General features: G+C 40.7%; 59 protein-coding genes and 6 pseudogenes (1 of these 65 running past the window's edge). 52 read left to right on the top strand and 13 right to left on the bottom strand.

Translation table 11 applies throughout. The features are described from left to right. Window positions 1-328: 328 nt before the first annotated feature. Both QYF49_RS07810 and QYF49_RS07815 read right to left on the bottom strand, forming a co-directional pair. Window positions 329-1,855 (bottom strand): glycine betaine uptake BCCT transporter, encoded by a 1,527-nt coding sequence (locus QYF49_RS07810; protein WP_290399083.1) that lies wholly within the window; start codon window positions 1,853-1,855, stop codon window positions 329-331. 83 nt (window positions 1,856-1,938) lie between these two features. Next, window positions 1,939-2,613 (bottom strand): hypothetical protein, encoded by a 675-nt coding sequence (locus QYF49_RS07815; RefSeq protein WP_290399084.1) that lies wholly within the window; start codon window positions 2,611-2,613, stop codon window positions 1,939-1,941. A 470-nt stretch (window positions 2,614-3,083) separates the two neighbouring features. Here QYF49_RS07815 and QYF49_RS07820 point away from each other — a divergent pair, with 470 nt between their 5' ends. The 3 genes and pseudogenes from QYF49_RS07820 to QYF49_RS25710 form a co-directional block, all read left to right on the top strand. Next, window positions 3,084-3,791 carry a DNA alkylation repair protein gene (locus QYF49_RS07820; RefSeq protein ID WP_290399085.1) on the top strand — a complete coding sequence of 236 codons (708 nt, stop codon included), beginning with the start codon at window positions 3,084-3,086 and terminating at the stop codon, window positions 3,789-3,791. Window positions 3,792-4,840: 1,049 nt separating this feature from the next. Beyond that, the gene (locus QYF49_RS07825; protein WP_290399086.1) at window positions 4,841-5,644 is read left to right on the top strand and encodes an ABC transporter ATP-binding protein; all 804 of its coding nucleotides are present in this window, start codon (window positions 4,841-4,843) and stop codon (window positions 5,642-5,644) included. 388 nt (window positions 5,645-6,032) lie between these two features. After that, window positions 6,033-6,107: pseudogene (locus QYF49_RS25710) on the top strand (CatA-like O-acetyltransferase); the annotation flags it as partial. A gap of 60 nt (window positions 6,108-6,167) precedes the next feature. Here QYF49_RS25710 and QYF49_RS07830 read toward each other — a convergent pair. Next, window positions 6,168-6,743, bottom strand: coding sequence for a hypothetical protein (locus QYF49_RS07830; RefSeq protein ID WP_290399087.1), 576 nt, complete (start codon window positions 6,741-6,743; stop codon window positions 6,168-6,170). A 323-nt stretch (window positions 6,744-7,066) separates the two neighbouring features. On the opposite strand from QYF49_RS07830, the gene QYF49_RS07835 reads away from it, so the two are divergent. Further along, window positions 7,067-7,375, top strand: coding sequence for a type 1 periplasmic-binding domain-containing protein (locus QYF49_RS07835; RefSeq protein WP_290399088.1), 309 nt, complete (start codon window positions 7,067-7,069; stop codon window positions 7,373-7,375). 4 nt (window positions 7,376-7,379) lie between these two features. After that, window positions 7,380-7,607 carry a hypothetical protein gene (locus QYF49_RS07840; RefSeq protein WP_290399089.1) on the top strand — a complete coding sequence of 76 codons (228 nt, stop codon included), beginning with the start codon at window positions 7,380-7,382 and terminating at the stop codon, window positions 7,605-7,607. A gap of 165 nt (window positions 7,608-7,772) precedes the next feature. Here the strand turns inward: QYF49_RS07840 and QYF49_RS07845 are convergent, their stop codons facing one another. The 3 genes and pseudogenes from QYF49_RS07845 to QYF49_RS07855 form a co-directional block, all read right to left on the bottom strand. Further along, on the bottom strand, window positions 7,773-8,678 hold the full coding sequence (locus QYF49_RS07845) for an aldo/keto reductase (protein WP_425589579.1): 906 nt from the start codon (window positions 8,676-8,678) through the stop codon (window positions 7,773-7,775). A gap of 144 nt (window positions 8,679-8,822) precedes the next feature. Next, entirely contained in the window at window positions 8,823-9,539 is a 717-nt protein-coding gene (locus QYF49_RS07850; RefSeq protein WP_290399090.1) for an SDR family oxidoreductase, read from the bottom strand. Window positions 9,540-9,638: 99 nt separating this feature from the next. Beyond that, window positions 9,639-9,950: pseudogene (locus QYF49_RS07855) on the bottom strand (DJ-1/PfpI family protein); the annotation flags it as partial. 116 nt (window positions 9,951-10,066) lie between these two features. On the opposite strand from QYF49_RS07855, the gene QYF49_RS07860 reads away from it, so the two are divergent. Genes QYF49_RS07860 through QYF49_RS07880 form a run of 5 tightly spaced genes read left to right on the top strand, consistent with a single transcriptional unit; the run spans window position 10,067 to window position 12,385 of the window. After that, the gene (locus QYF49_RS07860; protein ID WP_290399091.1) at window positions 10,067-10,336 is read left to right on the top strand and encodes a spore gernimation protein GerQ; all 270 of its coding nucleotides are present in this window, start codon (window positions 10,067-10,069) and stop codon (window positions 10,334-10,336) included. Then, a complete protein-coding gene (locus QYF49_RS07865; RefSeq protein ID WP_290399092.1) occupies window positions 10,333-10,701 on the top strand; it encodes a spore coat protein in 369 nt (122 codons plus the stop codon). The genes QYF49_RS07860 and QYF49_RS07865 overlap by 4 nt, the downstream gene beginning before the upstream one ends. An 18-nt stretch (window positions 10,702-10,719) precedes the next feature. Next, window positions 10,720-11,856, top strand: a complete 1,137-nt coding sequence (locus QYF49_RS07870) for a zinc-dependent alcohol dehydrogenase (RefSeq protein ID WP_290399093.1) — start codon at window positions 10,720-10,722, stop codon at window positions 11,854-11,856. 17 nt (window positions 11,857-11,873) lie between these two features. Beyond that, entirely contained in the window at window positions 11,874-12,083 is a 210-nt protein-coding gene (locus QYF49_RS07875; protein WP_290399094.1) for a hypothetical protein, read from the top strand. A gap of 2 nt (window positions 12,084-12,085) precedes the next feature. Then, window positions 12,086-12,385, top strand: coding sequence for a spore coat protein (locus QYF49_RS07880; protein ID WP_061975292.1), 300 nt, complete (start codon window positions 12,086-12,088; stop codon window positions 12,383-12,385). Between the two features lie 47 nt (window positions 12,386-12,432). Here the strand turns inward: QYF49_RS07880 and QYF49_RS07885 are convergent, their stop codons facing one another. Further along, entirely contained in the window at window positions 12,433-13,527 is a 1,095-nt protein-coding gene (locus tag QYF49_RS07885) for an L-dopachrome tautomerase-related protein (RefSeq protein ID WP_290400397.1), read from the bottom strand. A 171-nt stretch (window positions 13,528-13,698) separates the two neighbouring features. On the opposite strand from QYF49_RS07885, the gene QYF49_RS07890 reads away from it, so the two are divergent. From QYF49_RS07890 to QYF49_RS07900, 3 genes are read left to right on the top strand one after another with little or no spacing between them, the layout of a single operon-like run. Further along, entirely contained in the window at window positions 13,699-15,195 is a 1,497-nt protein-coding gene (locus QYF49_RS07890) for a spore germination protein (protein WP_290399095.1), read from the top strand. Next, window positions 15,192-16,313 (top strand): GerAB/ArcD/ProY family transporter, encoded by a 1,122-nt coding sequence (locus QYF49_RS07895; protein WP_290399096.1) that lies wholly within the window; start codon window positions 15,192-15,194, stop codon window positions 16,311-16,313. Before QYF49_RS07890 ends, QYF49_RS07895 begins: the two co-directional genes overlap by 4 nt. Further along, entirely contained in the window at window positions 16,314-17,378 is a 1,065-nt protein-coding gene (locus QYF49_RS07900; protein WP_290399097.1) for a Ger(x)C family spore germination protein, read from the top strand. Here QYF49_RS07900 and QYF49_RS25715 read toward each other — a convergent pair. After that, window positions 17,353-17,637: a sugar diacid recognition domain-containing protein gene (locus QYF49_RS25715; protein ID WP_354005813.1), complete on the bottom strand. Its 285-nt coding sequence runs from the start codon at window positions 17,635-17,637 to the stop codon at window positions 17,353-17,355. The genes QYF49_RS07900 and QYF49_RS25715 overlap by 26 nt on opposite strands. Further along, window positions 17,619-17,783: a sugar diacid recognition domain-containing protein gene (locus QYF49_RS25720; RefSeq protein ID WP_354005814.1), complete on the bottom strand. Its 165-nt coding sequence runs from the start codon at window positions 17,781-17,783 to the stop codon at window positions 17,619-17,621. The genes QYF49_RS25715 and QYF49_RS25720 overlap by 19 nt, the downstream gene beginning before the upstream one ends. 510 nt (window positions 17,784-18,293) lie before the next feature. Between QYF49_RS25720 and QYF49_RS07905 the strand changes: the two genes are divergently transcribed. The 6 genes from QYF49_RS07905 to QYF49_RS07930 all read left to right on the top strand — a co-directional run bounded on the left by QYF49_RS07905 (window position 18,294) and on the right by QYF49_RS07930 (window position 24,608). After that, window positions 18,294-18,956 carry a GntR family transcriptional regulator gene (locus QYF49_RS07905; RefSeq protein ID WP_290399098.1) on the top strand — a complete coding sequence of 221 codons (663 nt, stop codon included), beginning with the start codon at window positions 18,294-18,296 and terminating at the stop codon, window positions 18,954-18,956. A 57-nt stretch (window positions 18,957-19,013) separates the two neighbouring features. Next, window positions 19,014-20,045, top strand: a complete 1,032-nt coding sequence (locus tag QYF49_RS07910; RefSeq protein ID WP_290399099.1) for a Gfo/Idh/MocA family protein — start codon at window positions 19,014-19,016, stop codon at window positions 20,043-20,045. 26 nt (window positions 20,046-20,071) lie between these two features. After that, window positions 20,072-21,061 carry a zinc-dependent alcohol dehydrogenase gene (locus QYF49_RS07915; RefSeq protein ID WP_290399100.1) on the top strand — a complete coding sequence of 330 codons (990 nt, stop codon included), beginning with the start codon at window positions 20,072-20,074 and terminating at the stop codon, window positions 21,059-21,061. Window positions 21,062-21,076: 15 nt separating this feature from the next. Continuing rightward, complete coding sequence (locus tag QYF49_RS07920) at window positions 21,077-21,838, top strand: sugar phosphate isomerase/epimerase family protein (protein WP_290399101.1); 762 nt, start codon at window positions 21,077-21,079, stop codon at window positions 21,836-21,838. Between the two features lie 38 nt (window positions 21,839-21,876). Then, window positions 21,877-22,959: a Gfo/Idh/MocA family protein gene (locus QYF49_RS07925; protein WP_290399102.1), complete on the top strand. Its 1,083-nt coding sequence runs from the start codon at window positions 21,877-21,879 to the stop codon at window positions 22,957-22,959. Between the two features lie 347 nt (window positions 22,960-23,306). Beyond that, entirely contained in the window at window positions 23,307-24,608 is a 1,302-nt protein-coding gene (locus tag QYF49_RS07930; RefSeq protein WP_290399103.1) for an ABC transporter substrate-binding protein, read from the top strand. Window positions 24,609-24,683: 75 nt separating this feature from the next. Here the strand turns inward: QYF49_RS07930 and QYF49_RS07935 are convergent, their stop codons facing one another. Continuing rightward, window positions 24,684-25,694, bottom strand: a complete 1,011-nt coding sequence (locus QYF49_RS07935; RefSeq protein WP_290399104.1) for a LacI family DNA-binding transcriptional regulator — start codon at window positions 25,692-25,694, stop codon at window positions 24,684-24,686. Window positions 25,695-26,051: 357 nt separating this feature from the next. On the opposite strand from QYF49_RS07935, the gene QYF49_RS07940 reads away from it, so the two are divergent. The 26 genes and pseudogenes from QYF49_RS07940 to gvpU all read left to right on the top strand — a co-directional run bounded on the left by QYF49_RS07940 (window position 26,052) and on the right by gvpU (window position 48,483). Beyond that, window positions 26,052-27,749: a sugar phosphorylase gene (locus QYF49_RS07940; RefSeq protein WP_290399105.1), complete on the top strand. Its 1,698-nt coding sequence runs from the start codon at window positions 26,052-26,054 to the stop codon at window positions 27,747-27,749. Continuing rightward, the gene (locus tag QYF49_RS07945) at window positions 27,750-29,057 is read left to right on the top strand and encodes an ABC transporter substrate-binding protein (protein ID WP_290399106.1); all 1,308 of its coding nucleotides are present in this window, start codon (window positions 27,750-27,752) and stop codon (window positions 29,055-29,057) included. 117 nt (window positions 29,058-29,174) lie between these two features. Then, window positions 29,175-30,080, top strand: a complete 906-nt coding sequence (locus tag QYF49_RS07950) for a carbohydrate ABC transporter permease (protein WP_290399107.1) — start codon at window positions 29,175-29,177, stop codon at window positions 30,078-30,080. Window positions 30,081-30,085: 5 nt separating this feature from the next. After that, window positions 30,086-30,934, top strand: coding sequence for a carbohydrate ABC transporter permease (locus QYF49_RS07955; RefSeq protein ID WP_425589580.1), 849 nt, complete (start codon window positions 30,086-30,088; stop codon window positions 30,932-30,934). Between the two features lie 34 nt (window positions 30,935-30,968). Further along, window positions 30,969-32,024 (top strand): zinc-dependent alcohol dehydrogenase, encoded by a 1,056-nt coding sequence (locus tag QYF49_RS07960; RefSeq protein WP_290399109.1) that lies wholly within the window; start codon window positions 30,969-30,971, stop codon window positions 32,022-32,024. Window positions 32,025-32,052: 28 nt separating this feature from the next. Beyond that, a complete protein-coding gene (locus QYF49_RS07965; RefSeq protein WP_290399110.1) occupies window positions 32,053-32,847 on the top strand; it encodes a sugar phosphate isomerase/epimerase family protein in 795 nt (264 codons plus the stop codon). Between the two features lie 13 nt (window positions 32,848-32,860). Beyond that, window positions 32,861-33,898 carry a Gfo/Idh/MocA family protein gene (locus QYF49_RS07970; protein ID WP_290399111.1) on the top strand — a complete coding sequence of 346 codons (1,038 nt, stop codon included), beginning with the start codon at window positions 32,861-32,863 and terminating at the stop codon, window positions 33,896-33,898. After that, entirely contained in the window at window positions 33,895-36,141 is a 2,247-nt protein-coding gene (locus QYF49_RS07975; protein ID WP_290399112.1) for a glycoside hydrolase family 65 protein, read from the top strand. Before QYF49_RS07970 ends, QYF49_RS07975 begins: the two co-directional genes overlap by 4 nt. Then, window positions 36,138-37,271, top strand: a complete 1,134-nt coding sequence (locus QYF49_RS07980; RefSeq protein WP_290399113.1) for a glycerate kinase — start codon at window positions 36,138-36,140, stop codon at window positions 37,269-37,271. Before QYF49_RS07975 ends, QYF49_RS07980 begins: the two co-directional genes overlap by 4 nt. A 3-nt stretch (window positions 37,272-37,274) precedes the next feature. Further along, complete coding sequence (gene pgmB / locus QYF49_RS07985) at window positions 37,275-37,973, top strand: beta-phosphoglucomutase (RefSeq protein WP_290399114.1); 699 nt, start codon at window positions 37,275-37,277, stop codon at window positions 37,971-37,973. 472 nt (window positions 37,974-38,445) lie between these two features. After that, window positions 38,446-38,613 (top strand): annotated as a pseudogene (locus tag QYF49_RS07990) (IS110 family transposase); the annotation flags it as partial. Window positions 38,614-39,382: 769 nt separating this feature from the next. Then, on the top strand, window positions 39,383-39,964 hold the full coding sequence (locus QYF49_RS07995) for an SMODS domain-containing nucleotidyltransferase (protein ID WP_290399115.1): 582 nt from the start codon (window positions 39,383-39,385) through the stop codon (window positions 39,962-39,964). 448 nt (window positions 39,965-40,412) lie between these two features. Next, window positions 40,413-40,586: a type II CBASS E2 protein gene (locus QYF49_RS26100; RefSeq protein WP_486599196.1), complete on the top strand. Its 174-nt coding sequence runs from the start codon at window positions 40,413-40,415 to the stop codon at window positions 40,584-40,586. 1,134 nt (window positions 40,587-41,720) lie between these two features. Beyond that, window positions 41,721-42,272, top strand: a complete 552-nt coding sequence (gene gvpQ, locus QYF49_RS08000; protein ID WP_290399116.1) for a gas vesicle protein GvpQ — start codon at window positions 41,721-41,723, stop codon at window positions 42,270-42,272. A 37-nt stretch (window positions 42,273-42,309) separates the two neighbouring features. Next, window positions 42,310-42,570: a gas vesicle structural protein GvpA gene (gene gvpA / locus QYF49_RS08005; protein WP_290399117.1), complete on the top strand. Its 261-nt coding sequence runs from the start codon at window positions 42,310-42,312 to the stop codon at window positions 42,568-42,570. 103 nt (window positions 42,571-42,673) lie between these two features. Next, on the top strand, window positions 42,674-42,940 hold the full coding sequence (locus QYF49_RS08010) for a gas vesicle protein GvpR (protein ID WP_290399118.1): 267 nt from the start codon (window positions 42,674-42,676) through the stop codon (window positions 42,938-42,940). Window positions 42,941-42,978: 38 nt separating this feature from the next. Further along, window positions 42,979-43,893 (top strand): gas vesicle protein GvpN, encoded by a 915-nt coding sequence (gene gvpN, locus QYF49_RS08015; RefSeq protein WP_290399119.1) that lies wholly within the window; start codon window positions 42,979-42,981, stop codon window positions 43,891-43,893. Between the two features lie 5 nt (window positions 43,894-43,898). Further along, a complete protein-coding gene (locus QYF49_RS08020) occupies window positions 43,899-44,666 on the top strand; it encodes a GvpL/GvpF family gas vesicle protein (RefSeq protein ID WP_290399120.1) in 768 nt (255 codons plus the stop codon). Then, window positions 44,663-44,920 (top strand): gas vesicle protein GvpG, encoded by a 258-nt coding sequence (locus tag QYF49_RS08025; RefSeq protein ID WP_290399121.1) that lies wholly within the window; start codon window positions 44,663-44,665, stop codon window positions 44,918-44,920. The genes QYF49_RS08020 and QYF49_RS08025 overlap by 4 nt, the downstream gene beginning before the upstream one ends. A 10-nt stretch (window positions 44,921-44,930) precedes the next feature. Continuing rightward, window positions 44,931-45,737: a GvpL/GvpF family gas vesicle protein gene (locus QYF49_RS08030; protein WP_290399122.1), complete on the top strand. Its 807-nt coding sequence runs from the start codon at window positions 44,931-44,933 to the stop codon at window positions 45,735-45,737. Between the two features lie 27 nt (window positions 45,738-45,764). After that, complete coding sequence (locus QYF49_RS08035; protein WP_290399123.1) at window positions 45,765-46,019, top strand: gas vesicle protein; 255 nt, start codon at window positions 45,765-45,767, stop codon at window positions 46,017-46,019. After that, complete coding sequence (locus QYF49_RS08040) at window positions 46,006-46,290, top strand: gas vesicle protein K (RefSeq protein ID WP_290399124.1); 285 nt, start codon at window positions 46,006-46,008, stop codon at window positions 46,288-46,290. Before QYF49_RS08035 ends, QYF49_RS08040 begins: the two co-directional genes overlap by 14 nt. A gap of 27 nt (window positions 46,291-46,317) precedes the next feature. Then, window positions 46,318-46,632 carry a gas vesicle protein gene (locus QYF49_RS08045; RefSeq protein WP_290399125.1) on the top strand — a complete coding sequence of 105 codons (315 nt, stop codon included), beginning with the start codon at window positions 46,318-46,320 and terminating at the stop codon, window positions 46,630-46,632. 60 nt (window positions 46,633-46,692) lie between these two features. Continuing rightward, a complete protein-coding gene (locus QYF49_RS08050; RefSeq protein WP_290399126.1) occupies window positions 46,693-47,103 on the top strand; it encodes a YtxH domain-containing protein in 411 nt (136 codons plus the stop codon). A 60-nt stretch (window positions 47,104-47,163) separates the two neighbouring features. Further along, window positions 47,164-48,078: a hypothetical protein gene (locus QYF49_RS08055; protein ID WP_290399127.1), complete on the top strand. Its 915-nt coding sequence runs from the start codon at window positions 47,164-47,166 to the stop codon at window positions 48,076-48,078. An 18-nt stretch (window positions 48,079-48,096) separates the two neighbouring features. Beyond that, window positions 48,097-48,483 carry a gas vesicle accessory protein GvpU gene (gene gvpU, locus QYF49_RS08060; RefSeq protein WP_290399128.1) on the top strand — a complete coding sequence of 129 codons (387 nt, stop codon included), beginning with the start codon at window positions 48,097-48,099 and terminating at the stop codon, window positions 48,481-48,483. Between the two features lie 112 nt (window positions 48,484-48,595). Here the strand turns inward: gvpU and QYF49_RS08065 are convergent. After that, a pseudogene (locus QYF49_RS08065) lies at window positions 48,596-48,910 on the bottom strand (chromate transporter); the annotation flags it as partial. 330 nt (window positions 48,911-49,240) lie between these two features. Further along, window positions 49,241-49,424 (bottom strand): annotated as a pseudogene (locus tag QYF49_RS08070) (cation:dicarboxylate symporter family transporter); the annotation flags it as partial. Between the two features lie 144 nt (window positions 49,425-49,568). Here QYF49_RS08070 and QYF49_RS08075 point away from each other — a divergent pair. Beyond that, window positions 49,569-49,790 (top strand): Ig-like domain-containing protein, encoded by a 222-nt coding sequence (locus QYF49_RS08075; RefSeq protein WP_290399129.1) that lies wholly within the window; start codon window positions 49,569-49,571, stop codon window positions 49,788-49,790. Between the two features lie 491 nt (window positions 49,791-50,281). On the opposite strand, the gene QYF49_RS08080 is transcribed toward QYF49_RS08075, so the two are convergent. Further along, complete coding sequence (locus QYF49_RS08080) at window positions 50,282-51,448, bottom strand: ROK family transcriptional regulator (protein WP_290399130.1); 1,167 nt, start codon at window positions 51,446-51,448, stop codon at window positions 50,282-50,284. Between the two features lie 199 nt (window positions 51,449-51,647). Between QYF49_RS08080 and xylA the strand changes: the two genes are divergently transcribed. The 6 genes and pseudogenes from xylA to QYF49_RS08110 form a co-directional block, all read left to right on the top strand. Further along, window positions 51,648-52,982 carry a xylose isomerase gene (xylA, locus tag QYF49_RS08085; protein WP_290399131.1) on the top strand — a complete coding sequence of 445 codons (1,335 nt, stop codon included), beginning with the start codon at window positions 51,648-51,650 and terminating at the stop codon, window positions 52,980-52,982. Window positions 52,983-53,021: 39 nt separating this feature from the next. Then, window positions 53,022-54,515, top strand: a complete 1,494-nt coding sequence (gene xylB / locus QYF49_RS08090) for a xylulokinase (RefSeq protein WP_290399132.1) — start codon at window positions 53,022-53,024, stop codon at window positions 54,513-54,515. A gap of 33 nt (window positions 54,516-54,548) precedes the next feature. After that, window positions 54,549-55,513: pseudogene (locus QYF49_RS08095) on the top strand (sugar phosphate isomerase/epimerase family protein). Window positions 55,514-55,536: 23 nt separating this feature from the next. Continuing rightward, a complete protein-coding gene (locus tag QYF49_RS08100; RefSeq protein ID WP_290400398.1) occupies window positions 55,537-56,700 on the top strand; it encodes a Gfo/Idh/MocA family protein in 1,164 nt (387 codons plus the stop codon). Window positions 56,701-56,822: 122 nt separating this feature from the next. Then, window positions 56,823-57,446, top strand: coding sequence for a ThuA domain-containing protein (locus tag QYF49_RS08105; RefSeq protein ID WP_290399133.1), 624 nt, complete (start codon window positions 56,823-56,825; stop codon window positions 57,444-57,446). Between the two features lie 18 nt (window positions 57,447-57,464). Then, on the top strand, window positions 57,465-57,671 hold the beginning of the coding sequence (locus QYF49_RS08110) for a Gfo/Idh/MocA family protein (RefSeq protein WP_290399134.1). It continues 900 nt past the right edge of the window; 207 of the gene's 1,107 nt are visible here — the first part of the coding sequence; its start codon is at window positions 57,465-57,467; the stop codon falls past the right edge of the window.

The following is a 57,671-nucleotide window of genomic DNA, read 5'->3' on the forward strand; positions in this document are numbered from 1 at the left end:
CAGTAATTCATTAGGAATCGTCTCTCAAAGGGGCGATTCTTTTACTTGGCAAAAAAGAATATTGTTGCTAACTGAAGTCTGAAAAAGAAACCTTCAGCTCTTTTTTTTAATCTTATTTGGCCACTCCAGCGATTCATCTGTTAGACAGGTTGTGAAACACAGCCATTTAAATCCTGAAGGCTTGTATTTCAAATAGAGAATCAAAAAAATAAGAGAGCCCAATATAGAGCTCTTCTTATTTTTACGTTCATTTGGTTCTAAATGATAGTCAGTGCGTAAGACTTGATATATTGTCACAATCAGGGGAATTTTGTGTTGATAATTGCTTTTAAAAATGCTTCGTGCTTCTTTTATTGCTCCTTTGTACTTCGACTTCACTTTTAAATCCTTTCATTAAAGAAAAACACATGACGATCATGATTAAAGCAAAAGGGAGAGCAGCTGCGATGGAGGCTGTTTGTAATACGTTTAATCCGCCGGCCAACAACAATACAGCTGCTACGGCAGATTGAATGACTCCCCATGTCATTTTAATTTTATTTGAAGGATTTAATGTTCCCCCTTCACTAAGCATGCCCAATACAAAGGTGGCTGTATCGGCAACCGTAATATAATAAATGGCTACGACCGCAAACCCTAAAATGCTTAAAACTGAACTTAATGGCAGGTAATCAAAAAATGTAAAGATAGACAATGATACGTTTTTGGTAATCAAATTGGCCAAATCATGGGTACCTTGTTTTTGAACAAGATCCAGCGCTGAGCCTCCAAATATGGACATCCAAAGAAATGTTCCCAATGTTGGAACAACCAAGACGCCAATAACAAACTCCCTCACCGTTCTTCCTTTAGAAACACGCGCAATAAACATACCTACGAAAGGTGCCCAAGCGATCCACCATGCCCAATAAAATAAGGTCCATGATGCAATCCATTTTCCTTCACCGAAGGGCTCTAACCTTAAACTCATATGTATAAAATCACTTATATAGATACCAGTCGTATTAAAGAGAACCTTAATAATAGTCATGGTGGGGCCGACAATCAAAAGCAGCAGCATGATAGCAAAAGATAAGATCATTGCCGCATTCGATAAGTATTGGATTCCCTTTTCTAAGCCTGTATTGATTGAAATGATAAAAAGGACTGTTGCAACAGCTATGACGATTAGTTGGACGAACAACACATTGGGAACGCCGAATATGTCGTGCATTCCCGCAGTTACCTGCATGGCACCAAGACCTAAAGATGTTGCGATTCCGAAGACGGTTGCAAAGATTGACAGGATATCAATGGTTTTTCCTATCGGACCGTATATCCTATCCCCTAGTATCGGATGGAACGCCGAACTGATGGCAGCAGGAAGCCGTCTGTTATATTGAAAAAAGGCAAGGGCCAAGCCGATAACCGTATAGATGGCCCAAGGGTCCAAGCCCCAATGAAAAAATGTATACTTCATAGCCGTATTGGCTGCGTCAATCGTATAGGCTTTCCCATAAGGAGGGGTAGTATAGTGGGTAACGGGTTCGGCCACACTCCAGTACACTATTCCGATTCCCATACCAGCACCGAACAACATGGCGAGCCAAGAGGCCGTGTTAAAATCCGGCTTGTCCGTTTTTTTACCGAGCCGAATATCGCCATATTTAGAGAACAGTAAATAAATCGAGAAGACCACAAAGAATAGAGTGGCACCAAGATAGACCCATCCAAGATAATCAATCGAACCTTTATAGATGGTATTGGTGACTTTGGCGAGATTATCTGTAAAAAAGACACCCCAGACAATAAAAATGAGAGTAATTAATAAGGAGACAATAAAAACACTGTTTCCCGTATACTTTTTGTTATCCATAGAAACCTCCTAGTAAAAATTTGGGGTAAGTAAAAATAGGCATTTTTCATAAAGGATCAGTTTGACAGCATCCAGAGGAAAGATCATTTATCAAGGATATTATATAGAAATTCCCATATCTCAGTGTTCATCAACTCTTCCTGCGACAACACTAATCCGCTTCCCAGGTAAACCGTTTGACCTTTTATTGCGACCACCATAGCCTCAAATGATTCACTACTGTCCTTCTTTTTATAAATGTCACCTAATGTTGGCAACAGTTCACTAATATGATTGGTAACTAATTGGTTGGACTCAATGTCTTGTAAGTTTTCTGGTTCAACACTTTCAATGTCTTGATAATCGATAGGGTGGCTGTCATCAGCACGGCCGGGTACCATTAATAAATACTCATTATGCTTGATTCCGTGAGAATTACTTGTGATGATCCCTTTGTGATCAGCTGTTTCAACTTCTTCGATTTCATTTAACGAATAAGTATCCAGGGAATCCGGCATTGGATTGTGAATTAAAATATAATCACCCGTTTCCGCTTTGCGGTCATTTCTGAGCGTATATACCTTATGATTAAAAATAAAGCTGTCAAGTTCCTTTGGTTTGTATCTTTCCACGCTGACGGCATTGGTTAATTCCTGTTTTAAATCCCTAAGTCTAATAAGATGAACGGATTGTTTATACATGGGTTTTACACCATATACCCTATGTAACTCATTGTTATAATACACAAATTGCCCTTTTCTTACTTGAAACAATTTCATGAATACCTCTCCCTTCATTTATTGATTCTTACCATTATAAAATGATCAGTAAACCTTTTGTAAAGAGTTACCATTTCAGCCATGATAAAAAACCCGAGATGTAGCGGCAAATAATAAGATAACAAGTACAATAACTTCTGACATCATTTTTAGGATGTCTTATTTTATAAAAAACATGTTTACGTTTGTTGATCTATCATTCAAAAGAAGGGAAAATGAAACAAGAACAGTAATCGACAATGGACCTAAAGTAAAACAACTATGAGGAGGAAATTTTTCATCTGCCTTTCACACACTTTTCTCCTACTTCCCTCAAATACAAAGTGCGAGCTCATTTGCTTATATACATGGGCAGGTCAGGTTACGATACAAGATCCTTTACATCAAGTTAAAGTATTCCTTGATAAAGAATATCAGCTACATGTTTACAAAGCAGAGAGTATGATTATAAAGGAAGGAAGTGCAAAACGATGGATTTCGAAATGGTTATGCAGGAACTGCAAGCGCTCGGCAAGGAACGAATCAAAAAGACTTACATAAGCAATGGTGCACACGAGCCGCTTTATGGCGTGGCTACAGGCGCAATGAAGCCGCTCGCAAGGAAAATCAAGATAGATCAGCCTCTGGCCGAGCAGCTTTACGCGACCGGGAACTACGATGCCATGTATTTTGCCGGCATCATTGCGGACCCAATGACAATGACTGAGGCGGATTTTGAGCGTTGGATGGATGGGGCGTATTTTTATATGCTGTCCGATTATGTGGTTGCAGTAACTTTGGCAGAAACCGATTTTGCCCAAGTGGTAGCCGATAGATGGATCGCAAGCGGTGAAGAACTCAGAATGTCGGCAGGTTGGAGCTGTTACTGCTGGCTTTTAGGTAATCGCCCGGACAGTGAATTTAGCGCAAAAAAGATTGCCAGTATGCTTGATCAGGTGAAAAATAGGATTCATGATTCTCCTGATCGAACGAAATCCGCTATGAATAATTTTATTTACACTGTCGGTATTTCATATTTGCCGCTCCATGATAAGGCGGTTGAAACTGCAAAGGCAGTAGGCCCAGTCGAAGTCAGGCGGGGCAAGAAAAAAAGCAGTATCCTGTTCGCCTCCGAAAATATTCAAAAGGATTTAGATAGAGGGCTGCTTGGTTTTAAACGCAAAAATGTAAGGTGTTAGCTTTATCGGATGGTAAATTGCTTAAGGTAAAAACCTTCTCCCTCTACAATAAGAAAAAGTTTGGCAGTTGCAATATTGCACTAATTAGCAAACATCCCATTAAACCGACAATCTTTTGAATTCGTTATCAGGAAAACAGATCGTTCGTGCGCTTAAACAGCCAAATAATAATAAGTATATTTCTTTCAGGAATTACGCTAAACAGCGTAGAATCCGTCAATGGATACGATTAGGGCTGGAATTAGCTACACGTGCATGGAGACGGTTTCATATTGATACATCAGGATGATGTGTTTCGAGTGAAACTGCCGAAGGTTGAAGTTAAGAATCCGGTGGATCCGGAGATGAATTGGTAGCTGTCAATAGGAGTATTAAAACAACAAGAAATAATCGAGGCCTTAAAATTCGCAACTGCATGCGGAACAGCTAATGCTAAGGAAGAGGGTACAGGAGAGTCCTACGGAAAACATTGGTAGGTTCCCTTCAGAATGAAATTCATCTGGAAAAATTAGAATTAAAAGATGACCTAAATAAGACTCAGGAATGTTTGTTATATAAAGAGGGCAGCAGAAGCTGTCCTTTTTTGCTTACCATAAATTACCGGAATCTTTAAACAACAGAGAAGATCAAATCTATGCCCTTCTCTTTTTACCTCCGTGGTATTCGTTATGTTGCATTCAATAACATGTAGGTAGTTAATATTGTATCATCAGTGTATCATATTCAAAAATAAAGAAGAACCCTTGATATATAAGGGTTCTTCTTTATTTTCTATTTAGGCTGAATGAAACATTGTGTTGCCTTTGTTGTATTTAAATCTAAGTTATTTTATTGCCGCATCTAGAAGTATTAGACATAACTTTGGTAATTATAATAGTTTCTATGCCTTTTTTCATAGAGTAGGACAAGACACCATACGATGGAAGGTCCTCTGTCATAACATATAACAACTGAATGAAAAAGGTAGTGACAGGTTAGTAGAGCGACCATTCGAGGTCCTCATTTTATTTACTATATTAAGGGACGAAAGCAATACTAGGAGTGATAAAATGCAGCCATTGGAAGCAAGGTCATTAACGTTGGCTTATGGAGAAACAATAATTATCGACCAACTAAATTTAGAAATTCCAAATGGGAAAATCACAGTTTTTATAGGTAGTAATGGTTGTGGTAAATCAACCTTGCTTCGTTCCTTTGCGCGTCTATTACGTCCACAGGGAGGTTCCGTTATTCTCAATGGAAAAGAAATTGCACAATGGCCTACAAAAGAAGTTGCCAAACATTTAGCTATCCTTCCACAGGGACCAGTTGCTCCGGAAGGGCTTTCTGTCATGCAATTGGTAAAGCAAGGGAGATACCCTTACCAGAATTGGCTGAAACAATGGTCGGAAAAAGATGAAATTATGGTGAACAAAGCATTGGAAGCTACGGGAATGAAATCTTTAGCTCATCGTCCGGTTGACTCCCTATCCGGGGGACAACGACAAAGAGCTTGGATTGCCATGACCCTTGCGCAAGACACAGACATCATTCTTTTAGACGAACCAACCACGTATTTAGACATGACTCATCAAATTGAAATACTTGATTTGATGTTTGAATTAAACGAGAAAGAACAGCGTACCATCGTGATGGTTCTTCATGATTTAAATCTGGCTTGTCGATATGCTCAACATATTGTTGCGATTCATAACCGAAACGTTTTTGCTCAGGGGCAACCAGAAGATATTGTGAATGTTGATATGGTTCGTTCCGTTTTTCAAATAGAATGTGAGATTACAGTCGATCCTTTGTTTGGAACACCTTTATGTATTCCATATGGCAAAGGGAGAAGAGTAAGAAATGGGAAGTAACACGCCATTTATTATTGGTATCTATTTTTCATCAAAAATCGGGGGAGTAAATTATGAAAAAAAGATTTAGATGGCTGTTATGATGCTACCTCAGATGAGGGCTTTTTTTCTACAAAGTAGATAATTATTAACGATTTTCATTTATAATACTTTTTCCATTGTCTAATTGATCAATCTAGTAATGAAATACAAGATTTTTTCCTTATTCAAATAAGTGAACCACGCAACACCTGTTATAAACTTGCAGCCAAGTACGAAATGCCTAATTTAATATTCGAAATGCGAATATCTTTTTCAACAATCGGGAGCGATTTTTTAATAAGAATCGCTTTTTCATTTTTGAAACAAGTTGAGAAAGTGATTAGAATTCGCTACTTTAATCTCGAGATTGGGACAGGAGGGGAAAGTACTTTTGCCCACATCCATACAAATGCATCATGCAGTATGCGATGGCTATAACGCGAATCGCCTACTTCACTTGAACTGTAATCATATCATACAAAAAATATACCATTGTAATTTGCTATTCCTCTTCATTCCCTCTGGAAATCATGTTTCCTTTTGCATCATAAACGGTCACCTTCACCGGCAACTTTACTTCATCTTTTTGAAAAGTCGTATACCACACCCACAGGTTATCCCGGACGAAAAAGCGGTTTGGCTGCACGTTGCCTTCACTGTTAATGACGATGGTCTTTGCCTCGTCCTCGGCAAACCCGTATATAATGGATAAATTCTTTTGGACCTTATTTTTCACCTGCCAGATGATCGGCCCTCGGTCGCCACGCTCCTCGTTAAATTCCTGGAAATTCAGCATCGGGTAAATGAACTTTTTAAATTCGGTAAACTCATTGTTAGTCAGCGCGGGAGTAATCCCGGTACTGCTCTCGGCAAAGACCAGATGTGAATCCGCATCAAACAAACGAATTCCTTTGCAGTCATCATCCTGGTCAGCCACTCTTTGGCAGACCTGCTCTTCGAGGGATGCGGCAGGAATGTCAGGAGGAGCTGGGCTGGACGGACTCGATAGCCGTGAAACAAAAAAGTAAATCACAATGATCCCTATACAGAGTACAGCTAGTAACCATTTTTTACTCATCTCCATAAGCCCCCGTTTCAATTTCATTTTAAAGATATTCCGTTTCTGTGAGGTTTTTCCTTTTTGTACCCATCATATGTTGCCTTCGAAATGACCATGAGAAAATAGTCTTTGGCAGGATATGGATTAGACGTACCAGAGAAGTGATTTTATAATAGATGGAGAAAACGTTTACAGAGGAAAAATCCTTAAAAACAGGCGAGGGGAGGTGTACACGATGGCAGAGTATGTATCCAAGGCAAATCGTGAAGACAAAGGAATGATTTTTACATTTTCGAAAAGAAACCAACAATTTGTCTATTCGTATTCAGGCGGAAGGGGCTATGACCGCGGCGCGCAAGGCAGGAAGAGACGATTTGGTCATCGCAACGACAGATCTTGGTATCCATGTTGCTCTGGACATGGCTCGTGACGGACTGATCAAAGGATTGGGCGTCCAACTTCCGTATCAACAGGGAGTGGCCGAAGCCATTTTGGCAGGTTACGCACTTCTTGGCCGACAGGCTCCGCCTTATGTCGCGGTGCCGGCATTAAAGGTGACCCAAAGGAACATGCTGGCGGCCTGGAAGCTGGTGTATAACATGGAGGTACCGGAAAGGATCCAGAATGCACTGCAGGAAAAAGGGAGTTGATGAGATGAAAGTGCTGATTGCTGAGGATGATGCTTCATCAAGAAAACTGCTTAAACTGTTTATCGACAGTCTGTGGTTCCTTGGCTGGCATTGGTGCGCTGATCTCGAGAACAAAGCAAGAGGATGGGGAATAAAAGATCCATACGACGAACCTTACGCTGATTTTGTTGATCCAGTCAAAGACTATAACAAAGGTGTCTACCAAAAGATTGAGAATCGTGTAAAGCTCTAAGAATAAGAGCGGTTTTTCCAAGAAGGCCTGTGACTGACTGCAGGCCTTCTATTTTCTTTGTTCATATTTTTCGTTTATCCATCTTAAATGGCTCCAATGGAACATCCAATTCAGGCAGAAGGTACAATAAACCAGTTGTTCTTCTTGGTGATAGACCCATTCATTTTATATAATATCCAAAGGTGTTTTTCTTGTTGGTTTTGGAAATACCTCGTCAAGTCTGTTGAGATCTTCTATGGTCAATTGAATCGTAGCAGCTTGAGCATTGGCTAAAACATGTTCTTCCTTAACCGCTTTTGGGATAGCAATTACGTTGTTCGAACGAATGGTCCACGCAAGAGCAATTTGTAATGGTTGCATATTGTATTTTTCCGCAATCTCAATGATGGTTGGATCGCTTAGTAATTGTCTTCTTAAGCTTCCTCCCTGGGCCAGGGGACTATAGGCCATAATTGGCGTGTTATGTTCATGATGCCAGGGTAGGAGATCATAATCAATTCCTCTAGAACCTAGATGATATAACACTTGATTTGTCACACATTTTTTTCCGTTAGGGGTATTCCACAACTCAATCATATCTTCCGTATCAAAATTAGAAACTCCCCACCTTGCAATTTTACCATCCTTGCGCAGTTTCTCCATTCCTTCAATTGTTTCTGCCAAAGGAGCACGGCCTCTCCAGTGTAAAAGATACAAATCAAGATGATCTGTTCCTAATCGTTTTAGACTGTTTTCACATGCGCTTTCAATCAAATCTAACCCGGAATGATGAGGATATACTTTCGATACTAAAAAAACTTTATCTCTACGCCCCTTGATTACCTCACCAACCAAACGTTCGGAATCGCCATTTCCGTACATTTCAGCCGTATCGATTAGCTTCATGCCTAGTTCTATTCCAAGTTGCAAAGCTTTGATTTCTTTGTTTTTCGATTGAGGATTTTCACCCATGTACCATGTTCCTTGACCAATACTTGGAAGAAAGGTTCCATCAGCTAAAGTTACGATACGTTTTTCAAGTGAATGCTTCATTCTCAATATTTTTTCATGGTCATGTAAACTCAATTTCATCATTCCTTTCAAAGCTCACCTTGTCTTTCTTGAACGACAATTCCTTTATTACCATTTATTGAAAAATGGGATTATTATTTTTAAAAAAAAATGTGGCTATACATTGTTGTAGTATAGCCACAAAAATAACCTATTAATGCTCACTTACACTAAATGAGCTCCGCCATCAATAAGAAGAGCAGTACCGGTTGTAAAACCATTTTTCACTAAGTACACGTAGGCCTCTGCAATGTCTTCAGGCTGTGCCACGCGATTAACAGGTAGCTGCTGTGCAATGCTGCTGTATAAATTTTGTCTTTGCTCGTCAGGCATCCCTCCGTAGAGTGGGGTGTCTACGATACCAGGTGAAACAACATTTACCCGGATAGGGGCCAGGTCTACTGAAAGCCCTCTAACCAATCCATCGATCGCTGAATTGATCGAAGCAAGTGTAGTTGCCCCCTGTGGCGGACGGATTCCATAAACACCAGAGGTCAATGTGATAGAACTGGTATCATTTAAGTACGGAATAGCAGCACGAACGGTTGAGTATTGCCCCCAAAACTTACTATCAAACGCTTCTCTAACATCCGCAACAGGTAAGTCACTAAAATGACCCATTGCACCTTCACCTGCCGTAACGACAAGGTGATCAAAATTCCCTACCATTTTAAAAAGGTCAGCTAGTTTTTCTTCACTGCGAAAATCAATAGTGTATGATTCCACATTACCACCGAGTACATTCTTTGCCTCCGATCGTTTTGCCTCAGAACGACTTGCAATAATGACTTGAGCAGATTCATCAAGAAATGCCTTTGCTGCGGATAATCCGATACCAGAAGTACCTCCTATTACGACTACACGTTTTCCTTTTAATGACATTGTATGAACCCTCCTTGAAAAATTCTTTTTAGGTTGTATCTGAAAACAATATTACATACCACTTTTGGTGAAAATAATATAAACCAACACTACTTTATTTTATTTTGCTAATAGTTTTAGCGCTTCAAGATTGAATGCAGGGATATCATCTGGAAAACGGCTAGTCACAATATTATTGCTTACCACAACTTCTTCATCTTTGTAGTTAGCCCCTGCATTTTTTAAATCATTACGAATAGATTTGAAACCAGTTATGTCGACGCCTTTTAACAGGTCTGTATCGATCATTACTTGTGGTCCATGGCAAATGGCAAAAACAGGTTTGCCTTCTTGGATAAATTCTTTTGCGAATTGACCAAAGCGGTCATCTTCACGAAGTAAATCAGGGGAGAAACCACTTGGAATAAGCAAAGGATTTACTCTATCCTTGTAATTAATTGGTCTTTGTAGGAAATATTGTAAAGCATACTTCATCCTCTGTTTGGAACAATACCATTGTATTTACGATAAAAAGGAGGGGAATCTAAATGGATCAACAGAAAGTATTAGCTGCCCACGAGTCTTTGGACTTACATGAGGCTATTAACTTTAAAACGCTTTGTATCGCTAAGTCTAAATTAATGCAAGGATTGGTTTTTGATGACGATTTGAGGAATTTAATGAAAAAAGATGTTCAACAATCGTTGCAGGATCTTACTGAATTGCAATCCCTCTATGAACGAGCACCTTTTCAAGCGCCTGTTCCTCAAAATCGCCCAACCCCCATCGTTAATGGAAAGGAAGGAACCATTCATTGAATAATGATTATTTGGACCCAATAAACTCGCTGCATATGCCTGAGCTAGCAGACACCACCTTTGCCATGGACTTTCTAATTCGTGCCAAAGAAGGCGTTCGCAACATAGCTGTAGCATTAACCGAATCCGCATCACCTGATGTCCGAGCGGCATTGAGAAAACAGTTAAAGCAAGGCATTGCCATGCATCAGGAAATATCTGAGTTGATGATCAAGAAAAAATGGTTCCATCCTTACGAATTAACGGAACAGTATCAATTGGATCAGCTTTCGGCCAACAATACGATTAAGATTGGAAAAATGAACCTGTTTCCCGTTGAGACCAATCGAAAGGGCATGTTTGATCGGACACCTGATGAACATTAACACTGGAGGTTATATAGCATGAAGGCGGTAACATATCAAGGGATAAAAAATGTTGTTGTAAAAGAAGTGCCAGCCCCTAAGATTGAAAAACCAGATGACATGATCATCAAAGTGACCAGTACAGCGATATGTGGTTCTGATTTGCATTTAATTCATGGCATGATCCCTAACCTGCAAGAGAACTATGTCATTGGACATGAACCGATGGGAATCGTTGAAGAGGTTGGTCCGGAAGTAACAAAACTAAAAAAGGGAGACCGCGTAATCATTCCATTTAACATCGCATGCGGTGAATGCCGTTACTGTAAAGACCATTTGGAAAGTCAATGCGACAATTCAAATGATAATGGAGATATGGGAGCCTATTTCGGATATTCCGGAACAACTGGCGGTTATCCAGGCGGGCAAGCGGAATATTTGAGAGTCCCTTTTGCCAACTTTACTCATTTTAAAATCCCGGAGACCTGCGAGGAACCTGATGAAAAGTTAGCGGTTATTGCGGATGCGATGACCACTGGTTTTTGGAGTGTTGATAATGCGGGCGTAAAGGACGGGGACACCGTTATCGTTTTGGGATGTGGTCCCGTTGGACTTTTTGCACAAAAGTTTTGCTGGCTAAAAGGGGCGAAGCGGGTCATTGCAGTCGATTATGTGAATTATCGCTTGCAGCATGCGAAACGGACAAACAAAGTTGAAATTGTGAACTTTGAGGATCATAAAAATTGTGGAGAATACCTGAAGGAAATCACCAAGGGCGGTGCGGATGTAGTCATTGATGCTGTTGGTATGGACGGAAAAATGACCGATATGGAGTTTCTTGCCAGCGGATTAAAACTTCAGAGTGGTGCATTTGGTGCATTTATCATGGCGACCCAGGCCGTCAGAAAAGGTGGCAATATCCAGGTGACCGGCGTTTATGGGGGAAAATATAACGGTTTCCCATTTGGAGACATTATGAACCGCAATGTAAATATTCGCTCGGGACAAGCACCTGTTATTCACTATATGCCTTATATGTTTGAACTGGTTTCTACAGGAAAGATTGATCCGGGAGATGTGGTCAGCCATGTCCTTCCGCTCAGTGAAGCCAAGCGTGGCTATGAGATTTTTGACACCAAAACGGATGATTGTATAAAAGTCGTCTTGAAGCCTTGAGGAAGGAGGATTGAAAAATGAACTATGCCCTACACGAAGTTCTTGAGGTTCAAGAAATGGCCGCTTTTAAAACAAATTGTTTAACCAAGTCTAAAACAATGAGAGCATTGGTTAGTGACCCAAGGCTCAAAGAAATGATGCAGCAAGACATTGATCTTTCCACCAGTCAGTTAAACGAATATACTTCTGTTTTATCTAATGCAAAGCAATCGTTAGGAGCTGAGTGAAATTGAATTCAATCATTGAAAACTTAACAGGAATGGATGCCATTTCCGACCAGGTTGTTGCGATGGATTTATTGATTGCGGCAAAAAGCGGTGTCAGAAATTACGCGATGGCTGCCACGGAAGCCGGAACACCTGAAATCAAAGAAATGTTAACCCGGCATTTGGAGGAAGCCATAGAGATGCATGAACAAATTTCCGGTTATATGGCGGAAAAAGGATGGTATCATGCTTGGGATACGAACGAGCAAATCCAATTGAATTTGACAAATATGAATACCGCTTTGGATTTGCCAACACTATAGATCATGTAAAGGAACAGTTTACAAAATAAACTGTTCCATATTTATTGTCAGAATGCAGGAGCAGGCAATTCATCTATGTTCATGCGAAGCAAACTATACGGCTTTTCCCGCAGGTCCCTTCCATAATGAAATCTGGCCTGCCGGTGTAATTGGTTCACAATCACATATAAGTATTGATCCGGGCCAATCGAAAACGTATCCGGCCATAAAAGTCTCGGGTCATGTGCAATGGTTTCCATGTTTCCGTTCGGCATGATCTTTCGTATGCTGTTGTTTTCATAATCCCCTGCATACACGTTTCCTTTTGCTCCGGTGATCATTCCGTCAGATGCCCCTTTTTCTCCCCAATACTCCACCCGGGAAAGTAAGTCCTTCTCCGGTATCGTTCTGTCTCTCAGGGCTTCTGTTGAAATGGAGAACAGATGCCGGCTGGTTAATGGACAAAAAAATAATGTCTTTCCATCCACAGAAATCGCGATACCATCAGACGCCAGTCGAAAGGGAGAAATGGAGCCGTCTTTATTGCGGTTCATTAGTATTTTACCCTCTACTTTTGGCAAGAAATAGGGATCGGGTGATGTAGGTGGGGTGCCACTTAACCGTCTGAATGCGTTTCCGGTTTCTAAATCCACAACAATGATCGCTCCTGGACCTTTGGAGGATGAATCTGTGATATAGGCATAACCGGCTTTTCCTACGCGAAAATCAAAGCGAACATCATTCAAATATGTGGTTGGCAGGATGACTTCTTCTGTAAAGGTATACACATTCCTGATTGTATTTGTTTTTAAATCAACAGCGACCAGTTTTGCTCCTCCTTTAATCGGTTCCGAAAAATTGGGTACTGCTGTATCCAATACCCAAAGTGTTCCCCTACCATCAGCCACTACACTTTGGACACTGATAAATGACATCGCAACGTTTGCCGGGTCGGCAAAATTTATTTCCAAATTTGGATAAGGATGTAATTGATCACCCGCAATTTCAGCCACCGTAAATTTCACGTCATCTCCCCATTTCGGAAAGCAAACGAAAATACGCCCGGTTTCTGACACGGTAACGCCTGTAGGCATAGCCCCATAAAATGAATGAACGAGTTCAAACTTACCGAAATATTTTTCCATAGGCAGCATAAATTTCATCATCTCCCTCATCCGATTTGAACCGATATACCTATATATGACCCGCAGTTTTTTTTGTGCATGGCAACGCACATGGGTGGAGCACTTGCTTTTTTCTTTGGTTAAAATCTATTCACCTGAACATAATAAATGCAGAAACTATTAAGGTATTCGGTCAGGTGGTAGGTATTGATGTTCCGTAAAAAGAAAAGGACAGCAGCCAATCAGAAAAAAAATGAAGAGAAGAACAGGATTACGCATGAAGCTGTGACGCTCGATTTATTAAAACAGGTAACAGCGAAAATGGATGATGCTGAAATCGTCCAGCGGCAAACAAATAACGGTGTTTCTTTTTCGCTTGTTTACATACAAACGTTAATTGACAAGGAGAGACTGAACGAGGCCATTATTCAGCCACTTCTTCAGAGCAAGGAACAGACATTTATTCAGGGTATATCCACCTGCAGCGTTCTAAGAATCCATGCAATAGAAGAAGCCAAAGAACACATGCTGTTTGGTTCTGTCCTCATCCATGATCATGAGAAGAATGAATGGTGGGCGGTAAAACTGGAGAATTCGCTCAGCCGGGCGATCGAAAATTCGGAAACTGAGACGATAATGTACGGGCCCAAAGACAGCTTTACGGAAAGGATTGAGCAGAATGTGTTCATGATTCGGCGGCGCCTGCCCGTTACTGAGCTAAAAGCAGAAAAATTCCAGGCAGGTTCGAATACGAAAACCCAGGTTCAGATGCTGTATATAGAAGGAATTGCCAATCCCGATATCGTCGAAATTGCACGGGAAAATATTTCGAAAGTTAACTTTGACTTGATTTTGGAGGCCTCTAATCTTTCCGCTTTTATGGATGATCATACGCACAGTTTGTTTCCACAGTTTATGCAGACGGATCGACCGGACTCGTGCGCTTATTCACTGGGACTTGGCAAGATCATTATTTTGCTAAATAATACACCTTTTGCACTCATCGCCCCCATTACCTTTTTTCATCTGTTTCAATCTCCGGAAGATTATGTTCATCGCTGGGTGATTGCCAGTTTTTTACGATCCCTTCGTTATTTTAGTTTTTTTATAGCCATCACTTTGATTCCTCTTTATGTCGCATTGACCACTCATCATTATCAGATGATTCCGCTCCAGATTCTGTATGTACTCATGGAATCACGGACCAAACTGCCGTTCACCCCATTTTGGGAATCAGTGATCATGTTGGTTATCATTGAAATTATTAAAGAAGCGAGTTTACGGATGCCGACAAAAACGAGTCAGACCATTGGAGTTATTGGCGGTATTGTCATCGGACAAGCTGCTGTTGAAGCGGGATTTGCCAGCAAGGTGTTGATTGTTCTTGTGGGAATCTCGGCAATTGCATGTTTTTTAGTGCCGAATTATTTAGTCACAAAAGCAACTACCGTCCTTCAATTTTTAATTCTTATTCTTGCATCATTTCTTGGGATTCTGGGGATTGCCTTTGGATTGATACTCCTGCTCGCTCATCTGAATGGTCTTTCTTCCTTAAAACAGCCATTTTTTGCACCGGTTGCCCCGCTTTACTGGAGAGATTGGAAAGATCTTTTTGTTCGCGCACCATTGCCATGGGCAAAGCTGCGGCCGGAATATTTGAAGACGGTGAAAAAATGGCGGGTTTCTAAAGGGGAGGGGAGCGAATGAGCAGCAGATTTCGATTGTTTGATAGAACTGCTGTTATGGGAAGCGGCTATATCTTTGCCATGGTGAACCGGATGCAAATGCTGTACTATGTATTAATTTTGCCCAAACATTTGATCCATCCTTATATGATGGCAGGGATCCTTGGAGTGGGTTTTCTTTCGCAGATCAATCTTTTGATTCTGGCCAAATATTTAACATCGAATTATTTTGTTCTAGGTTATCGCGGCTTTGTCCAACTATTTAGCGAAAAGGTTGTCCGATTGTTTGCAATTCTGGGGATTTTTTTCATTTTAATTAAAGTGATCGTGACCACTTTGGGGTATGTCGAAATTGTCCACCAATTTATGTTTCCCTCGATGAAGACAAGCTGGCTTATTTTCGTCTTGATGGCATCCGGGTTTTATATCGCTTCTCAAGGGATGGAGAAAACGATTCGTTTGTCCATCATTGGTTTTTTGGCCACGATCTGGGTGATTCTTGTCTATATTCCATATTTCTTGCCGCCCATTGCCGAAACTCATCATTTGTATCCATTGGTGCCGGGGGAGGTCTCACTTCATTCATGGTATGGTCTGCTGATGGTTTGGTCTGCCCTCTCCGGACCTGAATATTTAGTTTGCCTCGGCCCCTGGATCGGCCCTAAGGAAAAGATTCTAAAGGGAATGAGTATAGGCAATGCACTCTCAGTCTTTGAATACCTTGTTCTGTTTGTGGCATGTCTTCTCTATTATGGTTCACCATATTTGGAGAAGATTAGTTTCCCGGTTGTGAACATGATCCGCTATCTGCAGTCCCCTGTTTTTGAAAGGGTGGATCTTATATTAATTTCCCTAAACATGATCTATTTTCTCTATTTGATTGCCCTTTTTTTATTATGTTTGTATGGAGCAATAAGAATCGCGGCAGGGAGAATAAATATAAAGACGAACCGCAAGGGCTTTTTAGGAAGTGTAATTGCCGTTTTTATCTGTATGCTGATCATTAATGGCTGGTTCTGGAGGGAAGGAGAGGAATTAAATGTATGGGTAACACTGCAGCTATGGCTGGGTGCAATAACCTACCTTTTGGTTCCTTCTGTACTTGTCATTGCCATGAGATGGAAGAGGGGGCGTTCTTAGATGAAGATTTTTTTGTCCATCCTTTGTATCCTCCTCGTTTTTTCAGGCTGTTCCTCACCTTTTGTTGAAAACAATACGGTTGAGGAGATTGCTCCGGTCACCTTTTGGTCCCTGAATAAAGGGGAAGGAGGCAAATTGGAAATTACGACCGTCGTCCCTCCGGTTACTAATGAGAAAAAAAAGCTGTTTACATTGAATGTGGATTTATTAAAGCAGGGGAAAAAAGAATTCAACCTGAGGTTTTATCGGGAATTGAAGCTTGGCCAACTTCGCATGCTGATCATTAATGAAAAACTGGCAAAAAAAGAAGTCATCACGTTAATTGATACGATCCTCTCAGATCCTGATGTATCTCCGCGCCTTTTTCTTGTACTGGTCAGAGGGAGCTTTGAAGATTTTTTAGAAGGGGAAAGGAAAGTGCAGAAGAACCTGGATTATTACCTTTACCGGATGTTCCGGCATTATGAAAGAAGAAATCAAGGGGAAATGAGCATCGTCAATTTGCATGAATTTATGGAAAAGGTCTACTCTCACTATTCCGATCCAGTGCTTCCGATATTTAAGGCAGACAAAGATAATTTTACGTATGAAGGAACAGCTTTTTTTAATGAAAATAAGTATGTCGGTTCCATTAATAAAAGGGAAGACCAAATGTTTCAGCTCATTGCCAATGACCACTATTTAAAGAATCTTCCCATCCCACATCTCAACGTTTCCTTGGGCCAGGTACGCTCCAAGGTTATTATGCAAGTCGATGATCAATTCAAAACGTTAAACATTCAAGTTAAGGTAAAGGGAAGAATCGATGAATACCGAGGACACCGAAACATACTCAGTCGAAGTGAAATGAATAGGATGACCCACGATATCGAGTCTTATTTTCAACGGGAAACCGTGGGGCTGGTAAAGGAAACACAAAGGTTAAAGATAGAACCGCTGGAAGTGGGAGCCCATACGCTCTCTCCCTTGGTTCATCCAATGACAAGAAGGGAATGGCTGGACCATTATGAAAAAATGAAGGTTCATGTGAAATACTCGGTTAAAATAGAACCGCTAAGTTTGTAATTTTAAAATGGTACAGATAAAAGGAGCCGGTTTTTGCCGGTTTTTTTTGTTGCAAAAGAAGCTGGTTAGGCGCGAGGCGCTTATAATAGCAAAAGTAAAACGATAACGTAATAAAATCTCTGCGTATTTTTTTACCAGCATTCCAAACTTGGCGACATGATCTGGTTCCGGTTATTCCAACGGTACCTATAAATTCCCCAGAAAGTTCAATAGGAACAGTAATACCTGGTTTTACACTCCTTAATGTTTTTGAGGCCAATACATTAATGGAAGCTTGATGTAATGAGCCAATTCTGATCGATCACTCGAACCAAGTACAATTCCATTTTGATCTGTAATGAGTACATCATGATCAATAACTTTACTTGTTGTATTTGCAATTTCTTGCGCTAACCTGTCTAACATTTTTTCCTCACTGAATCCCTAAAGGATAGGTATATATCCGTTTGAGAGATAAGCCTATCAGAATTTTATTTTTAATAGTACCACACCAATAATTAAAACAATTACTTTTAGAAGGACATACAGTGTTAAGGATGTAAATAAGAAAGAACTTCAAGTGATTTAACAAAAAATGTATTATTTATTCTGAACTATGCTGCCTACCAATGAGGGAAAAAATAAACAAAATAAAGTAAAGAACCGATTCCTTATTTACCTAGGGAATCGGTTTTAATTACAGTCGGCATTTTCTCTGGTGTTCTGAATCATCTAACGTGCGCTGGGTTTTTGACACTTTACAGGAGGTCAATAAAAGAGTGAAGGAGGTGTTTTAAGTGAAAAAGTTAGTTGTTGGCAATAATTACCGTTAAGCGCTTTCAAAATAACGATTTACAATTGATATTTGCTTTGCTAATATTCTGAATATACTAGTATGGTAGTATGGCAGTTTATGAATACTTGGAGGAGAACTAATTGAAATCAAATCTCTCTACTAGGGACCAGGTTTATACGGATCTGAAAGAACAAATTTTAATTCTTCAGCTTACTCCAGGGACAGGTATTTCCGAAAAAGAGATATCATTACAATTCAATGTAAGCCGTACCCCGGTGAGAGAGGCGTTTCTGCGTCTGGCACAAGAAGGTCTAGTCGATGTTTACCCGCAGCGAGGAACGTTTGTATCTTTAATAGACTTAGAATCTGTGGAAGAAGCTAGGTTCATGCGCGAGCATGTGGAGAGAGCTGTCATTCGGCTGGCTTGTCACTATTTAACACAGGAAAACCTCATGGAATTGGAAACGAATGTGAGCTTCCAAAAGAAATGCATAAAGGAAAAAGACTTTAAAAGAATGTTTGAGCTGGATGAGGAATTTCACCACATGATTTTTGAGGGGTGTAATAAAAGTAAAACCTGGTCAGTAATTCAACAAATGAATCTGGATTTTAATCGAAGCCGGTTGTTAAGGTTGGTAGCGGACCACAATTGGGACCATATTTTGAAACAACATGTACAGATTTTAGAAGCGATAAGAAAGAAAGATGCCGATCTTGCAGAAAAATTGATGGAAGATCACTTGATGCTGGCAGTTATTGATAAACAGTTATTAAAAGTACATTACCCAAACTACTTCAAGTGAGAACAAGAGAATAAGCGACTGCCAGACTATCAGGATAATACTTGGAGGAGTTGACGAATGAAAGAGGTTTTGAACTTCGGAATCGTTGGATATGGTATGATCGCCAAAATTCATGCGACGTGCATCGATGAAATACAAGGCGCTAAATTAATTGCAGTATGCGGTAATAACCAGAACAAAGCAGAATCTTTCGCGGCCAGTTACGGAGCACAAGTCTATACGGATTATGATGAGATGCTAGCGAATAAGGATATAGATGTTGTTTGTATACTTACGCCGAGCGGAACGCATGCGGAGCTGGGCATGGCTGCCGCCCTGTCCGGTAAACACATCATTGTGGAAAAACCGATTGACGTCACGCTTGAAGCGACCGATAAACTTCTCGAGACATGCCGCGCCTGTCATGTAAAACTTTGCTGCATTTCCCAGCATAGATATGATCCCGCGATTGTTGAATTAAAAAAGGCGGTGGACACCAACCAGCTGGGGCAGTTGAACTTTGGCGTCTCACGCACAACCTGGTACCGCTCCCAGGAGTACTATGACAGTAATAGCTGGCGCGGTACGAGGGCATTGGATGGGGGAGGCGCACTGATCAACCAATCCATTCACTACGTGGATTTACTCCAATACATTATGGGACCTGTGGATCAAGTTTTTTCGTATTGTGCCAACAGAGCCCATGAGAGAATTGAAGTGGAAGATATTGCGGCTGCAACCGTTAAATTCAAGAATGGGGCTATTGGATTCATCGAAGGGAATACAGCAGCCTATCCAGGATTTAGTGCGAGATTGGAGATCTACGGATCCGAGGGCAGCGTTATTATCGAAAACGACCAGGTAAAAGAATGGAAATTTAAAAGCGACCGCATAGAGGAACCGCCTAAGGGAGAAAAGAACCATATTGTCGGCTCATCCAACGCGAATATCTCGCATGACTCCCATAAGAAGCAAATCCAGGACTTTTTGCTCTGCATCAAGGAAGACAGAGAGCCGTCAGTTAATGGATGGGAGGCAAGGAAGACGCTAGAGATCATTTTATCCATTTATCAATCATCCAAAACGGGACTACCGGTCAAGATCAAATAAAAATTAAATGTTCAAGGTGATAAACAATGAAGAACTATGTGTTAGTAAGCGAAGAAAAGGGAAAAATCGTGCTTAACGAATTTGAAATCTCAGATCCAGGCCATGACGAAATTCAAGTGAAAGTACACGCCTCGCTCATCAGTCCAGGAACGGAAAGGGCTTTTGTTCTCAATATGGACAATACATCAGGAGAATATCCGATGTATCCGGGGTACAGCTCATCAGGGGTCGTCATTAAGGTCGGAAAAGATGTAACCGATTTTAAGGTAGGCGACCGTATAGCGTGTCACGGCATTGGACATCGTTCCATAGGGAACATCAGGCAAAAACGGGCGGTCAAAATTCCAGATGGTGTCTCTTTTGAATTGGCTGCGTTTACATCGCTAGGGGTTATTGCTTTGCAAGGGGTCCGTAAAGCAAGATTGGAATTGGGAGAATCCGCTATGATTTTCGGTTTGGGAATCATTGGCCAATTATCACTTCAATTAGCCAGGCTAAATGGGGCATTGCCCGTCATCGGAGTAGATCGTGTACAAAACCGATTGGAGTTAGCCAAGCAGTGTGGCAGTGATTTTTCTCTGGATTCGTCCGATGAGCATTGGAGGGAGACCTTGAACGATGTGGCAGAAGGGAAAGGTCCGCATGTGGTCATCGAAAGCACGGGTGTCCCAGAGGTCATCAGCACTTGTTTCGAAACGGCAAGAGACTTCGGCCGCGTTGTGATCCTGAGCAGTACACGCGGGAACAGTACGATCAATTTTTACCGGGATGTTCATAAAAAAGCCATTACCATTCTTGGCGCACATATCTCTGGAAACCCTGTTTCGGACTCGCGGCCCGGTTATTGGACCTGGAGGGAAGATGGGACAGCGTTCTTGAACCTTATCAAGCACGAAAGACTAACCTTGGAGCCAATGATCACGGATCGGGTCCATTGGAAGCAAGTGGAAAATGTATACAGAGATATGCTGTCATGGAATTACAATATGATTGGTACTTTGATCAATTGGGATTAAGGAGTTGATTTGCTGGTGTACTCATTTGGATGGTGCAGGGGTATTGAAGATGCGGAACTTCTTAAGGAAGCCGGTTATGATTATATTGAATGTGCGATTACTGAGCTCAAATTGGAGCAAGAAAATGAGTTTAGAAAGGTCTTGTCTCGTTACCTCGACAGCCCTCTTCCTGTAAAATCGTTTAATTTATTTTTTCCGGCAGATTTAAAAATCATTGGACCGGATGTCGATTGGAACAGGATTGATCGATACGTAGCGAGGTTGGCGGAAGCCCTTAAAAGAATCGGTGCTGAAGTTGCGGTCCTTGGAAGCGGAAGAGCCAGAGCCATTCCTGATGGCTGGGAGAGCGAAAAAGCGGAAGAGCAGTTTGTCAGAACGCTGGAAAGAATCAGCGATGAATTTTCCGGCAGCGGTTTGGTACTTGCCATTGAACCCCTTAATCGAAAAGAAACCAATCTGGTAAACAGTGTAGAGGAAGCAAGCAGATTTGCTCGAATCATAAACCGGGATTCGATAAAAGTCCTTGCCGATCTGCACCATATGGAACTAGAAAATGAGCCTTTTCAGACGCTGATCGATCATAAAGATTGGCTTGCTCATATCCATGTGGCGGATACTGGGCGGTTATCACCCGGAACCGGGGAGTATTCGTATGATCAGTTTGCTGAACGTTTGAAAATGTCCGGTTACAGCGGAATGATTTCTGCTGAATGTACCGTTCGAGACACTCGTGAGTTTGAAGACAGCCTGGTTTTCCTAAAAGGAACGTTCACTTGATTGTAAGCTATGACCAAAGGTGGAAGGGGCGGTTTGATTTGAATAAAAAAGACGGAATGACCTATGCTCCACAAGGAAAACCAAAGCCGGTCGTGGAAGACGGGGAATTTCCTTTTGCAGCCGTGTCATTGGATCATGGGCATATTTACGGAATGTGCAACGGATTGACAGAAGCGGGGGCCACCCTAAAATGGGTTTACGACCCGGATCCCAAAAAAGTTGAAGCCTTTCTTCAAGTATTCCCGCAAGCGAAAGTGGCGGCTTCAGAAGAAATGGTGATGAATGATCGAGAAATCCGTCTTATTGCCGGAGCTGCGGTGCCTTCAGAACGATGTGCGCTCGGACTGCGTGCGATGGATCACGGAAAAGATTATTTTACGGATAAAACTCCTTTTACCACTTTGGAACAGTTAGAACAGGCGCGGCAAAAGACGGCAGAAACAGGTTTGAAATATACGGTGTACTTCAGTGAACGTCTGCATGTGGAAAGTTCCGTACTTGCCGGACAGTTAATACAAGCGGGAGAAATCGGGAAGGTTGTTCAGATTACCGGTTTCGGTCCCCACCGTTTAAATGCTCCCAATCGTCCGGACTGGTTTTTTAAAAAGGAAAATTACGGAGGCATCCTTTGCGATATCGGCAGCCACCAAATCGAGCAGTTTTTATATTTTGGAAGCTGTAAGGATGCAATAGTGCTCCACAGCAAAGTAGGCAACTACGGCAATCCTCTATTTCCGGAATTGGAGGACTACGGGGATGCCACCCTTGTTGGCGATAACGGGGTAACGAATTTCTTCAGGGTCGACTGGTTCACTCCTGATGGATTACCGACTTGGGGAGATGGACGAACGTTCATCATCGGTACCAAAGGTCACATCGAACTTCGTAAATATGTGGACATAGCACGTGAAAATAGCGGAAATCAACTGTATCTCGCCAATGACCAGGGTGTGGAGCATTATTCTCTGGACGGAAAAGTAGGCTTTCCTTTCTTTGGTGAACTCATCCTTGATTGTTTGAATCGTACCGAGGTGGCAATGACCCAGGAGCACGTTTTCAAAGCCGCTGAGTTGTGTTTGATTGCGCAGAAAAATGCTGTCCGGATCGTTCCCTCTAACTGATTTTCAAATACTCACAACCTGGGAAAAGTTTTGGCTATTCATCCTGTAATCTCTGCGATAATCAGGAAGCGATCAGGGCAGGGGGACTGGATTCCGGGGATACAGAACAGAGGATGTTGAACCGAATGAACGTGTTTGCAAATATCAGACTCTTCAGTCGATTAGTTGAAAACTGATATATATTGGAATGAACTTTTAGAAGCCAGCCTGCTGGAGCTTGATGGCAAATCGGGGAAGCCGCCCATGATGCTATGCTTTTAGGCTGGATGATTAACAAAGAAGAGAAATACTTCGCGTTTAGGAACAATGAAAATTCATATAAAACCATAAATCAGGAGGAGAAGTTAATGTTAAGAAGGGGTATAAGCTTTGTAATCGTTTTGGTATTAGCAGTTGCTTTAACTGCCTGTTCAAGCAGTAAACAAACGGGAGGAAGCGGAAAAACCACCATCGAATTTTTGCACTCTTCGGTTGAACAAGAGCGTATAGCGGTATTAGACAAGTTGATTGCTAAGTTTGAGAAAGAAAATCCAAATATTAAAGTTAAACAAGTTCCGATTGAAGAAGATAAAATTAATACAAAAATTATAACTCTGGCTAATTCAGGAAAGTTGCCGGCTGTTGTTGAAGCTGGGCAGGACTATGCAAAGGTAATGGATAAAGATCAACTTATTGACAAAGGTGCAGTAAAAAAGATCATCGATGAAGTTGGCGAAAAAAATTACTATGAGGGCGCTTTAAACTTAATGAGAACGGAAAACAGTAAAAGTTTTACAGGGGTTCCAATGAGCGGTTGGGTTCAAGGGATCTGGTACAATAAAAAAATGCTTGCATCAAAAGGGTTGGAAGAACCAAAAAATTGGGATGATGTACTGTCAATCGCTAAAGCCTTCACGGATAAAGGGAATAAAAAATACGGAATCGCATTACCCACAGTGGAAGGCAATTTCTCTGAACAAGCATTTTCTCAATTCGCTTTGTCCAACAATGCCAATGTGCTGGACAATAATGGGAAATTAAACATTAATACACCTGAAATGAAAGAGGCTTTATCTTATTACAAAGAATTGGCTCAGTATACGATGCCTGGATCCAATGATACGACTGAAGTTAAAGATGCATTCATGAACGGTACAGCACCAATGGCGGTTTATTCTACGTATATCCTGCCATCTGTCGTTGAAGAAGGAGATGCGAAGAATATTGGTTTTGCCATCCCTACGCAAAAACAAAAGGCCGTTTATGCTTCTGTATCTTCCTTAACCGTCACTTCAGGATTAGAAGACAGCCAAAAAGATGCTGCAGTAAAACTTGTGTCTTTTATGTCCAAGCCTGAAAATATGACCAAGTATGTATTGATGTCCCCAGGAGGGGCACAGCCGGTTAATAAAGGGGTTACAGAAAATAAAGAATATCAGGCCAACGAAGTGGTGAAAGCCTTTGGTGGTCTATCGAATGAAATCGCAGCTTCTTTCGATCAAACCCAAATATTTGGTTTAGTCGATGGGAAAAACTTTCTAAAGATGGGGGATGTAACAAGTTCTGGAGCGATTGCTAAAATGGTAAACAGCGTCACAGTAGGCGGTAAAAAAGTCGACAGTGAAATAGAAAATGCAAAAAAAGGCATTGAAAAGGTCTTGAAGAAATAAAGGGACATATGAAAACAAAATGAGTTTAGCTAGTATAACAAAAGCCAACGGGAGACAAGTTCCGTTGGCTTTTAGTTATTTTAAATGAGCGACTGAATCCTGAATGATGATTTTTTTAGTGGGAATAGTCATCTCAACTGCATTGTTTTTATTTTTTTTGATTTTGGCAAAAAGAAACTCGGTGCCTGCTTCCCCTAACTCATGGATTGGAATTTCTATTCGTGTCAAAGAAGGAGAAAGAAAGGGTGTATTACTAAAACCGGCGATGGATAGCTCCCCTGGAATAGAAATGCCCGTTTCTGCGGCAGCTTTATACAAACTGATCACTTTTACATCATCAATGGCCATAACAGCCGAGGGTCTGTTTTTAGACAGGAGAAGTGTTTTAGCTGCTTGATGCGCACTTTCATCCGTATATCCGCTATTAATGATCCATTCGTGATTCAGTGGCAGCCCATAATCTTTTAGGCATTGTTTAAAACCTTCCAGTCGATCAATCGAAACATGATAGTCAAGAGGAGAATGCAAACACGCAATATCACGGTGCCCTTGCTCAATTATATAGTTTGTTAGATCATAACTGTCCTGATAATTATTGGTATCGACCGAAAAGACATTTTGATAGTCGCCATCTACTTTTCCTATGACGACAATCGGTATGTTGTAACCGTCTAATTGTTTGAAGAAATCCTCATCCGAAGGAGAGGTAAGCATTATAATTCCCTTTATCATTCTCCCCTTTATTTTAGTAATACACTTTTCCAGCTCTTCCTCACTGTTCTTTGATGTCTGTAAGATAACATCAAAATTTTCCTCTTCAGCTTTCGTTGAAATGGCTTGAATAATTCCCGAGAAAAAAGGATTATTAACGGTCGTTTTTGTAGAGCGGGATACAACCATGATCGCGTCAAAACCGGCAGAAAGGGCACGCGCTAACTTACTGGGCTGGTAATTTAATTGTTGAACGGCAAGTAAAACCCGTTCTCGAGCTTCATCAGATATATTACTCTTGTTATTTAACGCTCGAGATACAGTAGACTTTGAAACCCCTGCAGCTCGGGCAATGTCATAAATAGTGTGAGCCACTATGCTTTTCCTCCTAACAAGGCTTAGAGTTAAATTATAGACGCACATATATCTGCGTTTCATTTTCGAGTCAATAGAAGTGAATGCGTTTTCAAAATGGTTTCCAATAACCTGCCCTCATACAAATTACAAGGCGTTGCAAACCGGGCAGCCTTATCAGGAAAAATTATAATGATGTGCCAAAGATTTAGCAATCATACCATTGCACTTTTTTGGAAAATAATGCAGGTCTAAAATACCGGAACATTTATTGACAGAAAGCGTTTTCTGGATTATATTTTGTTTGTGGGAGCGGTACCATTATACAATAACTAGAAAAAACTTTCAATATGGGAGCGGTTCCAAGAGGAGGAGAATATGGAGCACATTAAAGACAGATTGGCTTACTTATATCCTAAAAACGAGGTTGAAGAAATTTGGCCCAATCTGGAGAATAGATTGGTTGAAGCTAAGGAAAAACGACTAAAAGACAGAAAGCCAACATGGGACGAAAAAGATGTCGTATTAATCACATATGCAGATCAGTTCCATGAGAAGGAGCAGCCGACCTTAGCGACGTTTAAACAAATGTTTAACCGGTATTTGGCGGACAAGTTTGAAGTGGTCCACCTCCTGCCTTTCTATCCGTATTCTTCAGATGATGGATTTTCCGTAATCGATTACAAAAACGTCAATCCAATCGCTGGAGACTGGGAAGATGTTGATAGCTTAACTAAAGTAACAAGATTGATGTTTGATTATGTCTGTAATCACATTTCAGCAAAAAGTTCTTGGTTTCAAGAGTATTTGAAGGGAAATCCGGAATTTCAAGATTTTTTCATTGAAGTGGAACCCTCTATTGATTTGAGTTTGGCAACAAGACCAAGAGCAACCCCCGTTTTAACGAAATTCACATTAGCAGATGGAACAGAAAAGCATATTTGGACAACGTTCAGTGATGATCAAATCGATTTAAACTTCAGCAACCCAAACCTATTAGTAAAAATGATAGATGTCTTGCTCTTTTATCTGGAACAAGGCGCAGAATATTTGCGTTTGGATGCCGTCGGTTTTATGTGGAAAGAGATCGGGACTACCTGTATCCACCATGAAAAGACCCATCAAATCATCAAGCTGTTCCGGGATATTGCGGATGAAGTCGCCAGAGGTACAGTGATCATTACAGAAACGAATGTCCCTCATAAAGATAATGTTTCTTATTTTGGAAACGGCCGTAATGAGGCCCATATGGTTTATCAATTCCCCCTGCCGCCATTGGTTCTTTACTCCATTGTACGTGAAAATGGGAGCGCTCTCACCAATTGGGCAAAACAACTCGAGCCAGCCGGTGAAAAGACGACATTCTTCAACTTTCTTGCTTCACATGATGGGATTGGCCTTAATCCCATTCGCGGAATCATAGCTGAAGACGAAATACTGGGGATGGTCGAGGAGTTAAAAAAAGAAGGAGCATTGGTAAACTACAAGAAAAATCCGGACGGAAGTGAAAGCCCTTACGAAATCAATGTGACCTATATGGATGCATTAAACAAGCGTTCTGATGATGATACGATCCGGTTGAAACGATTTTTACTGGCCCATTCCATCCTTCTGACTCTTCCAGGAGTGCCTGCCGTTTATATTCAAAGCATGCTAGGTTCCAGAAATGATTATGATGGAGTGTCAAAAACCGGAATGAATCGGTCCATTAACCGGCAAAAGTACAGCTTGGATAGGATTGAAAAGGAATTAGCAGACACTGATTCATTACGTTACCATGTCTTTTCCGAACTCACGAACCTCATCCAAATCAGAAAAGCTGAAGCACTTTTCAACCCGGACGTCCCTATGGAAGTAGTCGATCTAGGTGACAAAGTGTTCGCAGTCAAAAGACTCTTAAACGAAAAGGATGAATTGTTAGTTATTCATAATCTAGCGAATGAATTCAACGTTTGTGATATCACTGGAAGGTATCTGAACCTTATTACCGGGGAAGAAGCAGAATATGCAGGGAACAGTAAGCTGGATCCCTACCAATTCCTTTGGCTAAAGCCCATACACCAGGAGGAGAACTAAATGAAGTTTAAAAATTTTAGTTTAGGTTTGATCTTGTTATTCGCATTGAGCACCATATTGACAGCGTGCGGCAGCACTAATGGCAGCGGAAACGGAAAAACGACAATTGAGTTCATGCATTCATCCGTCGAACAGGACCGTCTGGCTGTGATCAAAAAGCTGGTTGCTAAGTTTGAAAAAGAAAATCCCAATATTGAAGTCAAACAAGTTCCGGTTGAAGAAGACAGCTACAACACCAAAATAGTTACGCTTGCAAACTCCGGGAAGCTTCCGGCAGTTCTGGAAGTCGGTCAGGACTATGCAAAAGTAATGGATAAAGACGAGCTTATCGACCGTAACTCCGTGAAAAAAGTCCTTCATAAAACCGGAGAAGGTGATTTTTATGAAGGTGCTTTAAAGCTCGTAAAAACGGAAAATGGAAAAAGCTATACTGGGGTTCCAGTCAGCGGCTGGGTTCAGGGGATTTGGTATAACAAAGAAATGCTAAAAGCCAAAGGATTCAGTGAACCTAAGAATTGGAACGAGGTTATGAAAATAGCCAAAGCGTTTACTGATAAAGGCCATAAAAATTATGGAATCGGTTTACCGACTGTAGAAGGATTATTCTCTGAACAGGCTTTCTCCCAGTTTGCTTTGTCAAACAATGCAAATGTGCTAAACAGCAAGGGTGACTTAAATGCAAAAACACACAAAATGACAGAGGCTGCTTCCTATTACAAAGAATTGTCTAAATACACAATGCCCGGTTCCAACGATACCACTGAAATTAAAGATGCGTTTATGAACGGAACGGTACCGATGGCGGTTTATTCCACCTATCTCCTTCCGGCCGTATTTGAAGAAGGTAAAACAGACAATATCGGTTTTGCCGTACCAACAGAAAAAACAAAGGCCGTTTTTGGAACGGTTTCAGCCTTGACCATTTCTTCTGGATTAGATGATGATCAGAAAAAAGCTGCGGAGAAATTTGTCTCGTTCATGGCTAAACCTGAGAATACGACGGATTGGGTATTAATGTCTCCTGGCGGTGCACAGCCAGTCAATAAAAAGGTTACAGCAAACCCAGACTACAAGGCAAACAAAGTGGTTAAGGCCTTTGGTCCCCTTTCATCTGAAATAGCTGCATCTTTCAACGACATTCAAGTGTTTGGTTTAGTGGACGGTAAAAACTTCTTGAAAGCGGGAGATATCACAAGCTCTGGCGCCTTCCCTAAAATGGTCAACAGCATCACGGTTGGCGGGAAAGATGTTAAAAGCGAACTGAAAAAAGCAGAAAAAGAAATGAAAGACGCTTTAGAGAAAAGATAATTTGGATACGTGGAGGGGCAGCCTTTTGGCTGGTTCCCTCTACCTTCCAAAGGCTGTTTCAATTTCTCAAGATATCATGCAGTGGGCAGCATTTTATTAAATTACAGGGGAGGTACCATGAAAACGATTAAAAATACGAAATCTGATTTCAAATTCACAAAGATAAAAAGACCGAAATCGGATATCAAATTAGCAATGGCGTTACTTTTTCCAAGCATTTTTTTAGTGCTGTTGCTCGTTGCATACCCGATGTTATCCAATATTCAGATCAGCTTTTTTGACCAGCCCGTTAATCCGAGGTTAAGTGCCACGTTTGTCGGGTTGAAAAATTATACAGACATACTTATGGATGCAGAGTTCTTTAAATCCTTAGGAGTCACACTTTTGTATATGATTCTTGCCGTTTCGGGAAGTACAGCACTGGGATTGGGAGTTGCTATCTTTTTTAATCGACCGTTTAAATTTCGCAAGATAGCCCGTTCATTAATTATTTTGTCTTATGTAACACCCTCCATTTCTTTAGTTTTTGCATGGAAATACATGTTTAACAATGGATACGGTGTCGTGAACTATTTGGGCGGGGACGTATTACATTTGTTTGATAAGGCGCCTCTATGGTTTGACAATCCGGTCTCAAGCTTTGTCCTGGTTGTTCTTTTTGCCATTTGGAGGTACTTCCCTTATGCCTTCATTTCATTCCTGGCGATCTTGCAAACCATTGATTCCTCATTATATGAAGCAGCTGAAATTGATGGGGCTTCAGCATGGGATAAATTTAAAATTGTTACGGTTCCAGCGATTATGCCGGTATTGTTAACGGTCGTTACATTACGTTCGATCTGGCTGTTCTATATGTTTACGGATGTTTATCTGCTGACGAATAAAGTGAATATCCTTGGTATTTACTTGTATGAAACAGCATTTGCATTTAACGATCTTGGAAAAGCGGCATCCATTTCTGTCATTCTGTTTATGATTCTTTCTATTGTGATTATCTTAGCAAGAAAGCGGGTGAAATTCTAATGGCGATGGCGAGCAGCAAAAAGTCAAGAGCAACAAAAAAAGTGGCGTTTTACACTGGGCTGATATGCCTCTTGACCGTGTCCCTTTTTCCCTTTTTTATCATGCTGATGACCTCCTTTAAAAGTCCGAAGGAAGCGGTTGCGACAAATCCGACGTTACTTCCGCAACACTGGACATTTAAACATTACGTGGACATGTTCAATCCTGATATTTTCCCATATCTCTCCTATTTTAAAAACAGTTTAACCGTTGCCCTCACGGCAGCTAGTTTGGCCGTTGTCATTGGGATCTTTGGGGCATATGCCCTGTCGAAATTGAAATTTATGGGCAGAACCACAATCAATGCAAGTTTTTACACGGTTTATATGTTTTCGGGCATTTTGCTTGTCGTGCCCTTATTCAAAATCATCTCCGGTCTTGGTTTATACGATACTAAAACGGCGATCATCATAACGATGATTGTACAAACGTTGCCAACCGCCATCTTCATGTTGAAAAGTTACTTTGATACGATACCGGATGACCTTGAAGAAGCGGCTATGATCGATGGACTAAACCGGGTGCAGATCATTTTCTATATCGTGATTCCATTATCCATTTCCGGAATTATATCAGTTTTCGTCTACTCGTTTATGGTGGCTTGGAACGATTACTTGTTTGCCTCCATTTTCTTATCCGATTCAGCAAACTTCACGCTGCCCATCGGCTTGAATGCCTTGTTCAGTACACCAGATTACGTTTGGGGCCGAATGATGGCGGCATCACTCGTAACCGCATTGCCAGTCGTGATCATGTATGCCGTATCCGAACACTTTATTAAAGGGAACATGACCGAAGGCGGAGTTAAAGGGTAAATCCCCCAAAAAATCGAGAGGAAGTAATCACATCATGAAAAAGCTAGTTGCAGTAAAACCAAGAGAAGCCGCATTTGTAAACTATGAAGACCGTTCAATCCAACCGAATGAGGCCAAAATTGAAGTGGATTTCGCCTCACCTAAACACGGTACAGAAGTGGTAGACTTCCGTGGGTTGACTCCTTTTATAAACGAAGATTTTTCTGAAGAATGGCGCATGTTCATGCCCCGAGAAGAGGGGGAAAAGCCTGGTATCGTTTTTGGTGAATTTCAATTGGGAAATATGGTTGTCGGCAAAATTGTAGAAATCGGCAGTGATGTAATAGAGTACCAAGTCGGAGAAATGGTTTGTACGTATGGACCCATTATGGAAACCGTCATCGTCAATGCGGTGGATAACCACCGATTACGCAAAATGCCCGAGGGGGCCAAATGGCAAAATGCGGTTTGTTATGATCCGGCCCAATTTGCCATGAGCGGTGTTCGTGATGCCAACGTACGTGCAGGCGATTATGTGGTTGTTGTCGGATTGGGCGCCATCGGCCAAATCGCAATCCAGCTTGCAAAAAAAGCCGGTGCCAGCATCGTTGTTGGAGTTGATCCTCTAAGCCATCGACGAGAAATCGCTCTTCGTCATGGGGCCGATGAATGCTTTGATCCGACTTCCTGTGATGTCGGTTATGAGGTGAAAAAGCTCACCCATAAAATCGGAGCGGATTCCATTATTGAAACAAGCGGAAATGCTGCAGCTCTTCAAGCGGCATTAAAAGGAATTGCCTATGGAGGCACCATCTCTTACGTTGCCTTTACTAAGCCTTTTCCCGAAGGATTGAATTTTGGACGCGAAGCTCATTTTAACAATGCGAAAATCGTGTTTTCCCGTGCAGCAAGCGAACCCAATCCGGATTACCCGCGCTGGTCCCGTAAACGAATTGAAAATACGTGCTGGGAATTATTAATGAATGGTTACCTGAATTGCGAAGATATCATTGATCCAATCGTACCTTTTGAGCAGAGTGATCAAGCATATATGCATTACGTCGATCAGCATCCAGAGCTAAGTATCAAGATGGGAATTACATTGAAGTAAACTGGCCGCATGTAGGAGGAGTTTAACCATGAAAATTGGTACACAAAACCAAGCGTTTTTTCCGGAAAACATCAGGGAGAAGTTTCACTATCTAAAGGAAGCTGGTTTTGATGGCTTCGAAATTGACGGAAAACTATTGGTTGATCATTTAGAGGAAATAAAAGAAGCGATTTCTGAAACCGGACTGCCCGTGACAACAGCCTGTGGCGGTTATAGCGGATGGATCGGTGACTTTATCGAAGAACGCAGATTAAACGGTTTAGCAGAAATGAAGCAAATCTTAAAAGCCTTGCAGGAAGTAGGGGGAAACGGAATAGTTGTTCCCGCAGCCTGGGGCATGTTCACCTATCGTTTGCCACCAATGGTTTCACCAAGAAGCCAATCAGGAGATTGGAAGGCAGTAAGTGACTCCCTTCTTTACTTAGATAAAGCAGCAGAAGAAACAGCGACCACTGTTTTCTTAGAACCATTGAATCGGTATCAAGACCATATGATCAATACGCTTGCTGATGCGCGCCGTTATATAGAAGAAAATAACTTGAAGAACGTAAAAATTATCGCTGACTTCTATCATATGAACATTGAAGAGGATGGTATTTCCGAAGCTTTACATCTACAACGTGATTTAATTGGACATATTCATCTTGCGGATAATCACCGTTTCCAGCCTGGCAGTGGCTCGATTGATTTCAAAAAGCATTTTAATCAATTGAAAAAAGATGGCTATGACGGTTTTTTAACCATAGAGTGCCGTGTTCGAGGGAACGATCCAGAAGGAGAATACAAAAAAGCGCTGCATCAGCTAAAAGAAGCATTAGTGTGAGAGGAGTTACATCATGAGTAAAAAAAGGGTGGCGATCATAGGAGGAGGACAAGTAGCGGAAACTGTTCACGTTCCTTATTACCTCTCACGGGATGACATTGAACTGGTTGCTGTCGTTGGACAAAACGCCGATCGGGTAAAAAACTTCGCTGCGCGTAATGGGATTCCTTATTACTATACAGATGCCGCTGAGATGTATGCGGCACAGAAACCGGATATCGTCAGTGTTTGTACGCCAAATCGATTTCATTATAAACATGTCATGGTAGCTCTGTCCAATGGCTGTGATGTGATGTGTGAAAAGCCGCCAGCTATTTCGGCCGATGAGGCAAAGAAAATGCAGGAAGAAGCAGAGAAAAACCATTGCATCCTTGCCTATGACTTTCATCATCGATTTGCGGATGATGTCGAACTTCTTAGAAAAAAAGTCGAGGAAGGGATTCTTGGCGATATCTATGTTGTGAAAGCCCAAGCCTTGCGTCGTTGTGGAATTCCAGGTTGGGGAAACTTCACCAATAAGTCATTACAAGGGGGAGGACCTCTCATCGATTTAGGAATCCATATGCTGGACGCTGCGTTATATGTATTAGGTTATCCGAAGATTGAGAAAGTAACGGCTAAAATGTTTCAGAAAATAGGGAACAAAAAATCGGATGGAACGTTTGGAGAATGGGACCCGGAAAAGTTTGAAGTTGAGGATTCACTTTTTGGTTTTATTGAATTAGAAGGCGGCCGATTGTTACAATTGGAAACCTCTTTTGCTTTAAATATTAAGGAAACATCCATCATGAATGTTCAGTTTTGTGGAGATCAAGCAGGAGCCACTCTTTTTCCGGCTCAGATCTATACCGATAAAAAGGGAGAACTCACCTCACTCTTAGAAAGGGAGACTGCAGATCCAGAACGGCATCAAAAGAGTATGGCTGCATTTGTAGACAAGTGCTTTGGAAAAGATGTCAAGATTGCAGACGCAAAAGAAGGGTATATCATCCAACAACTAATTGAAGCTCTCTATCAATCTGCGGAAAAGGGTGAAAGTGTATCCTTATGATGAAAGAACAAGTATTATATGACAAAAAATTCGATGTACACTATCTCAATAAATATGGAAGTTTAATGACATTAGGAAATGGTTACTTAGGTGTGCGTGGTGCCCTTGAAGAAGACTATTCGGAACAAAACCGAGGGCTGTACGTCGCCGGTATCTATAATAAAGCAAATGAGAACGAAACATCCGAGTTAGTTAATCTACCTGATTTAACAGGAATAAAAATGGAAATTGACGGGGAACTTTTCTCATTGATGGATGGAGAAATTCTTTCATATGAACGAAGGCTACACCTTGCAATGGGTGAAATACAGCGTGAAATTCTCTGGAGAAGCAACTCAGGTGCTCGCTTCAAATTCCTTTTTCAACGGTTTACAGCAAAACATGATTTGCATTTACTTGCCACGAAATTGACAGTTACCAGTTTAGATCGATCCGCAACATTAAAAATAGTGACGGGTATTGATGCTCAACAAACTAATTTCGGGACACAACACCTTAGTGTAGAGAATGTCCGTGTGTTTAACGAAGAAGTCATGCAAGGTGTTTATAAAACGACAGAGTCAGGACATACGATAGCACTTACCACAGCTTGTAAGTGCTCCTTGACGAGTGATGTTTCATTTGCTGCAAAAAATCGCAGGCTCTTGACCACGATAAAAGTGGATCTATCCGAAAACATTCCTTTTACTCTAGAAAAGTTTGGAAATGTTTATACTTCCCTTGATCAGGGTCAGGCTGGAAAAGATCCAGCAACTGCCGGTTTGAAAGCCTTAAAAGCGCATGCACCATATGGCTATGATGCGTTATTAGAAAAGTCAGCATTAGAATGGGAGAAAACCTGGCAACAAAAACGTGTCAAAGTTACGTCGAAGAACGAATTTGACCAGTTGGCTCTTGACTATGCAGTGTTTCAAATCGAGGGTATGACACCTGCTCATGATGAACGGTTTAGTGTTGGGGCTAAAGGATTGACCGGTGAAGGCTATAAAGGTCATGTTTTTTGGGATGCCGAAATGTTCATATTACCTTTTCATCTTTTTACTGAACCGGAAACGGCAAAGAAACTGTTACGTTACCGTTACTTAAATTTGCAACAAGCGATAGCAAAGGCGGAACGAAATGGATATGAAGGAGCTTTATTTCCATGGGAGAGTGCCTTGTCAGGAAAAGAAGAAACTCCTGAATTTGCGGCCATTAATATCCGAACGGGGACACGACAAAAAGTCGCTTCTGCTGAAGCGGAACATCATATTGTAGCCGACATCGCTTTTTCTCTAGTGCAGTATTATGAAAATACACTGGATGAAGAGTTTATGAAAAAGGAAGGGCTGGCTTTACTTAAGGAGACTGGACGTTTTTGGATCAGCCGTGCAACAGAAGAAAATGGACAGCTTTCTATTAAGAATGTAATTGGGCCGGATGAGTATACCGAGCATATTGATAACAATGCCTATACAAATTATATGGCTTATTACAATGTAAAGACAGCGCTTTACTTTATGGAAAAATATGATGACACCGATGAGTTACTTAAAATGAGGGGGCAAGATTTTCTTAGCCGCTTGTATTTACCGAAACCAAATGCGAATAAAATCATTCCACAGGATGATACATTTTTGAGTAAGCCTGAGATCGATTTATCAAGATACAAAGTCAATCAGGGCAGCCAGGGCATTTTATTGGATTATTCCCGCGATGAAGTAAATGAAATGCAAATTTTAAAGCAGGCCGATGTGGTCATGCTGCTGTATCTATTTCCAGAGCTGTTTCCAAGCGGAGTGGTATCGGAAAATCTGTACTATTACGAGGCGCATACCATCCACGATTCTTCGCTGAGCAAAGCGATTCATTCCATCGTCGCAGCAAGATGTGGTGAACATGACGCGGCCTATCGCTTTTTCCAGGAAGCTTGTTTAATAGATTTAGGCCCAAATCCTTATTCATCGGATGAAGGGCTGCATGCTGCTTCACTTGGAGCCATTTGGCTAGTGACTGTGTTTGGATTTGCGAACATTTCCATAAAAAACAGCCGTTTAACATTAAATCCCACCTTACCCTACAACTGGTCCGAACTGGCTTTTCCGTTACATTGGCAAGGGGCCACTTTAAACATTAAAGTGACAAAGGAGCACATCATTTTGACAAAGGTTTCAGGACCAGAAGTCATGATTGAAATCAGCGGTTTTGAGTATGTTTTATCAGATCGAATGGAAATCGCTCCACTCATAAGGAGTAAACCATGAAAGTAGTTATCGCACCGGATTCATTTAAAGAAAGTTTAGCCGCAGATGAAGTAGCTAAAGCCATTCGTGCCGGCTTTGAGAGCATTTTTCCCGAAGCCGATTATCATTTGCTCCCCATAGCAGATGGCGGGGAAGGAACCATTCATGCGTTGGCTTCCACGAATGACACCGAAATTGAAAGTATTTCTGTAACGGGGCCTCTTGGTGAACCTGTTCAAGCGAAAATAGCTTTAACCCCTGATGGTAAAAAGGCGTTTATAGAAATGGCCGAAGCTTGTGGATTACATCTCGTACCTGCTGATCGGCGCAATCCATTACAAACCACGTCTTATGGTGTAGGAGAGTTGATACGGCATGCCATGGATCGAGGGGCTAAAGAACTCATTATTGGGGTAGGCGGCAGCGCTACAAATGATGGTGGAATTGGAATGGCTTCTGCACTGGGCTATCAGTTTTTTGATCTAGCCGGAACGGCAGCAAAGGGCACCGGCCAGGATCTTTTTCAGATTAAATCTATGACTGATGTTCATCGTGATAAACGCTTGGATGATGTAAACATAACCATTGCAGCAGACGTGGATAATCCTTTAACAGGCCTAAAGGGTGCCACCTATGTGTATGGTCCCCAAAAAGGGCTGCCCGAAGAAAGTTTAGAAGAAACGGATCAGGCGATGGGTCAATTCTATGAAATGGCAGAGAACCGTTTAGGCAAGCATGTCTCTACTGTGCCAGGCAGTGGTGCAGGGGGAGGTTTTGCAGCAGGGCTGTTGCTGTTTGCAAACGCGAAACTGAAAAAGGGAATCGAACTGGTACTCGAAGAATTAGATCTTAAGGGTATCTGTCATGATGCTGACCTTGTCATTACCGGGGAAGGAAGAATAGATGGCCAAACGTTATACGGTAAAGCGCCGATCGGTGTTGCGTCTTGTGCTCCTCTCCATGCTAGAGTCATAGCGATTTGCGGCAGTGTCGGTGAAGGCAGTGAAGTCCTTTACAGCCATGGTATCGATGCAATCTTTCCTACGATTCCGGCGCTATTGTCAACAGAATCGATAATGAGCAGCTCGTTTCCCAATATACAGAGAACAGCTCGTAATATCGCAGCTCTGCTTCGAAGAGAAAGGGAGTAAGAAATGAAAAAAAGTATGATTGAAGCTGTAGTATTTGATCTTGATGGTGTCATCACAGATACAGCCCATTATCATTTTTTAGCTTGGAAACAACTAGCCAATGAAATAGGCATTACCATTGACGAGACATTTAATGAAATGCTAAAGGGGATCAGCCGGCTGGATTCCCTTGAGTTGATTTTACAATACGGAAATCGGCAACATGACTTTTCCACAGAAGAAAAAGAAGAAATGGCGAATAAGAAAAATGATCATTACCGTCTTTATTTAAACGACCTGAAACCAGAACATGTATTACCGGGTATTCCTGAGCTGATTCGCAATATTAAAGCGGAGGGGATTCAGATTGGGCTTGCTTCGGTTTCGAAAAATGCGGGTACCGTCTTAAAGGCATTAGAATTAGAGGCTGCCTTTGATTTTTGTGCGGATGCTGCAAAAATAAGTAAATCAAAACCAGATCCGGAAATATTCTTAACCGCATGCAGTGGACTTAGTGCTGACCCTCTAAGGTCTATAGGTATAGAAGATGCAGTAGCAGGAATTGAATCCATCAAGGCAAGCGGAATGTTTGCAGTAGGGGTAGGCCACACACTACAGGAAGCGGATTTGGTGTTTGAAACGACCAACCAATTACAATGGGTCAATATAAAAGAGGAATTTGATCACTGGATAAGTAGATGTGAAACACCGGATAGCTTGTAGACCACGGAGTCTACAAGCTTTTTTTGTGAAATACATATTCGGCGGGTAACACGTTGGTTCTTTGCAATGTACAGGAGATCAGCAGCAGTGCGAGACTCACTATAATTGAGAGAGAGGGTGAATTATTATTTAAAAATAAAGAGAAGGAGTAGATGGCAGGAAGGTAAACCGCTGGGGTAGAGGGTTTTTATAAAAGCCCTTGTGCACTTAAAATAATTTACATTTTTACCTTTGTAAAGCGTTTGTGTTTTTGTTTTGTGTAATTTAATGGAAGGACAAACACACTTGGAGTCATAATATAGATTTTTTAATAACGGGTGCTTTTCTTAAAGATGGTGAAATTTTATTGAACTAAAGGGCAGCATTCCTGTAATGAAGAAAAACGGGGTTTGAGAATAAATATAACCTCCTGAAAAGATGTCCTAAAGCTCGCCAGCGAGAGGGACAATTTATCTACCAGGAGGCCTTCAAATTGAATAATAACCAAAATGATAAGATAGCTCAAATCACTTCTCAAACACTGATAATAGGGGTAGATATAGCTAAACCCAGGCATTTCGCTCGTGCCCAAGACTTTAGAGGAATGGAGTTCGGAGCACTGTTAGATTTTGAGAATACAAAAGATAGTTTTATGGGTTTTTTTATGTTACTTAATCCCTTTTCTCATTATCGATCGATTTTTGAACGAAAGATGGATGGAATACAGAATTTGTTAAGTAAAGATAGTTTACACTTTGCTGTTGTCCTTCTATCAAAGATGCCATAAATATACCAGAATTGACAAGACCTATTACTACAATAAAGAACAGTTGTGACATGTTTCATCCTCCTTGAATTTACCAAAATGTCAGTAGGAGATTCTACTGATCTCGAATCCTAATGTAATCACCCTGTTCAATAAATTATACACGAACATTTGTTCGTATAAAACATAAAAATCTAAAAATAACCGATTTTCTTCTAACTCCCTGTTCAGTCACTTTGCTCCGTTATGGAAGGTAACATACTAAAGTTTGTGGGGTTTTTACAGCTTGTAAGGGACACCGAGGTTGTAAGGCATTTTGCCATGTTTCAAAATCCTTAATGGAATGAAGGCTGTGTGTGTATCTTCAGCGGAAGATACAAGCCATCGTATAGATAAGGAACGGGGCCGTTAAGGGAATTTCATATCAAAAGACAGTCGTAAAGCTGGTTACAATAAGGGTTATAGTTTGTAAAGTTGTAAAGAGTTTTTAAAAAAGGTCTGTTTTTGTTCCTTTTTATTTTGCACAGGTGTTAAAATGAATTTCACGCCACCCCTTTTCGACCCTTTCTCTTAGTCCCTTACGCTAAGAGAAAGGGTTTTGTCCTTTCAAGAGGACATGAACATAATCACTGGAACCATCTATTACAGAACTTAGAATTATTCGTTGTCTAATGAAGTTACAGGAAGACTCGCAGCTGCCGGGAAACTCATCGGTATTGATGTACCGGATCACCTATCATTAATGCGAAGGCTGAACAAAGATCGCGTTAAAACCAAAGAACGATGTGTGAGAATTGACTACGCCAATGACCTTGATGTGGATGTGGTTCCTGCGCTTCAAAACGGTGATTGGATTAAGATTCCCTCGAAACGAGACAAGGAATGGACAAGTACAAATCCCGCAGGGTTCACCAAGTGGTGCAACGAAATTGAGGCTGAATCCAAACAAGACTTTTCAAGAGTAGCAAAGATCATAAAGTATTGGCGTGACCAAAATGTAGGGAAGGGCACCGCGACCAAATCCATATTGTTGACGACGTTGATTGGAAAGTCGTATCAAGACAAAGCATCCATTGCAGAATCATTGGTGGAAACCGTTAAAGCGATGATAGCGGACATTGAATGGCTGCTCATGAGCTTATTCAATGACGACGATGTTCCGTATGTAGAGAATCCGTCCCTTTCTGGTGAAAACTTGGCGAGAAACCGGAACAACAAAAGGCAACACAGTTTCTTAATCGGTTAAAAACGCTAAAAGAAAGCTGTGAAGACGCAATCGCAGAATGCGATTAGAACAGTTCAATCGAGAAATGGAGAGCCATCTTCGGTTCTTGTTTTCCTTTAGCGGAGAAGTCAGTGCGGGCAAAAAGTATACAGTCGGGCGGTGTACTGGTGAGTGCCTCTGGAAATTGAACCAGAGTAGTGGGCTACCAATAAAGGAACACCGTTTTTACGGGTAATCGGATGGGAGTCAGGCGTTGGCGGATCACCCCTCAGTCAAAAGTGTTCGCCCTGCAGAACTTTAAAGTCCAAAAAAAATTCCCCTCCTTCACTCTGTGTAAAGGGGGAGGAGAGGTTTTTTGGAACGGGACGCTGCAGCCTACTGAAGATTCTTCATTCTATCGGGTGAAAGTAGTGTATAGACGATAGTTTGTACTTAGGTTTGCTGAGTGCAGAACCACATCGGTATCGAGATGGCTCACTATGTTTGTTTGCATTATCCAGATGATGACAGTTACAATCAACGTTCCCTGATCGCGGATACGATCATTCCCTGGACTTCGGAATGGCTATATTTCTATGAAGCTTGGATCGGTGTCTGGTGGGGGGGAAGAAGCACCACATCATCAAAAATAAAGAGCTGTTAAAAAAGAAAGGGATGAATTGGTCGGAGTGGAAAGAAGGAAGAGTGAGAATAAAAGAAGATGGAGTGTTTAAGATACTCTCCATTGACGGCAAATATTGTTATTAGAACAGGGAATCAGCTCAATTTTTGTATTCTCCACGTTAAAGAAGGTATTGGATCCTTTGGCTATAAGAACGATTGGGTGCCATCAAAATCGAAACATTATGGAACTAATTAGCCTTACTCCTATTGAAATACAGAAAGCTGATCATTACTGGTTGGATGTCTCCATCTTTGGGCGAAACCAAAAAAATAAATGGTGGGTAGTCTTACTTTTACAGTACTAATGCTCTTTAAACAGCTCCATTCTACTTTCCTTTTGAATAAAATTTCACGATTAGTTTAAAGAGAAATAAAAGTAAAACTCCTCCAAGACCTATAAGGCCTACAATCAAAATGGGCAACATATAAACACCTCAACTAAAAAAATATTGAACAAAGAACAAGATAATCAAAAACGCTCAACCCAGAAAGAGGGTGAGCGTTTTTGTTGGTGGTCTTTTCGTCTATATTGTTCGTTAACCAAAATAGAAAGTGGACCTTTAGAACGTTGGTAAGTTTTAACTCCCATGAAAGAGTAGAAACTGTGAAGACAATTGGCTTGAGCGTGGGAAGAATAGCTCAGGAAATGGTAACAGAGTAATTATTGAAAAATTTAAATCAACCACTGCAGGTTTCTTTAGTAACTATAAAACTGCCAAAACAGAAAACTGACGCAGCTTTTGGTGTCAGTGGAACAAAAAATTAATATGAAATCATAAACATTAGAACCCGCGACTGACGACTCAGCCTCGGTTTTTTTTTATTTTTGGAAACTAAAGCATATGAAAAACAAAAACTGTTCCAATGTAATCAAATTGTAATATTTTTAATGTTTATACTTCATTCTTTTAATAAATGCCTTCATTAAGGGAAAAACCTTGTTCACATACCATTTAATATAGAAATAAAAAATGAAAATGATGGAAGGAAAATAAAGTGGAAACATTGACCAGTTTTTTTGAGCAATGATGTGGCAAAGCATAGGAGTAAAGACATATGCACATATCAATTGTACTGAATGTGTATGTGAAAATACCTATAAAGGAGGGATGGAATGTCTCATTTGAATCAGAAAAAAAGCAGGATATCCAAAGGCATACTAATTGGAGGCATGCTGGCAAGCAGCGCTTTTTTTGTAATACCTCGGATCAAAACAAAAGCAAAGAGGGGTTTGGCAGCTGTAAAAGTGGCGAAGAATTCCAAAATAAAAGATAAAGCCAAAGAAAAATTGAAAGAAGAAGCAAAAAACCATTTTAAACATAAGGTTGAGGAAGCGTTTAGGACGAAGGTTAACCATGCCTCAAAAAAGCTGGAGAACGCCACAGAAAAAAATGCTAAAGAAGTTCATGGCAAAGCAAAACAGGCAAGAGATAAAGTAAGGGACGTTTTATTACACGTTCAGGATAAATTAAAAAACTTAAAGAAAGCGGGGGAGAAGTTTCAAGAAAAAATCTCTTCCCGCAATAATGGAACCAAGATCAAAAGTGTAAATGATATAAAAGGGACTAATGACATTAAAAGTTCAAACCATATCAAGAGTTCAACAGGTATTAAAAGCTCCAAAGATATTAAACATGCCCGTGATATGAAAAAAATCAGCTCTTGATTAGAACCATATTTAAGAGAGAGGAGAATGTGTGTAAATGAGTGTTCAAAAAAGTACGGATAGTTCAAGTCTGGCAGAGGTTATTGACCGAATTCTTGATAAAGGTGTCGTTATTGATGTGTTCGCAAGAGTATCACTCGTAGGAATCGAGTTAATCACAGTGGAAGCAAGAGTGGTAATTGCCAGTGTGGATACTTGGTTGCGATATGCCGAAGCGGTAGGGCTGCTAAGAGATGAAGTGGAAGAAAAAGGCTTGCCGTCTCAATCAAACGAAAGAAGCAAACAATTCAGCATCTAATCTAATCATGCAGCTTGGCTCAAATAATAGTGCCCGGCGCCTCTTTAAAGGTGCCAGGCACTTATGAGTCATCTGAAACCTGAACAATGGAGGGGTTGAAAAAATGGAAATCACAAAAGTAATGCAAGCAGTTACTCGTTTTTTTAAAGAGAATGTAGCCCCGCCACATAAGATTACTTCAGTTGAAGCAACGGATGATGAGGGAGCAAAGGTAATTATGGAAGTATTTGAAGAAAAGGAATATATGAAGAAATATGCCAAGGACGAAATGGTGGGAGTCTATCAAGTGATTTTAAATAAAAACAACGAAATATTATCCTTTACTAGATTAAGCGTTCGATATCGAAGCGCTATTGGACAAGAAGCTTAGGAGCTATGGGATAGAGCCATTAGAATGGGGGGACTTAAATGGCGGAGAGGAAGGAAAATGACATCGTCTCGTCCGGATTATTGCAGAATGATGTAATAAAAGAGGTTATTTCACGTTCACTAAACTACCTTTCGGCAGGATATCCGATACATTTTACAGGGCCTGCAGGGGTAGGGAAAACATCACTCGCTCTTCTTTTAGCCAAGAAAAGAAGGCGGCCCGTCATGTTGATGCACGGTAATGAAGAGTTATCAAATGAGGATTTGATCGGGGCGTTTACAGGGTACCACTCTCAAAAGGTAGTCGATAATTTTATTCGTTCCGTTTATAAAAAAGAAGAAAATGTTACGGAAACCTGGAGTAATGGCAAATTATTAAAGGCAGTAAAAAATGGATATACCCTCATCTATGATGAATTTACTCGGTCTAAGCCTTCCACAAATAATATCTTTCTCTCCATTTTAGAGGAACGGATCCTTCCCTTATATGGAACCAAGCAACAAGAACCGTTTATTCGTGTCCATCCAAAGTTTTCCGTAATCTTTACGAGCAATCCAGCTGAATACGCCGGCGTTCATCAAACACAGGATGCCTTATTAGACAGATTAATCACCATTCCAATTGATTATTCAGATGAAGAGACGGAAGCGGAAATTCTTTCAAAAAAAACGGGTGTTTCAAAAGAGAAGGCTGCAGGCATTACCAGGATTGTTTCCTCCTTAAGGGAAAAATGTCCTAAAAACAGCCAGCACAGGCCAAGCTTACGCGCTTCTCTTATGATCGCTACACTAGCTCATGAAGAAGGGATTCCGGTAGACGGGAAAGATGAAGATTTTCAACAATTATGTTTTGACATTTTATGGTTTTCTGTATCTAAAGGCTTAGATGAATCGGATCAATCAAAAATAAAAAACATCGTTGAAGATACGTGCAAAGAAATAGAAAGGGAGTGAAACGGGTGAGCCAATCAACCGGTATATATATATTTTGCAGTATACAAACGAATCAGGAACTGCATCAATTTGGAAAAGCAGTTATAGATGGCGAAGAGAAACAAATATTTACCATTCATTATAAGGACTCAGCAATGGTAGCGGCAGAAGTTCCTATGAAAATTTATCATCCGAACAAAGAAAATTTAATGATGCACCAGAAAGTCATTGCCTCCGTCATGGCCCAAAACGACACAGTCATTCCAATAAGTTTTGGCAATGTGTTTCATACAAAGGAAGATGTAAAGGTTCTTCTAGAAAATCTATATCCTCAGTTCAATAAGTTATTTCCTGAAATTAAAGGAAAAATCGAGCTCGGATTAAAAGTTATCGGCAAAAAAGAATGGCTGGAAAATGAAATTAATAAAAGTCCTGAAGTAGAAAAAATGAAACAAACCGTTCAAGGCAAGTCAGACAACGCCGGCTTTTATGACCGTATTAAGCTTGGAGGGATGGCTAACCAATTCTTTGCTTCTCTCCAGGAGGATATTAAAACAGAGATTTTTGAACCATTAAAAGAAGTTGCTGCAGCCTCAGTTGCAAATGAACCCATCGGAGAAACGATGTTGTTAAACGCTGCATTTTTGATTGATCGGAGCCAAGAGGAACTTTTTGACCAGAAGATAAATGAAGCCTTTGAAAAATGGGACGGCAAAGTTGAATTCAAATATTCGGGTCCCTGGCCGGCTTACAATTTTATAAATATAAAACTTAAAGTAGAGGAAAATAAATGATTCACAAACTATTCACTGCCCCAATGAACCTCGTCTTTAAGGTCGGTGAAAAAGTGAAAGAAGAAGCCGACAGAGAACTGTATGATATTTCTAATATTCAGCAAAAGCTTGTGCACCTTCAAATGTTGTATGAGCTGGATGAAATACCTGAAAAATTATACAGGGAACAAGAAGAGGAATTATTGATCCGTTATGAGGCAGCCAAGAAGCGGGAAATGGAACAATGGGACAATATGACGAAGCAGCAGATATGAGGGGATTAAAATGAGCGATTTGATTTATTTATACGGACTTATTCCCACGGAAGAGGAGAAAAGGGAATCGGTAATCCCGTTTAAGGGACTAGATGAACAAAAAGAAGCCTATTCGGTGCAAATCGGCAAGATTACCGCGGTTGTATGTAATCTTGATTCTAAAGAGTATTCAGAAGCATCGATTGAAGAAAAGATCAACAATAATATGGAGTGGCTGCAGGAAAAAGCTTTGCATCATCATAATGCTTTATTAAACCTCAAACAAAAATATACGGTAATTCCAATGAAATTTTGCACCATTTATAAAAACGAGAACAGCATGAGAAAAACGATTGAAAATAATCAGGAAAAAATAACAGACTCGTTTTTACATTTGGCTGAAACTGAGGAATGGAATTTAAAAATCTACTGTGATGACTCACTTTTAAAGAAATATTTAAGTGGCCGAAATTTAAATATCGCATCAAAAAAGGAGGAGATAAGCAAGTTACCTCCAGGAAGGCAATTTTTTGAGAAAAGAAAGCTGGATCAATTGTTAGATAAAGAACTTGAAACTGAAAAAGGGTCAGTTTGTGAACAAATTCATGATAGATTGAAACAATTTTCCTTAAATCATACAGTGAAAAATAATTGGAGTAAGGACGTAACCGGAAAAAAATATGATATGAGCTGGAATAGTGTTTATCTTATAGCGGTTGATCGAGTTGAAGAGTATTTAGAAGAAATTAATAACATGACAAAAGAAATGGAAGAATACGGTTGGAAATTTGAAGCTTCAGGTCCTTGGCCTGCATATCATTTTGCAATCATGGCTTAAAAAGAGGGAAAGGAGGAAAGTCGACATATGAGCAATAGGGAATCCGTTGAAAATAAAAACATTGCTCTTATTGATATATTGGATGTCATATTAGACAAAGGTGTAGCGATTAAAGGAGATCTAGTAATCTCTATTGCTGGTGTCGATTTGGTCTATTTAGATCTGCGTGTGTTAATCGCTTCTGTCGAAACTCTTGTTGCTTCCCAATCGGGCAACCGGAAGGAAATTTCGTCCGAGGAATTTGATAAACAGAGGGAGGAGCTAATGTATGCAAGTCAATAATCCGGCCAATAGCAGGATTACCCTAGACCCTGATCATGCAGAGCATGGTTTAGCCCAACTGGTTTTGACGGTTATCGAATTGCTAAGGCAAATTGTTGAAAGACATGCTATCCGCCGGGTAGATGGCGGAACATTAACTGAGGAACAGATTGAAAATTTAGGAGTCGCACTAATGAATTTAGAAGTGAAGATGGATGAATTAAAAGAGATATTTAATCTTAAAGATGAAGATTTAAATATTGACCTTGGACCATTGGGCAAGTTACTTTAGCCAAACCAATAGTAAGGAGTGATTGAAATGGCAGTGGAGCATCCCACACAATCCAGCACAATCGTAGACGTTTTGGAAAAGATACTGGATAAAGGGGTCGTCATTGCTGGAGATATTACCGTTGGCATTGCTGACGTCGAATTATTAACCATTAAGATTCGTCTAATTGTCGCTTCTGTAGATAAAGCGAAGGAAATTGGCATGGACTGGTGGGAAAATGACCCTTATTTATCATCGAAAGCGAATGAAGGACAGCAAAAATTAGAAGAGGAAAATCGGAAATTAAACGAGCGTATTCAATTATTGGAACAAAATATAGGGGAAAAAGATTTCACCATATAAATGTATTTTTATAACAACAAAACAACCAATAATAGCAAACAATTTGAGGAGGAATTTAGGATGAAAGACAATAAAGCGAAAAAAGTAGCAAGTTCATCTGTTTATCGAACAGTAATCGGTGGTGTTGTGGGAGCAGCTGTCGGATATTTAGCCAACCCCGAAACCATAAAAAGAATTATGTCCGGAATTAAGTCTGCCGACTTGAAACAAAATACCATACCTTTGGGGAAAACAGCTATGGAGAAAATAAGTAATATAAAAGATTACGGAGCTGAAAAGTCACAGCAAACAGCAAAAAAACTAAAAAATAAGACCGCAGGCTTGTTAAAAAAAGAGAATAGTGAAGATCAAGAGAACACAAATGCAAATAACGAAAAACAAGATCATCAGGAAGTAAACCTGCAAGACAATAACGATGAACAAGATCACCAGGAAGTAAATGCTATAGGGGAAAAAGAGTTCACTGTATAAATGTATTTTAAAAACGACAAAACAACCAATAATAGCAAACAATTTGAGGAGGAATTTAGGATGAAAGACAATAAAGCGAAAAAAGTAGCAAGTTCATCTGTTTATCGAACAGTAATCGGTGGTGTTGTGGGAGCAACTATCGGATATTTATCCAACCCCAAAACCGGAAAAAGAATTATGTCCAGGATTGAATCTACTGACTTGAAACAAAAGAGTAAAAATTTAGGAAAAACAACTATGGAAAAAATTAGTAATATAAAAGATTACGGGGCTGAAAGGTCACAGCAAACAGCAAAAAAACTAAAAAATAAAACGGCAGGCTTGTTAAAAAAAGAGAAAAGTGAAGATCAAGAGAACCAAAGTACAAGTAATGAAGAACAAGATCTTCAGGAAGTAAACGCACAGGACAATAACGATGAACAAGATCTTCAGGAAGTAAACGCACAAGACAATAACGAAGAACAAGATCACCAAGGAGTAAACGCACAGGACAATAACGAAGAACAAGATCTTCAGGAAGTAAACGCACAAGACAATAACGAAGAACAAGATCACCAAGGAGTAAACGCACAGGACAATAACGAAGAACAAGATCACCAGGAAGTAAACGCGCAGGACAATAACGAAGAACAAGATCACCAAGAACAAGATCACCAAGAAGTAAACGCACAGGACAATAACGAAGAACAAGATCACCAGGAAGTAAACGCACAGGACAATAACGAAGAACAATTTCAAATCCTTGAATATGAAAATAGAAAACTTAACGAACGCTTAAAATTAATAGAAAAGAAGTTAGAACAGCTAGCCCCATTATCGGAGGAGGAAAAAAATGACGAAGATGTGGTTGTGGATCGGGATGAAAAAGACGAGCAGCGCCCACTAAAAGTAAGCTCAAAAAATAACCGTATTAAAAACGATAAAAAACCAAAAGAATTTACTATTTCCAGTAATGACGATACATCTTCCAAATAAAACAACGGGGGTTAAAAGATGAGTACAGACAGTATCCTTGAATTTTTTGTAAAAGCTTCTAATAAATACGGATTTTCATTGGATATAACGTTAAATGTAAATGGAGCTGTTATCTCTGGAACGACGATTTCTGCACAAGAGTATTTGGAAGCATTAGGGGAAGCATTTGAAAACGGCAATGAAGTATCACAAGCAATTAGTGAACGGCTCATTCAATCAAGTGAAGCGATTGAAGAGGGAAATGAAGACAACTTGAATGATTTGCACTTTATTCATTTAAAAAATGCACAGATTTATTGTGGAGAAAATAAAATGGCCTCGTCTAAAAATAAAGTGCTATGGAGAGGAAGTTTAGATCAAGTCAATGGGTTCTTTCTTGGTAAAATTACTGAGAGCAAGAAATAAAGTAAAACAATAAAATCCTGGAGTGCAGAATAAATGACACACCATTCCGCCCTTCCTTTGTTTCCGCTTTTCTTTGTTTATGTGAGTGTTATGATGATTTTGTTCCAGCAAAAGATCGATAAAAACTATCGAACATGGCAATGCCAATTTAAAGAAGTAGCTTCTCTTAAAATAGGTAAAAGAATTAGTAATCCGACAAATAATATTAAACAAATGATTGCAAACTAACGTGAGATAGGGAAGTGAATTCTAGAATCATCATTTTCAGCTTGTTGTTTAAAGTGGAGAAAACCAATAAATGTGATAACAAAATAATTCCTACCTGTGTGTAGGCGGTTTGCCATAATAAAGTGACTACTAAAGCTAATATGGCAATGGCTTTTCGTTTTGCTATTGCGACTACTTTCAAACCATGAATCCACCCGGCATCAACCACATTTTGATACAATTAAAGTTGATTGATTCAACATTTCTGCTGGAGGTATCCAACTCCCATTACAATCCAAGGAGAAACTTACAATTACTTCATCTTATGGGCAGACCAACCTCATTTGAAGGAAATAGCTTTAAGTTTAACCTTTTTATAGAACATGAGGGCCTGTCCTCTGGTTCGATAAAGTGTTACGTATTGGAGGACAAGGTCCCTAACTTCTGAAGAAACGGAATACGACTTTGGCAGCATAGAAAAAGACCTTCCGAATTGAAGGTCTTTTATCTTTTCTGCACATATTTATTTCGCTAATAATGATTCCTTCAGTCAATTTTTCCCCTCTACGATTCGGCTGACCATCATCGCAGAAACGGTGTTGCCGGCTGAGTTCAACAGTGTTGCCGGGGCATCGATAATTGTACTGATGACCGCGATAATCGGAACCACTTCAGGTGGAAAACCAAAACACACTCAGAATTAGCATCACGCCAATCATACCGCAGCCAGGAATTGTATGACAGTAAGGATAATTTCATTCGTTACAAGTAACAAAACGGTAGATGATGGGCTTATTAGCCAAGGATGTAATCACTAAACCAGGGACTTATTTCATCGTTGCTTTAGATTCCTCAAACTATGCAAGCGGGATGAATACATGATGGGATATTCGTTTAAAACTTCTGATGTGATTGCACCGAAGCCACCAACTGTCAATAGAGTTGAGGATAATGATACAGTCGTTACTGGAAAAACAGTGGCAAAAGCGTCCGTTTTTGTTACTGGTTCCGATAAACAATTAGGTAAAGCAACTGCAGCAAGCAATGGTACGTTTACCGTTAAAATCGCAAAGCAGAAAGCAGGAACTTCCTATCTGTAACGGCAACAGATGCGGCCAAAAACAAAAGTAAGGCAACTGTGGTGGAGGTCATCGACAAAACCGCTCCTTCATTAACGGTGAATAGGGTGGATGACAATGACAAAGTTGTTAGTGGTAAAACTCAAGCTTATGCTTCTGTGGTTTTAGGTAGTAAAAAAGCGGATAAAAGTGGGAATTATCATTTTTGTTTGGAATGGAGTGAATCCGTTGATGGATATCATATTCCCTCCAGATTCTTCGATCTCCAATGCCCTTTTGGTCACTTCGTATAATGTTTCTCCTTCTTGGAATGCTTACCTGCGACCATAAGTTGCCGTGCGGACCTGGCACCTATAGCGATGTCAACAAGTCCATAGTTTGTATATCCAATAAACAAAGTTTTAAAAAAAGAATTTCGACTTTTTGAAATCTTCATCGAGAAAGAGGAGAAACTGTAATGCAAAATTGTTTGTCACAGAGTATTACTAAGCCACTTAAGGCGGAACCAGGTACTAGTCTGTAATAGAAAAGTTATCTAAGAAATTTTTAATAACAATCGAAGATGCTCCAAGTGCCGTTGAATCTTTTCCTAATTTGGAAATAACAAATTTACAGCTGTCGCTTTGTTCACGGTAGGTTCTTGATGTGATCGTATTTTGGATAGATTTTAAAATAATAGGATGAGATTCAATTAGATCATTTCGAAGAATTATGATTTCTGGATCAAAAGTATTCAGGATGTTTGTTAACCCAATGCCTAAGAAAAACCCGAAGTTTTCCAGTGCGTTCAATGTTTCGATGTCATTTTGGTTTACGAGTTCTGTTATTTTTTCGCACGAAAAGTGGGTCATTTTTTTAGTTTCCGTTAACGAGGTCGTGACTGACCTTTCAGATGCGTACATCTCCCAACAACCTCGATTGCCACAATTGCACCGAGGACCACTAAAATCAATGGACATATGCCCCATTTCTCCCGAAAAACCCTTTGTTCCTCTATAAAGCTGATTATTGATAATAATCCCTATACCAATTCCGATATTAACGCTGACATAAATGAGATTCTCATAATTCTTCGCATGGCCAAAGTTCTTTTCGCCATAGGCTCCTGCGTTTGCTTCATTTTCAATAAATACCGGGACGTTGAATTCATCCTGTACGATACGCTGTAAGTTGATAGCATTCCATTTCGTATTGGGGGTAAAAACCACCTGATGGTCATAATCAACGAAGCCAGGGACCCCTATGCCAATGCCTATCAAACTGTAGTAAGAATCCGGGATATGAGCCATCGCTGTTTTGATCATAGTAAATAATGCTTCTCTCATTCCTGCAAAGGAAGTTTCCTCTAAGTCTTGGTAACAGCTATACGAAATATAACCTTCTAAATCAGATAAAATCACGTTAATATAGTTTACCCCTATATCCACTCCTATTGCGTACCCTGCGTTTTTATTAAACATCAGCATAATAGGTCTTCTTCCGCCGCTCGATGTTCCTCGTCCTATCTCAAAAATAATGTTTCCCTTTATTAAACTACTAACTTGAGACGAAATCGTGGATTTGTTTAGACCCGTAATCGCAGATATCTTTGCCTTTGAAATAGGGGCATTCTTAATGATTTCGTTAAGGATTAACTTTTGGTTCATTTTTTTCACTAGATGTTGGTCGGCAATGATCATTTTATTCACCCCTTTTAAATTAATATAGCTCTCTAACTTTATCTTAATGGTATTCTAATTAATTTTTAATAAGTAGAGAAAACATTGAAAAGTCAGAAAATGTGTAATATTATTAAACCACACTTAGTTTAATGGGTAAACAAACTTTGAAATTTATCGTCAAAGATTATTCAATCACTTAAAATGGAGGGGAAATTCGATGGCAGAAAAGCAATTGCAAAATGCACCGTATTTTGAAAGCGTTAACAAAGTATCTTATAACAAGGGGGCAAACAACGCTTTAGCTTTTAAATATTACAATCCTGATGAAATGATAGGGGACAAAACCATGAAACAGCATCTAAGATTCTCTGTCGCCTATTGGCACACGTTTACAGCGGATGGTACCGATCCGTTTGGAGCGGCTACAATGGAGAGGCCATGGGACCGATTTACAGGAATGGATCTAGCCAAAGCGAGAGTGGAAGCAGCCTTTGAACTCTTTGAGAAGCTAGATGTTCCTTTTTTTGCGTTTCACGACAGAGATATTGCACCAGAAGGCAGAACTCTAAGAGAAACTAACCAGAATTTAGATACGATTATAAACATGATTAAGGAATATATGGATACTTCTAATGTTAATTTGCTTTGGAATACAGCCAACATGTTCACACATCCCCGTTTTGTTCATGGTGCAGCAACATCCTGCAATGCCAATGTGTTTGCCTTTGCAGCAGCACAAGTTAAAAAGGGATTAGATACAGCAAAAGAACTTGGAGCTGAAAACTATGTGTTTTGGGGTGGACGTGAGGGTTACGAGACACTATTAAATACGGATTTAAAATTAGAGTTGGACAACCTAGCACGATTTATGCACATGGCAGTCGATTACGCGAAAGAAATCGGTTTTACTGGTCAGTTTCTCATAGAACCAAAGCCAAAAGAGCCAACAAAACATCAATATGATACGGATGCAGCGACCACGATTGCTTTTTTAAAGCAGTATGGCTTAGACAATCATTTTAAATTAAACCTTGAAGCCAACCATGCGACACTGGCTGGACATACTTTTGAACATGAACTCCGAGTCGCAAGAGTACACGGCCTGCTTGGATCCGTTGATGCTAACCAAGGAGATACACTTCTCGGCTGGGATACGGATGAATTCCCAACGGATATTTACTCTACGACACTAGCGATGTATGAAATTCTTAAAAATGGTGGACTCGGCAGTGGGGGATTGAACTTTGATGCAAAGGTAAGAAGAGCTTCATTCGAACCCGTCGATCTCATTGAGGCTCATATTGCAGGCATGGATGCCTTTGCAAGGGGGCTGAAAGTCGCTCATAAAATAATTGAGGACAAGGTATTTGATAATGTCATTGACGATCGATATCGCAGTTACAAAGAGGGTATCGGTCTTGAAATTGTTGAAGGGAGAGCGAATTTTCATTCATTAGAGCAGTATATCATCGATAAAGAGGCTATTAAAAATGAGTCAGGAAGACAAGAGCGATTAAAATCTATCTTAAACCAATATATTTTAGAAGTTTAATAGATTTCATGGACTTGCTCTATCAGGAGGTGAACAGGAATGAAGTATGTCATTGGCATTGACTTAGGAACGAGTGCGGTTAAAACGATCTTAGTGAACCAAAATGGAGAAGTATGTGCAGAGGTTTCCAAAAGTTATCCACTCATTCAGGAAAGGTCGGGGTACAACGAACAAAATCCAGAAGAGTGGGTACATCAAACCATCCAGGCTTTGGCTGATCTCGTCTCACAGTCCCAAGTTCAGCAGATTGAAGGAATCAGTTACTCTGGACAAATGCATGGGCTTGTTCTATTGGATGAAAATCAGCGTGTCCTTCGGAATGCGATTCTTTGGAACGATACAAGAACAACGCCTCAATGCCGAAAGATAAAGGAAGAGTTTGAAGAACAGCTGCTGAACATTACAAAAAATCCTGTGTTAGAAGGCTTTACCTTACCGAAAATCTTATGGGTAAAGGAACATGAACCAGAGACGTTTGAAAAAACGTCTGTGTTTTTGCTTCCTAAAGATTATGTGAGACTTCGAATGACGGGTGCCATCAACAGTGAATTTTCGGATGCCGCGGGAACCTTGCTGTTAAATGTGACAAGTAAAACGTGGAGCGGAGAAATCTGCCGCAAATTTGGAATTCCAGAATCCATTTGTCCGCCGCTGGTTGAATCCCATGATTGTGTAGGGACGTTGCTTCCAAGCATTGCAGCGGAAACAGGATTGTCAGAGAAAACGAAAGTTTTCGCAGGTGGGGCGGATAATGCGTGTGGGGCAATCGGTGCGGGAATTCTCTCTCCTGGAAAAACATTGTGCAGTATCGGAACATCTGGGGTCATCCTTTCACATGAGGAAGACAAAGGGAAGGATTTTAAAGGTAAAGTTCACTTTTTTAATCATGGAAAGGCTGATGCTTTTTATGCCATGGGTGTTACACTCGCTGCGGGCTACAGTTTAAGCTGGTTTAAGGAAACGTTTGCTCCAGAAGAAACGTTTGAGCAACTGCTTAAGGGAATGGAGTCCGTCCCGATCGGAGCAAGTGGACTCTTATTCACTCCATATTTAGTGGGTGAGAGAACGCCTCATGCGGGCTCATCCATTCGTGGAAGTTTTATTGGGATGGATGGAGGCCATAAAAGAGAGCATTTTATCAGGGCTGTATTGGAAGGTATTACTTTTTCGCTTCAGGAATCTATTAATTTATTCCGTCAACAAGGGAAAAGGGTCGATACCATTATCTCCATTGGAGGCGGCGCTAAAAACGAAACATGGCTCCAAATGCAAGCCGATATTTTTAATGCAAAGGTCATCAAGCTGAAAAGTGAACAAGGACCCGCGATGGGTGCAGCTATGTTGGCTGCCTTCGGTAATGGATGGTTTACATCCTTGGAAGAATGTGCCGGCCAGTTTATTAAAGAGGATGCGGTATTTTATCCAGAAGAACAAAGTGTCCAAAAGTATGAAGGGCTGTTTAACCTATACCAGCGAATCTTTGACCTAACCAGAGACTTGAATGTTGCGTTAGCAGCCTATCGTGATCAATAACCGCATTGAATATTGAATGTTTGGTTTTATAACTTGAAAATGGGTGTGTTCGCTGTATTGTTCTCTAAAAAGCCGTTGGAAGAAGCTTTGGACTATATACAAGAGAACGGACTGGATACGGTTGAAATCGGCACAGGTGGTTATGTAGGGGATGCGCATTGTAAACCTTCAGAGCTGTTGGCGGATAAAGCTAAACTTAAACAGTTTAAAGAGGCATTTGATTCTCGTGGTATCCGAATCAGCGCGTTAAGTTGCCACGGGAACGCCTTACATCCAAATAAGGACATCGCAAACCAGCATAATCAAGCTTTTCAAGATACGGTGCGCCTTGCATCAGCCCTAGGGATTGAAAATGTGGTAACCTTTTCAGGGTGTCCAGGGGAATCCGACTATTCTTTACATCCTGTCTGGATCACATGCCCATGGCCGAATGATTTTTCAGATGTCGTCAACTGGCAATGGACTGAAAAAGTCATTCCTTATTGGAAAGAGCAGAATGAAATTCTAAGAGCTCATGGGGTGAAAGCTGCCATTGAGCAGCATCCAGGTTTCGTCGTCTATAACACAGAGACGTTACTGCGGTTAAGAACGGAATGCGGTGACCAAATTGGTGCAACTTTGATCCAAGCCATTACTTCTGGCAGGGAATGAATCCTGTTGCTTGTATTAAAGCATTAGGAAAAGAGGATGCATTGTTTCATTTCCATGCCAAGGATACAAGGTTAGACGGACAAAACAACCCATTAAACGGTGTTCTTGATACGAAGAGCTACAGCGACGCTGAAAACCCGCTCTTGGATTTTTAGAACGGTCGGATACGGTCATGGTGAAGATACATGGAAAGAAATCATCAGTGCTCTTCAAACAACTATAACGGCGCCATCAGCATTGAACATGAAGATGGACTAATGAGTGGAGAAGAAGGATTTACGAAAGCAGTCACCTTTTTGCGAGACAAAATTATTGAAAAAGGAGCTGTTGAAATGTGGCGGGTGTAAACAAAAAGCAAGTAAGAATAGGAATGATAGGGTACAAGTTTATGGGAAAAGCCCATTCTCATGCGTATCGTGACGTCTCGTTTTATTTTGATCCAGCCGTAGAGCCTGTTTTACAGGTACTGTGCGGCAGAAATGAAGAAAACGTTAAGGAAGCAGCTGCCAAAATGGGATGGAAAAGCTATGAAACCGATTGGAGAAAACTCATCGAACGGGAAGACATTGATTTAATCGATGTCGTTACTCCGAATAACAGCCACGCTGAAATCGCCATCGCAGCGGCTGAAGCTGGAAAACATGTTTTTTGCGAAAAGCCGTTGGCGATGACACTGGAACAGTCCCAACGCATGCAAGAAGCGGTCGAGAAAAACGGTGTCATCCATATGATTAATCATAACTACCGTTTTGTTCCGGCTATTCAGCTCGCGAAAAAACTAATCGACAGCGGAAGGCTAGGGAAAATTTATCATATACGGTCTACATATTTGCAGGATTGGATCATGGATCCGCAGTTTCCTCTCGTCTGGCGTTTAAGTAAAGAAGTGTGCGGATCAGGCTCGCATGGGGACCTGGCTGCTCACAGCATTGATCTGGCAAGGTTCTTAGTCGGTGAGTTTAAAGAAGTAAACGGGATCCTGGAAACATTTATTAAACAGCGACCTATTGTGGAAGACAGCTCTGGTTTAAGCGGAAAAGCATCGAGTGATCAAATGGGAGAAGTGGATGTAGATGATGCAAGCGTGTTTATGGCCCGGTTTGAAAATGGTGCGATTGGTACGTTTGAAGCGAGTCGTTTTGCTGGCGGAAACCGAAATGGCAACCGTTTCGAAATTAATGGAGAAAAAGGGTCCATCCGCTGGGATATGGAGAACATGAATAACCTCGAAATATTTTTTCTGGATGATGAACCGGGTTTGCAAGGATTTAGAACGATCAACTGTACAGAGGAGATCCATCCATATGCAGGAGCCTATTGGCCTGCAGGACATATTATTGGCTACGAGCATACGTTTATCAACCTTACGCTGGAGTTATTAAATGGTGTAGATAAAGGGTATAGCCCGTCTCCTAACTTTATTGACGGTGTAAGAAACCAGGCAGTATTAGCAGCAGTAGAGAAATCTTCACGTTCAAGGCAATGGGTTTCGATTTCAGAATTACTTCAAAATCAGAAAACAACTGCTCTCTAAGAAAGTTCCGTGTCTAGGCTCAAAAAAGCCGTTGAGTCCTTTCATTCATTCACTGCGGTACAAGCTAAGGTTTCTAAAACTTTTATTAAACGTACCAACTATAGAAGGTTAGGAGTTATCCGATGAAAAAAGCTTTGATTGTATGGGGCGGCTGGGATGGACATCAACCAGACCTGGTCGCTGATATTTTTGCAGGAATATTGAGGGAAGAAGATTTTGAAGTTACTGTTTCTGATTCATTGGACGCGTTTACGGATGCAGAAAAGATGGGTGTTCTAGACTTAATTGTACCCGTTTGGACCATGGGAACGATAACGCAGGAACAACTGAGACCATTGCTTGATACAGTGCATGCTGGCTGCGGAATTGCAGGTTGCCACGGTGGTATGGGAGATTCATTTCGAAATGAAGTTGAGTTTCAATACATGGTCGGTGGACAGTGGGTAGCTCATCCTGGCAATGACGGTGTTTTGTATGAAGTGAATATAAAAGACCCGGAGAATCCTCTAACCAAAGAGATCGAAGATTTCAAAGTGAAGTCAGAGAAGTATTACATGCATATCGATCCTGCTGTGAAAGTTCATGCAACAACGAGTTTTAGTGACGTAAAAATGCCCGTAGTTTGGACAAAAAAATGGGGGAAGGGCAGAGTGTACTACAACAGTCTCGGACATCAAGCAGATATTGTGGCAATGCCACCCGTTAAGGAACTAATGCGCCGTGGATTTTTATGGGCTGCTAAATAATAAGGGAGGCTTTAAAAAATGAAACAAATTAAAGTGGGAATTATAGGCTGTGGGTATATTAGCCGCATCTATATTACCAATCTAAAGAAATATCCCGGCGTTGAGTTAGTTGCGTGTGCAGATTTGGACGTGGAACGTGCACAGGCATGTGCTGAAGAATTTGGATTAGAAAAAGCTTATACCGTGAATGAAATGCTTGCCGATCACGAAATTGAAATCGTCGTT

Source organism: Fictibacillus terranigra (assembly GCF_030412265.1).
In the GTDB taxonomy this organism is placed as follows: Bacteria; Bacillota; Bacilli; order Bacillales; family Fictibacillaceae; genus Fictibacillus_C; species Fictibacillus_C terrinigri.

Bases quoted from the DNA above. Each gene is read 5' to 3' on its own strand.
- QYF49_RS07890 (WP_290399095.1), top strand. From the start codon at position 13,699: ATGTTCCGTAAAAAGAAAAGGACAGCAGCCAATCAGAAAAAAAATGAA.
- QYF49_RS07950 (WP_290399107.1), top strand. From the start codon at position 29,175: ATGAAAACGATTAAAAATACGAAATCTGATTTCAAATTCACAAAGATA.
- QYF49_RS08100 (WP_290400398.1), top strand. From the start codon at position 55,537: ATGATAGGGTACAAGTTTATGGGAAAAGCCCATTCTCATGCGTATCGT.
- QYF49_RS07895 (WP_290399096.1), top strand. From the start codon at position 15,192: ATGAGCAGCAGATTTCGATTGTTTGATAGAACTGCTGTTATGGGAAGC.
- QYF49_RS08050 (WP_290399126.1), top strand. From the start codon at position 46,693: ATGAAAGACAATAAAGCGAAAAAAGTAGCAAGTTCATCTGTTTATCGA.
- QYF49_RS07835 (WP_290399088.1), top strand. From the start codon at position 7,067: ATGACCGCGGCGCGCAAGGCAGGAAGAGACGATTTGGTCATCGCAACG.
- QYF49_RS07940 (WP_290399105.1), top strand. From the start codon at position 26,052: ATGGAGCACATTAAAGACAGATTGGCTTACTTATATCCTAAAAACGAG.
- QYF49_RS07840 (WP_290399089.1), top strand. From the start codon at position 7,380: ATGAAAGTGCTGATTGCTGAGGATGATGCTTCATCAAGAAAACTGCTT.
- QYF49_RS07915 (WP_290399100.1), top strand. From the start codon at position 20,072: ATGAAGAACTATGTGTTAGTAAGCGAAGAAAAGGGAAAAATCGTGCTT.
- gvpA (WP_290399117.1), top strand. From the start codon at position 42,310: ATGAGTGTTCAAAAAAGTACGGATAGTTCAAGTCTGGCAGAGGTTATT.
- QYF49_RS07870 (WP_290399093.1), top strand. From the start codon at position 10,720: ATGAAGGCGGTAACATATCAAGGGATAAAAAATGTTGTTGTAAAAGAA.
- gvpU (WP_290399128.1), top strand. From the start codon at position 48,097: ATGAGTACAGACAGTATCCTTGAATTTTTTGTAAAAGCTTCTAATAAA.
- QYF49_RS08080 (WP_290399130.1), bottom strand. From the start codon at position 51,448: ATGATCATTGCCGACCAACATCTAGTGAAAAAAATGAACCAAAAGTTA.
- QYF49_RS08010 (WP_290399118.1), top strand. From the start codon at position 42,674: ATGGAAATCACAAAAGTAATGCAAGCAGTTACTCGTTTTTTTAAAGAG.
- QYF49_RS07975 (WP_290399112.1), top strand. From the start codon at position 33,895: ATGATGAAAGAACAAGTATTATATGACAAAAAATTCGATGTACACTAT.
- QYF49_RS07930 (WP_290399103.1), top strand. From the start codon at position 23,307: ATGTTAAGAAGGGGTATAAGCTTTGTAATCGTTTTGGTATTAGCAGTT.
- QYF49_RS07900 (WP_290399097.1), top strand. From the start codon at position 16,314: ATGAAGATTTTTTTGTCCATCCTTTGTATCCTCCTCGTTTTTTCAGGC.
- QYF49_RS07980 (WP_290399113.1), top strand. From the start codon at position 36,138: ATGAAAGTAGTTATCGCACCGGATTCATTTAAAGAAAGTTTAGCCGCA.
- gvpQ (WP_290399116.1), top strand. From the start codon at position 41,721: ATGTCTCATTTGAATCAGAAAAAAAGCAGGATATCCAAAGGCATACTA.
- QYF49_RS08040 (WP_290399124.1), top strand. From the start codon at position 46,006: ATGCAAGTCAATAATCCGGCCAATAGCAGGATTACCCTAGACCCTGAT.
- xylA (WP_290399131.1), top strand. From the start codon at position 51,648: ATGGCAGAAAAGCAATTGCAAAATGCACCGTATTTTGAAAGCGTTAAC.
- QYF49_RS08030 (WP_290399122.1), top strand. From the start codon at position 44,931: ATGAGCGATTTGATTTATTTATACGGACTTATTCCCACGGAAGAGGAG.
- QYF49_RS07970 (WP_290399111.1), top strand. From the start codon at position 32,861: ATGAGTAAAAAAAGGGTGGCGATCATAGGAGGAGGACAAGTAGCGGAA.
- QYF49_RS07945 (WP_290399106.1), top strand. From the start codon at position 27,750: ATGAAGTTTAAAAATTTTAGTTTAGGTTTGATCTTGTTATTCGCATTG.
- QYF49_RS07860 (WP_290399091.1), top strand. From the start codon at position 10,067: ATGGATCAACAGAAAGTATTAGCTGCCCACGAGTCTTTGGACTTACAT.
- xylB (WP_290399132.1), top strand. From the start codon at position 53,022: ATGAAGTATGTCATTGGCATTGACTTAGGAACGAGTGCGGTTAAAACG.
- QYF49_RS08035 (WP_290399123.1), top strand. From the start codon at position 45,765: ATGAGCAATAGGGAATCCGTTGAAAATAAAAACATTGCTCTTATTGAT.
- QYF49_RS07850 (WP_290399090.1), bottom strand. From the start codon at position 9,539: ATGTCATTAAAAGGAAAACGTGTAGTCGTAATAGGAGGTACTTCTGGT.
- QYF49_RS08105 (WP_290399133.1), top strand. From the start codon at position 56,823: ATGAAAAAAGCTTTGATTGTATGGGGCGGCTGGGATGGACATCAACCA.
- QYF49_RS07825 (WP_290399086.1), top strand. From the start codon at position 4,841: ATGCAGCCATTGGAAGCAAGGTCATTAACGTTGGCTTATGGAGAAACA.
- QYF49_RS07810 (WP_290399083.1), bottom strand. From the start codon at position 1,855: ATGGATAACAAAAAGTATACGGGAAACAGTGTTTTTATTGTCTCCTTA.
- QYF49_RS08055 (WP_290399127.1), top strand. From the start codon at position 47,164: ATGAAAGACAATAAAGCGAAAAAAGTAGCAAGTTCATCTGTTTATCGA.
- QYF49_RS08025 (WP_290399121.1), top strand. From the start codon at position 44,663: ATGATTCACAAACTATTCACTGCCCCAATGAACCTCGTCTTTAAGGTC.
- QYF49_RS07955 (WP_425589580.1), top strand. From the start codon at position 30,086: ATGGCGAGCAGCAAAAAGTCAAGAGCAACAAAAAAAGTGGCGTTTTAC.
- pgmB (WP_290399114.1), top strand. From the start codon at position 37,275: ATGAAAAAAAGTATGATTGAAGCTGTAGTATTTGATCTTGATGGTGTC.
- QYF49_RS08075 (WP_290399129.1), top strand. From the start codon at position 49,569: ATGATGGGATATTCGTTTAAAACTTCTGATGTGATTGCACCGAAGCCA.
- QYF49_RS07845 (WP_425589579.1), bottom strand. From the start codon at position 8,678: ATGAAATTGAGTTTACATGACCATGAAAAAATATTGAGAATGAAGCAT.
- QYF49_RS07910 (WP_290399099.1), top strand. From the start codon at position 19,014: ATGAAAGAGGTTTTGAACTTCGGAATCGTTGGATATGGTATGATCGCC.
- QYF49_RS07820 (WP_290399085.1), top strand. From the start codon at position 3,084: ATGGATTTCGAAATGGTTATGCAGGAACTGCAAGCGCTCGGCAAGGAA.
- QYF49_RS07960 (WP_290399109.1), top strand. From the start codon at position 30,969: ATGAAAAAGCTAGTTGCAGTAAAACCAAGAGAAGCCGCATTTGTAAAC.
- QYF49_RS07965 (WP_290399110.1), top strand. From the start codon at position 32,053: ATGAAAATTGGTACACAAAACCAAGCGTTTTTTCCGGAAAACATCAGG.
- gvpN (WP_290399119.1), top strand. From the start codon at position 42,979: ATGGCGGAGAGGAAGGAAAATGACATCGTCTCGTCCGGATTATTGCAG.
- QYF49_RS07885 (WP_290400397.1), bottom strand. From the start codon at position 13,527: ATGAAATTTATGCTGCCTATGGAAAAATATTTCGGTAAGTTTGAACTC.
- QYF49_RS07830 (WP_290399087.1), bottom strand. From the start codon at position 6,743: ATGAGTAAAAAATGGTTACTAGCTGTACTCTGTATAGGGATCATTGTG.
- QYF49_RS07815 (WP_290399084.1), bottom strand. From the start codon at position 2,613: ATGAAATTGTTTCAAGTAAGAAAAGGGCAATTTGTGTATTATAACAAT.
- QYF49_RS08045 (WP_290399125.1), top strand. From the start codon at position 46,318: ATGGCAGTGGAGCATCCCACACAATCCAGCACAATCGTAGACGTTTTG.
- QYF49_RS07875 (WP_290399094.1), top strand. From the start codon at position 11,874: ATGAACTATGCCCTACACGAAGTTCTTGAGGTTCAAGAAATGGCCGCT.
- QYF49_RS25720 (WP_354005814.1), bottom strand. From the start codon at position 17,783: ATGTTAGACAGGTTAGCGCAAGAAATTGCAAATACAACAAGTAAAGTT.
- QYF49_RS26100 (WP_486599196.1), top strand. From the start codon at position 40,413: ATGGCTCACTATGTTTGTTTGCATTATCCAGATGATGACAGTTACAAT.